Raw genomic sequence first — 57,671 nt, forward strand, 5'->3', positions numbered from 1 at the left:
GACGCAGATCGAGGATCGGGCACCGATCGCGCCCGACGGCTCATCCGGATGGCAGCGCACGTTGATCACCGTGAATTGATCCGGCCCACAGACTGGCGCGGCTCGCCCGGGGGGTATTGACTGAGCGGCAGCCGGCCCCTCCCGTGCAGCCGGCCGAAGGTCGGGCAGGGCATGAAGAAATGGTCCGTCGTCGTCATCCTCGGGTGCGCGCAGTTCGTGATGGTGCTGGATGGCACCGTGATGAACGTCTCGATCGCGACGGTGGTCGAGGACCTCGACAGCAGCGTCGCCTCCATGCAGGCCGCCATCACCTTCTACACGCTCACGATGGCGGCCTTCATGCTGCTCGGCGCCAAGCTGGGTGATGTGTGGGGCCGACGCCGTGCGCTCGTGATCGGCTCCATCATCTACGCGGTCGGCTCCCTCGTCACCGCGCTCAGTCCCACGATGGGCGTGCTGTTCCTCGGATGGTCGATCATCGAGGGGCTCGGGGCGGTTCTGGTCATCCCCGCGGTCGCGGCCCTCATCGCCGACAACTACACCGGTCGGGCGCGCATCACGGCGTTCGCGACGATCGGCGCCGTGTCCGGCGCCGCCGTGGCTGCCGGTCCCCTCATCGGCGGCGCCGTGACCACCTACGCGAACTGGCGGTACGTCTTCGTCGCCGAGGTCGTCATCATGGCCGTCGTCGTGCTGCTGGCCCGCAGCATCCCCCAGGCCGCGGCTCCGCGCGCGGTGCGGATCGATGCGCCGAGCGTGCTCGTGTCGGCGCTCGGTCTTGTCCTCCTCATCTTCGGGATGCTGCAGAGCAAGACCTGGGGCTGGATCATTCCCGCGCATCCACCGGTGATCGCCGGCGTCGCGGTCGCACCCCTCGGAGTCTCGCTCTCGGCCTGGTTCGTGGTCGCGGGGGCGGCGCTGCTGTTCGTGTTCGTCGCTCGACAGCGGCGGCTCAGCGCCACCGGTCGCGACCCTCTCCTGCACGTGGAGCTGCTGCAGCTGCTGCAGCTGCGCAGCGGCCTCGGCGCGCTGGGGGGACAGTATGCGGTCACGGCCGGGTTGTTCTTCATGGTGCCGGTGTACCTGCAGATGACGCTGGGCCTCGACGCCCTCCAGACGGGCGTGCGCATCTTCCCGCTCTCGCTCTCGCTCATCCTCTTCTCGATCCTCGGCACGCGCCTGGCCACGACGTGGTCGCCGCGCAGGATCGTCCGCACGGGTCAGGTCGTCCTCGTGGCCAGCTGCGTCGTGCTGCTCTCCGCCATCGATCCGGAGTTGTCGGGGTGGCCCTTCGGGATCGGCATGTTCTGCGCGGGGGCGGCGCTCGGGCTCCTCGCCTCGCAGCTGGGCAATGTCAACATGTCGGCCGTGACCGAGAAGGACACGAGCGAAGTCGGGGGCATGCAGGGCGTCTTCCAGAACCTCGGTTCCTCGCTCGGCACGGCTCTCATCGGGTCGGTGCTCATCGGCTCCCTCGCCACGTCGTTCGCGGCGGGTATCGCCCAGTCGGCTCTCCCCGACGAGGTCCGGCAGACCGTGAGCGAACGGACGGCCGGCGGCGTCGAGATCCTCCCGGCCGCGAGCATCCCCGACATCGCGAGGGAGGCGGGCTTGAGCGATGCCGACGCGGTGCTCCTCGCCCGGGTCTACACCGACTCGCAGCTCGCTTCGCTGCGCACGGCGTTCTTCGGTCTCATCGCGCTGGCGCTCTTTGCGCTGCTGTTCTCCCGCGGCATCCCGAACGACGTCTTGACCACCGCCGGTGCGCGCCGGCGCGCGTCTTGAGCGCGCCCCGGTCAGCCGCCTCATCGCCGCCGCCTGAGCACCGTGGGTCGGCGGGTCTGCTCGCTCGGATAGCGTGGATACGTGAGCATCGATGACGCCCTGACCCCGGCATCCCCCCGCCCCGCAGACCACGCTGGTGAGGCCGGCGCTCCCGTCGCCGCGCGCCGGCCGCAGCCGCGCGAGCACCACGGCGACAGCATCGACGACCCGTACGAGTGGATGCGGGCGAAAGACGATGCCGACGTCATCGCGCACCTCGAGGCAGAGAACGCGTATACCGAGGTCCGCACCGCGCACCTCGAGCGCCTGCGCGAGCGCATCTTCGACGAGATCAAGGGCCGCACACTCGAGACCGACCTTTCGGTGCCCTCACGCCGCGGGGAGTGGTGGTACTACGGTCGCACGGTCGAGGGCAAGCAGTACGGCATCCAGTGCCGTGCACCCCTGGCCTCCCCCGATGACTGGACACCGCCCCAGCTGGAGCCCGGCGTCGACGTGCCCGGCGAGCAGGTCCTGCTCGATGCCAACGTTGAAGCCGAGGGACACGAGTTCTTCTCGCTCGGATCGTTCGATGTCAGCGACGACGGCCGCAGGATGCTGTACGGAGTCGACGTCACGGGAGACGAGCGGTACACCGTGCGCGTGCGCGATCTCGAGACCGGCGAACAGCTGAGCGACGAGATCTCCGGCACCGCGTCGGGCGCGGAGTTCTCGCCCGACGGCGCGACCATCGTCTACACCACCGTCGACGACGCGTGGCGTCCCGATACCCTCTGGGCCCACACCGTCGGCGCGCCCCTCGAGGACGACGTACGCATCTTCCACGAAGCCGACGAGCGGTACTGGCTGGGCGGTGGGTTCACCCGCAGCGAGAAGTACCTCGTCATCGGACTCGGGTCCTCCATCACCTCCGAGTACTGGCTCGTGCCCGCCGACGACCTCGGTGCGGCGCCGCGCGTCGTGTGGCCGCGGGTCGAGGGCGTGGAGTACTCCGTCGACCACGCCGTGATCGACGGAGAGGACACCCTCTACATCCTCCACAACGATCAGGCTCTGGATTTCGAACTCGTGCGGGTTCCGGCATCCGACCCCTCGGCGCCGCGCACGGTCGTCGTCGCCCACTCCCCCGGTGTCCGTCTGCTCGATGTGGACTGCTTCCGCGACTTCGCGACGATCGAGTACCGCCGGGGAGGTCTCGCGCGCACCGGACTGCTCGACTACGGCACGGGCGGCATCGAGGAGCTGGAGTTCGACGAACCGCTCTACACTGCGGGATTCGGCGGCAACCGGGAGTGGGCACCGCCGATGCTGCGGCTGGGATACGACTCCTTCGTCACGCCGAACACCGTCTACGACTACCGCCTCGCCGACCGCAGGCTGCTGCTGCGCAAGCGGCAGCCCGTGCTCGGCGGCTACAGCGCGCAGGACTACGCGCAGGCCCGCGTCTGGGCGACGGCCGCCGACGGTACGCAGGTGCCGATCTCCCTCGTGTGGAAGCGCTCGTTCGGTGAGGCGGGTGCGTCTGTCCGCGCACTTCACCTCTACGGCTACGGCTCGTACGAGCACTCGATCGAGCCCCGCTTCTCCGTGGCCCGCCTGTCGGAACTCGATCGCGGAGTGATCTTCGCGGTCGCCCACGTGCGCGGCGGCGGAGAGATGGGTCGGCAGTGGTACGAAGACGGCAAGCTGACCCGCAAACGCAACACCTTCACCGACTTCGTCGACGCGGCACGGCACCTGGTGGAGGCGGGCTACACGAGCCCCGATCGTATGGTCGCCGAGGGCGGGAGCGCCGGCGGCCTGCTGATGGGCGCCATTGCGAATCTTGCACCCGAGCTGTTCGCGGGCGTCCTGGCCGAGGTGCCCTTCGTCGACGCGCTGACGACGATCCTCGATCCGTCACTTCCGCTGACGGTCATCGAGTGGGACGAGTGGGGCAACCCGCTGCATGACGCTGATGTGTACGCGTACATGAAGTCCTACACCCCCTACGAGAACGTGCGGGAGGGTGTCGCCTATCCGCGCATCCTCGCGGTCACCTCGCTCAACGACACCCGCGTGATGTACGTCGAACCCGCGAAGTGGGTTGCGCGTCTGCGCGAGGTGGGCGCCGACGCTCTGCTCAAGTGCGAGATGGTCGCCGGGCACGGCGGCGTATCCGGGCGATACAACGCCTGGCGCGAGCGCGCATTCGAGCTCGCCTGGCTGCTCGATGTGGTCGGTGCCGCCGACGCCTGAGCGCAGCATCCCTCGGTCGGCTTCGCGTGTCCCGATTTCCGTCGCCTCGGGGTGCGGGCGGCGACAAGAAGTGGGACACGCACGAGCGAGCGCGAGCTCGCTACTGCGGCGGACGCCAGCCGGCACGAAGAAGCGCATCGCGCACACGGCGAACCGCTTCAGCACCCCCGCCGCGCATGTGATGCCGCATGATGCGCACGTGTTCCCAGCCCTCCCGACGGATGCGGTCCCACCGGTCGACGTCGCGGGCGAACTGCCCACCGTCGAGCTCATGAACCCGGCCGTCGTACTCGGGACACACACGCCATCGGGGAAATGCCAGATCCAGCTCGGCCACCGGCATCCCGTGCTCGTCGCGGAGGATCCAGTTGATCTCGGGCTCCGGAAGTCCGCCCCGCGCGAGGACGAGGCGAAGCGTGCTCTCACGAGGAGATCTGACCCCGACACGGGTCAAGACAAGAGCGGCGCGCAGGATCCCGCGCGGGTCACCCATCGTCTCGACCTCCGACCGCAGGTCTTCGATCGCCAGCGGCGATGCGGAGAGCAGATGATCCGCAGCCGCGACGAGATCGTCGAGCCGCCAGGTCATGCCGGCCTGACGCCACGCGCGCACGGGCGACTCGATCGGTATGCCCAGGAGGTCATCGCTCCACGCAGGCTCTCGGTGCTGCAGACGATGACCGACGACCCCGGGGGTACGCGGCTCGCGGGCGGGACGATAGGCCGAGACATGGATCGCCGTGCGATGGGGCCATGGAGGCGTCGGAACACCGTAAAGAGCCAACGCCGTCTCATGAGAGAAGAACTGCCCCGGTCGCAGCCTCGGCGAATACTCCCTGACTTGATCCCGCAACGTGTCCGCGGGCGGGAGTGATGCGCGCACGCGCACCCCGGGATACGGGCGGCGCAGATCCTGCCGCCGCAGGCGTTCGGGTCCGATTCCGAGGGCGGCAGCGTCACGAACGGAGAAGGGTCCGGCGAGATCGTCGGGCAAAGCATAGGGCTCGTGCATCCCGCCAGCATCCGCGTCTGGCGCATCGCTCGCCGTGGCCGAGCGACGAACGGTGGATGCTGTCGCCCGCACCCCTGCTGAGGAGTAGGCGTCGAGCGAGCACAGCGCACTCTCCGGCAATGTCCCAGAACTCGTCGCCTCCGGCGCACCTCAGCGACGGAAATCGGGACACCCGGAGGAGAGAGGATCGTCGGCTCACCGGGGATGTCCCGATTTCTGTCGCTCGCGCGCAGGCGAGACGACAGAAATCGGGACACGCATGAGCGGGGCCGGCGCTAGCCGAAGAGGGCGGCGGCCTCGTCGTAGCGGTAGCGGGGCACGGTGTTGAGCTCACCCAGCGCGTCGGCGAAGGGCACCCGCACGATGTCGGTACCGCGAAGCGCGACCATCTGGCCCCAGGCTCCCTCGACGACGGCGTCCGCGGCGTGCAGACCGAGGCGCGTCGCGAGCACGCGATCGAAGCCGGACGGAGCGCCACCGCGCTGGATGTGACCGAGCACCGTCGCGCGGGTCTCGATGCCGGTGATCCGCTCGATCTCGGGCGCGAGGACCTCGCTGATCCCGCCGAGGCGGGGACGGTTGAACGCGTCCAACCCCTTGTCGGAGTATGCCTCGTCCATGCCGGTGAGGGTGAAGCCCTCGGACACGACGACCAGCGGCGCCCGCCCGCGATCGTGGGCACGCGACACCAGAGCGGTGATGTCGTCGATCGACATCGGCACCTCGGGGATGAGGATCGCGTGCGCCCCCGCCGCGATGCCTGCGTGCAGGGCGATCCAGCCGACGTGGCGCCCCATGACCTCGGCGACCATGCAGCGCTGGTGCGAGTCGCCCGTGGTGCGAAGTCGATCCATCGCGTCGGTCGCGATGTTGACGGCCGTGTCGAAGCCGAAGGAGTAGTCGGTGGCTCGCAGATCGTTGTCGATCGTCTTGGGCACGCCGATGACGTTGATGCCGTCGCCCGCCAGCCGGTTGGCGGCGGCCAGGGTGCCCTCTCCCCCGATGGCGATGATGCCGTCGAGGCGGTGCCCGTACATCGTCTTGGCGATGTTCTCCGCCCCACCGCGCGGGCCCTCATAAGGGTTGGTGCGGCTCGTGCCGAGGATGGTGCCGCCCACCTTGGACAGGCCCTTGACCTCATGGCGAGTCAACGGGAAGAAGTCTCCGTCGACGACCCCGCGCCATCCGTCGCGGATCCCCACGAACTCGAGATCGTAGGCCGTCGTCCCCTTGAGCACGACGCCGCGGATGACCGCGTTCAGACCGGGGCAGTCGCCGCCGCTCGTGAGGATGCCGATCTTCATGGTGTGGTCCTTGCTGTCGGGGGGGGTGCGAATCGGCGACGCTGCCGCATCCGACACTATCGCCGGACGCGGGCGCCTGCCACACGGCGCGGCGCCGCCGCTAGTAGCCCGAGAGCGCCGACCGCGTGAGGTGCATGAGCGCGCTCAGCTGCACCGAATCGCTCGAGCCGGGCTCGACCGCGACGCCATCGAGCGCCCGCAGTGCGAGCGACTGCTTCGAGTCGATCAGCTCGGCGATCTTGGTGTCGATGGTGTGCGCCGCGATGATCCGCCACGCCGTAACGGGCTCGTCCTGGCCGATGCGGTGCACGCGGTCGATCGCCTGCGTCTGCTCGGCCGCCGTCCACGAGAGCTCCGCGAGCACGACGTTCGACGCGGCCTGCAGGTTGAGGCCGACGCCCGCCGCCGTGAGCGAGCAGACCGCGATGCCCACCTCGGGGTCGCCGTTGAAGGCGTCGATCGCGTCCTGACGCGCCGGTGTCGTCTGATCGCCGCGGATCGACACCGTGCGCACGCCCACCGACGCGAAGTGCGCCTCGGCCTGGTCCATGACGTCGATGTGCTTGGCGAAGAAGACCACCTTGCCCACCGAACGCTGCAGCTGCGCCGCATAATCCGCGGCCAGGTGCGCCTTGGCCTGACCGATGCGGCGCACCATCGTGAAGACGTTCTCGCTGCCGCTGGAGGCCGCCTTGGACTCGTCGAGCTCGTTCTGCGCGACGAGGCGCACGATGTCCTCGTCGATCTCATCCCCGAGGCCTTCGCCGCGTCCGCGCGAGCCCCGCGCGTCGATGATGCGCTGGTATCGTGCCGCGAGGCGCTCCGCGAGCTCGCGCTCGGCCGCCCGGATCGAGCGACCGAAGTCGTCGTCGAGCTCGACGGGCAGGTCGGCGATCAGCTTGTCGGGCAGGTCAGCCGCGACGTCCTTCTTCTTGCGCCGCACGATGCCCATCGAGATGACCGCGTCACGCGCCTCGGGATAGAAGGCCTTGTCGGCGGGGGTGAGTCCCGTGGCATCGAGCTTCTCCATCAGCTCGGGACCGGGCTTCTCGCCGTTGGTCCAGCCGAGGAAGCGCCAGATCGCGTCGAAGTCCTCGACATCGTTGATCAGCGGCGTACCGGTGAGAGCGAGCAGCAGCGGGTCGGCGCCGGGGGATGCCTGGCGCATGCGACCGGCCAGCGCGAGGACGTTCTGCGACCGCTGCGAGGTGAGGTTCTTGATGAAGTGGGCCTCGTCGACCACCATGCCCTTGAGGCCGAGGGAGCTGAGCCAGGACAGGTGCCGGTCGAGGATCTCGTAGTTGACGATGAAAACGTCGGCGAAGGCGTCGATCGTGTCACCGTCGCCCTGGATGACGGTTGCCCGGCGCTGCGGCGTCCACCGCTCGACCTCGCGCGCCCAGTTCATCTTCACGACGTTGGGCACCACGGCAAGCAGCGGGTACGCGTCCGCGACCGAGGCGGCCAGCAGCGACTGGGCGGTCTTTCCGAGACCCGGCTCGTCGGCCAGGAGGAACGTGCGGTGGCCCTCGCGCACCGCCTCGAGGAATCGCGACTGGTGCGCCATCACCTCGCGTCCCTTGGGCGAGAGTCGATCGAACTCGGGCACGGGGGGAAGCTCCATCGATGCTGCAGCACCGCCCGCACCGATCTCGAACGCCTTGTAGAGCGGACCCATCAGCTCCCAGCCGTCGAGACGGCGGCGCGGGGTGGTGGCGGGCGCCAGCTTGGTCAGATCGGGGGCCAGGAACGGGTTGGCCATCTGCCGCGCCTCGATCGCGGGCGGGGTGACCTGCCGCTCTGCGAGGGCCGCGGGAACCACGGGCGTCGCGGGCGGTGCGACATCGGTGATGATCAGCTCGTCGGCCGGAAGCTCGGCGCCGGATTCGAGCAGCCAGTCACGTCGCATGCGTCGTGCGACCGGCGACGCCGCCTGGTCGGCTTCGAGCAGCTGGATGAGCGACGTGTCGCGCGCGGCGGTCTTCGCCAGGATGGTGGCCACTCCGTCCAGGCGCTTGAGCAGCTCGGCGCGCACGGCGTCGGCGACCGACTGATCGGCCTTGACGCGCGCCCGCTCCTCACGCACGAGAAAGGCGATCACCTGGAACTTGACTCTGTTCGTGGGCCCCAGCTTTCCGCGCTGCGCCTTGGCCTCGACCTCGCGCACCTTGCGGGCGAGGATCGGGATCAGCGGGGCGTCGTCGTCGCGACGAGCGGACGACGTCTTGCGACGTCGCTGCAACTGTGGTTGCGCCGTGGTCGGCATGCTCCTCCTGAGCGTGTGCGCCGGCGATATCCGGCGTGGTCTCCGGCGCGGGGGCCGGCGAGCGGTTCGATGTCCGTGGGCGACCTGGGGCCGTGACAGAAACGGACGGGGTCGACGCGTACGACACTCGAGGTGCGTTGCCCAATACGGCGGCGGCGTCTGTCCCCTCCGACATTCTAGGGCATCATGCCCGCGCAGGCACGAAGCAGCGCCCGCGCGTCAGTGCCGGCGCAGTGATCAGCCCCACAGCATCCCGACGATGTCGTCGGTGTACCCCTCGGGGTCGTAGTTGATCCAGTGCGTCGAGATCCAGCCGTTGCCGCGCAGGTAGTGCGTCTCGCCGAAGTCGGCGACGTCATTCGTGCCCGACATGGTGCACAGCGTGCCCTGCCCAGCCTCTTCGCAGACGAGGCCCTTGGCCGGCAGAGTTTCGCGCAGCAGAGTCGCCTGGGCCGTGTCGACGATGGTGACGTTCGTGGCCAGCCCCACCTCGGATGGGACCCCCCACGAGCAGCGGATGCTGGGCGCCCCGGATTCGATGACCTCCAGCGCCTCGACGATCTGGCTCGAATACATCGTCACGCCCGGATCGTTCAGCGGCGGGTTCTGCTCGGTGAGCGTCGCGAGCATGTCGGCGGAGTAGATGTCTTCGCACCGGGCGGGAAGCGCGATGTCATCGCCTGCGCCGGCATCCGCCGACGCACTGGCCGACGGCGTCGCGCCGGGAGTGGACTGCGCGGGCGACGGGTCGCCGGTCGAGCTCGGAGTCGGTCCGGGCTCGGGCACGCAGCCGGCCAGGGCCAGGGCGGCGGACGCGAGGACCGCCGTGAGGGCACGGCGGCTGCGGGGCGTATCGGTGCGCATGTCTCCTCCAGAGGACGGGGCACCACGACCCTATCCGCGACGGCACCCGCGCATCCGCCGACCCGCCCGCGTAGGCTGGAGGGATGCCGATCGACATCACCGAATCCGCGCTGGCTGCCACGATCGACCACGCGATCCTCAAGCCCCAGCTCACCCGCGCGGAGGTGGACGCCGAACTCGCCATCGCCGCCGAGTGGGGTGTGTTCAGCGTCTGCGTGCGCCCCTCCGACATCGCGCACGCCGTCCGGCGGCTCGAGGGCACGGGTGTGGCCGTGGGCACCGTCATCGGCTTTCCGCACGGCACTACCTCGAGCGCCGCGAAGGTGGCCGAACTGCGCCGGGCTCACGAAGACGGCGCGTCCGAGTTCGACATGGTGGTCAACATCGGGGCGCTGCGCTCCGGGTTCGACGACGTCGTGCGCGATGACATCGCGGCCGTCGTCGCGTCGGCAGCGGGCCGGATCACGAAGGTGATCCTCGAGACGTCGTATCTCGACGACGCGCAAATCGCCCTCGGCAGCAGGCTCACGGAGGCGGCGGGCGCGTCCTTCGTCAAGACGTCGACGGGCTTCGCCGGCGGCGGCGCGACGGTGCCGCACGTGCGGCTGATGCGCGCGAGCGTCGGACCCGTCGTCCAGGTGAAGGCGTCGGGCGGCGTGCGCGGCCTCGACACGGCGCTCGAGATGATCGAGGCCGGGGCGACGCGCCTCGGCACGAGCGCGAGCGCGACGATCCTGGGCGAACTGCGCGCCCGCCTTGCGGGTGCACAGGCGTCGGCGGCGACCGACGACTCGTCCTACTGACCACGGTGGCCCGCTCCGGCGCTGAGCCGGGTGGGTGCGTCAGGGTCGCAGCGCCTCGCGGGTGCGGGTCACATCGTCGGTCATCTGGTCTTTGAGCGCCTCGATGCCGCGGAAGGCCACCATGCCGCGGATGCGGTGCACGAACTGCACCTCCACCTCGTGCCCGTACAGGTCGAGATCCGTCTGATCGAGCACGTACGCCTCGACCTGCCGCGCGGCGACGTCGTCGAAGGTCGGGTTGTCGCCCACCGAGATCGCGGCCGGGTACCGCACATGGGATCCGGCCTCGTGGGCCGAAGATCCATCGAGCAGCCAGCCCGCGTAGACACCGTCGGCGGGGATGAAGCCCTCGAGATCGCGTGCGAGATTGGCGGTCGGGAACCCGAGCTCGCGGCCGCGCTTCGCCCCGTGCACGACCTCGCCCCAGACGGCCGCGGGGCGACCGAGGAGCTTGGATGCATCGGCGACCTCGCCGGCCGCGAGCAGTTCGCGGATCCAGGTCGACGAGACGCGGCGTCCGTCGACGCTGCGCACGTCGGCGATCTCGTCGACGCGGAAGCCCAGCTCGGCACCCATCGTCTGCAGCAGGCGAACATCGCCCGCTCCCCCGCGTCCGAACCGGAAGTCCTGCCCGACGAGCACCGTGCGCGCGTGCAGGGCGTCAACGAGCACGCGGCGCACGAAGGCCTCGGCCTCCTCGTGTGCCAGCGCCTCGTCGAAGTGCAGCATGAGCGTCGCATCGATTCCGGTCGACGCCAGCAGGGCCGCCTTCTGCGTGACGCCGACCAGCGCGGGCGGGCACTTCTCGGGCGCGAGGACGGCGAGCGGGTGCCGATCGAAGGTCACGGCGGCGGTTCGTGCGCCCGTGCCAGCCGCGTCGACCAGCATCCGCTCGATGATGGCCCTGTGGCCCGCGTGCAGCCCGTCGAACTTTCCGATGGCGACGACGCTCGGGCCGAAATCATCGGGTACCTCGGTCGGGTCGTTCCAGAGGATCATCGTGCGCTCTCCATCACCGGATCGACAGCTGCGACGTCCGCGCGGCGCGGCGGGTGCGTCACGAGCCACCAGATGCCGAAGAAGGGCAGCACCAGCGGAACGAAGAGGTACCCGTATCCGAACACCGACCAGACGCTGGGATGCTGGAACAGCTCGGCCAGCGTGAGACTCAGTGTTCCGACGACGAGCACCCCCACCAGCTCGAACGCGATCGCCACCCACGCGACGAGGTACCAGGCGCGACTGCCCGCGAACACGAGGGCGAGAGTGGCGACGATGTAGACGAGCGCCGACACGGCCGAGAGCGTGTAGGCGACCGGGGCTTCGTCGAAGCGCTCGGCGATCTGGACGAAGGAGCGACCGGTTGCCGCGAGCGCCATCACCGCGTACACGATGACGAGGACGCGACCTATTCCGGACATGCGGCGGGTGCGTGCGGGTGTGGACATGGCGGCTCCAATCCTAAGCCGACGGGTCACCGTCGCCGGCCGCAGCTCACGCGATCTGCACGGTCCAGATCACCTGCATGCGCCACACCATGACCGCCACCGACAGCGCGACGACGCCCATGATGACGGTGCTCCACCGGCTGCGCTCGATGAGAGCCCACGCCACCCCGCCGAAGGGCAGGAGGACGGCCGAGACCAGGTAGACCCAGTACTCCAGTGCGCTGCCGGTGGGCGGGTTGCCGGCGAAGGGCGCGATGATCGCGATCACGACCTGCGCCAGCAGGAGCAGTTCGATCAGGGCGAGCGATCCCACCGTGAAATCGCTCGGTCGGCGTCCCGCGAGTCCCGCGACGAGGCACAGCAGTCCCGCGGCGACCGCGGTCGCGACCTGGACGATCGTGAACCACAGGATCATTCGTCGTCCCCTCCGATGGGAATCTCCCCCGCCGCGGCCCGCGGCTGCTGCGGCGGCGCGGGAAGGTTCATCACGCTCTTGACATCCTCGCCGCGGCGCTCGACCACGCCCACGAGCATCCCCGACGCGGTGATCGCCGCCGCACGCTCGGCCCGGAGCCTCGGCGCCGCATTCGGGAGCCGTTTGCCCTGCCACAGCGCCCGCGCTTCGTCATCGCTGACGGAAAAGCGCCCGAGAACGGTCGCTGCGACCTCGGCCGGGTCCCGCAGAGCCTGCGCGCCGATCCCGTCCGGCGTCACGGCGTCGGCGACGTCGAAGGGGCCCACACGCGTGCGACGCAGCGCTGTGAGGTGTCCGCCTGTACCTAGGTCGCGCCCGAGGTCGCGCGCGAGGGCTCGGATGTAGGTGCCGCTGGAGCAGTCGACCACCACATCGAGGTCGACGAACTCCTCTGTGCGGCGCTGTGCACGCACCTCGAAACGTGAGACCGTCACGGCCCGGGACCTCAGCTGCACGTCGACACCCTCGCGCGCAAGGTCATACGCGCGACGGCCGTCGACCTTGATCGCCGAGACGGTGCTCGGCACCTGGGAGATGGGTCCGGTGAGGGCGGCGACCCCGGCGGCGATGCCCGTCCCCGTGACCGCTTCGATCGCGGACCGTTGTGCCCGGGCGATCACCTCACCCTCCGCATCGTCCGTATCGGTCGCCGCGCCCAGGCGGATGGTGGCCTCATAGGTCTTGTCGAGTCCGACGACGAACGTCAGCAGTCGGGTCGCGGACTCCACCCCCAGCACCAGCAGGCCCGTCGCCATCGGATCGAGGGTGCCCGCGTGCCCGATCTTGCGCGTGCCCATCGCCCGCCGCGCGCGGGCCACGACGTCGTGACTGGTCAGCCCCCCGGGCTTGTCGACGAGCAGCATCCCGGGCTCGGCGGCCATCAGCGCACCTCCCGTGGGACGCGGCGCGGATGCTCGGGATCGGCGTTGTCGACGATCGCCGATGCCCACTCGCGGGGACCCGCCTCGCGCAGATACAGATCGTGCCCCTCGCGGTACCGCCGGTTGCCCGCGGCATCGGGGTCGGCATCCGTGCCATCGCGCAGCGCCATCCGCTCGAAGGCGACGTCGGCGGGCACATCGAGCCACACCGACCAGTCCCACAGCTGACGCAGTTCGGGACGCAGGGTGAATATGCCGTCGAGGACGAGCACCGCGTCCTCCGGGCCCGTCACCCAGCGGGCCTCGACCGGCGCATCGCGCACGACGTCCCACGCCGCCAGCTGGAAGCCGATGGATGCCGCGGCCCGGCTCCCGTCGCGGAAGGGGTCGATCAGCACACGGCGCAGCGTCGCGTGGTCGTACGAGTCCCGGTAGTACCCCTCGGCACTGTCGCGGCCGCGGGCGTAGCGCTCCGCGCGGGAGCGGTGGAATCCATCGACGGAGGCGCGGAAGACGTGTGTGCCGCCCTCGGCGATCACCTCGGCCAGTCCGTCGGCGAAGATCGTCTTACCCGCGCCGTCTCTGCCATCGACCGCGATGATGACCCGGCCCTTGCCGTGGTGCCCGCGAGCCTCGTCGCGCAGATCGCGCAGCAGAGTCGTGCGGGCGGTGACGGGCAGGCGCATCCCTCCAGCCTACGGCCGTGCCGCCGCGGCTTAGGCTGGCACGCGTGCCCGTGCCCGCAGCCGATCTCCAGCGGTGGTATGCCGCGTCCGCCCGCGATCTGCCCTGGCGCCGCCAGGGTTTCGGTGCGTGGGGGGTGCTCGTCAGCGAGTTCATGCTGCAGCAGACCCCCGTCGCGCGGGTGATCCCCCACCTCGAGGTCTGGCTGGCACGGTGGCCGACACCGGCCGATCTCGCCGCCTCCGCGCCGGCCGACGCCGTGCACCAGTGGGCGAACCTCGGCTACCCGCGTCGCGCGCTGTGGATGCACCGCGCGGCGGTCGAGATCCACGAGAGACACGACGGCCGGGTACCCCGCGACGTCGATGCGCTCAAAGCGCTGACCGGGGTGGGTGACTACACCGCCCGAGCGGTCGCCACCTTCGCGTACGGCGACCGACACCCGGTCGTCGACACCAACACCCGCCGCGTGATCGCACGTGCCGTGGATGCGAGGTCTCAGCCCGGACCGCCCTCGGCCCGCGACCTCGCCGCGATGGACGCGCTCCTGCCCCGGGAGCGCGAACCCGCGGCGGTCTTCAACGCCGCGGTGATGGAGCTGGGCGCGCTCGTGTGCACCGCCCGCACCGCGCGATGCGACGAATGCCCGATCCGCGATGCCTGCGCGTGGCGTGCCGCGGGCTACCCCGACACGGGCGACGCGCGCCGCCGTCAAGCCCGTTATGAGGGCAGTGACCGACAGGCGCGCGGGGCCGTCCTCCGGGCGCTCCGGCACTCGCCCTCGGGCTCCGTGGCCCTCGACGGCCTCCTCGACGGGTGGCCCGACCCCGTGCAGCGCGACCGGGCGATCGACTCGCTCATCACCGACGGTCTCGCCGAAGCCTGGGCGGGCGAGCTGCGCCTGCCCGGCGCCGGTCACTCCTCGTCGTCGGCCTCACGCGGCTTGACGTACGGGTCGGACTCGCCGGCGTACGACGCGGAAGCCGCCAGGCCCGCGACAGCCTGATCCCGCTCCCGGGCCTCGCGAAGGAGCGAGGAGATGTGATCGGCGTTCTCGGGGAGAGCGTCGGCGATGAACTCGAGAGTCGGGATGAGGCGCACGTTGAGCTGCTTGCCGAGCTCGGAGCGCAGCATCCCCGTGGCCGAGCGGAGCGCCTCGCCGCTGGCGACGCGCTCCTCGTCGCTGCCGAGCACCGTGTAGAAGACGCTGGCATGCTGCAGGTCGCCCGTGACCCGGACATCGGTGAGTGTCACGAACCCGAGCCTCGGGTCGCGCAGACCGCGCTCGAGGCGTTCGGCCAGGATGACCCGGATTCGGTCGGCGAGACGCGCCGCCCTCGCTTTGTCGACCATCGTGTACTCCTCGCTTCACGGGCGGGCCGCCGGCATGCCGGCCATCACGCCGCGACAAGCCTAGACCGGGACGCGGCACGCCCGGCACCGAGGCGAATGCCGACGGCGTGACGAGCGTGTGACGCGGGTGTTTCGGCTCGTCACCTCCGGGAACACTCTGCACGGTCTTGCGTGTAAACAGAGCGTGAACTCTCATCACTCTGCGCGCAATCATCGCTCTTCTGGGCAATATGCGCATGAATAGCTTCGTCGAAGCGCCGCACGGTGCGGCTCACGCACGATTAGGCATCGGACCTGGGAGAACGCTCCACGCGGATGGTGATCCGGGCGGCGGTCCGGCGCCTGTGGAATCGCTTGCAGCGGTTCCCCGCCGAGGCCTCGCCGGTGCAGACGCAGGCCGAATCCGACATTGCCGCCGGTCTCCGGCTGTGGATACATTGGCGCTCGCACCACCGTCGAGCAACGTCGCTCCCAGGGTTGCAGCGCTACGTGGGGACGTAGCGGCGCTGCCGCCCGCCGAGGTCTGGGGACTTGGGACCGCCAGATCGCTGCCTGCGTTCACGCGCATTCGCACTTCTGCACCGTTCTGGGGAATCTCGTGCACTCGCGACCTTCTCGGTCGGCGGCCGCTCTGCTCGGCCTCGCGATCGTCACTGCCTTCTTCGTCGCTCCGGCGCCCGTCGCCGCCGCGCCGGCCAACCTCGTCGCCAACCCGTCACTCGAAGAGGGGGCGGCGTGGCCGTCGTGCTTCACCGCGAGCGGATGGGGCACGGAGGGCGACTGGGCGTTCGCCACCGGACGCACCGGCGCGCGAGCCGTCGCCGTGACGGTCACCGGCTACGAGGCGGGCGATCGCAAGCTCATGCCGAGCGAGAGCACGGCGTGCGCTCCCTCGGTCGAGGAGGGACAGACGTACGAGCTGGGCGTGTGGTACACCTCGACCGCGCCCGTCCACCTGACGGCCTTCCGCCATTCCGCAGTCGGTTGGAGCTACTGGGGCGATTTCGGCACCCAGCCCGCGCAGCCCGCCTGGACACAGGCCACCGCGACGACGCCGCCCGTGCCCGCGGGTACCGATCGGATCGTGTTCGGACTATCGCTCGCCGCCGATGGAACCCTCGTCACCGACGACTACTCGCTCTGGATGACGGGCGCACCCGACGAGGTGGCGCCCACGCCCACCGCGACTCCCACGCCGACTCCGAGCCCGAGCGCCACGCCGACGCCGACACCGACTCCGAGCGCCTCACCGACAGCGACTCCGACGCCTGAACCGACGGCGACTCCCGCTCCGACCGCAACGCCCGCACCCTCCCCGACTCCGACCGCAACGCCCGCACCCTCCCCGACACCGACACCCACACCGCCGGCCGACCCCGACAACCTCGTGGTCAACCCCGATCTCGCCATCGGCGAGACGCTGCCCGACTGCTTCCTCTCGGCGGGCTGGGGCGACCACACGACGACGCAGGCGATCACGGCCGGCGTTCCCGCCGGTTCGCCGGACGGCGCACGGTCGTACACGTACACGATGGCCGAACGGTCCTCGGGAGACATGAAGCTCATCCAGGCCGAGACTCCCGGCTGCGCGCCGTCGGTCGAACCGGGTGCGACGTACTCGGTCGAGGTGGACTATCGCTCGACGTCGCCCGTGAACGGGTTCACCGTCTTCGCCCACCGGCCCACGGGCTGGTCCTACTGGACCGAACTCGGCGATCTGCCCGCCACCGACGGATGGGAGCGCGCCGACGCCGAGCTGCCCGAGATCCCCGCCGATGTCGACCGCGTCTCGTTCGGTGTCTCGATCGCCGCGGACGGCGAGCTCTCGACGACCGGATACATCCTCACTGCGCTGCCCGATGTCGCCCCGACGCCGACGCCCACGCCCACCCCCTCCCCGCCGGGCGAAGAAGCCCTGATCGGCGAATGGGAGGTCATCGATGCGGAGATGCCCGTGCGCGCGATCCACACGACACTCCTGCACGACGGCCGGATCCTGATGGTCGCGGGCTCGGGCAATGACGGCAATGCCTTCGCCGCCGGCGAGTTCACCGCCACCGTGTGGGATCCCGTGGACGACAGCTTCACCGACATCCCGGTGCCGTACGACATGTTCTGCACGGGGCACGTGACCCTGCCCGATGGCAAAGTCCTGCTCTCGGGCGGCACCGAGGCGTTCCCCGAGGAGGACCAGGGCCCGAACACCTTCAAGGGCTCGGAGAAGAGCTACTACTTCGACCCCGAAGACGACGCGTTCCACCCGACCTCGGACATGGCGGGCGCCCACTGGTACCCCACGCTCACCAAACTCGGCAACGGCGACCTCTGGGCCGCCGGCGGCCTCGACGAGAAGGCCGAGGGCACCGTGCTGACCGAGATCTTCGACACCTCCGAGATGAGCTGGCTGCCCTCGTGGCAGGTGCCGCAGACGTGGAGCTTCTGGGGCACCTACCCGCACATGTACCTGCTCGAGGACGGGATGCTGTTCTACGCCGGTGGGCACACGTTCGGCAACGGCCTGCCCGGCACCGGCGCCTCGCTCTACGACTGGACCACCGCGCAGATCTGGGACGTGCCCGGCCTGCGAGAGAAGGACATGCGCGACCAGGCCGGGTCGGTCATCCTCCCCCCGGCCCAGGACCAGAAGGTCATGATCGTCGGCGGCGGGAACACCGACACCAACCTGCCCGGCATCAACCTCGTCGACATCATCGATCTCTCGGAGCCCGCACCCGCATACGAACCCGGGCCGTCGCTGCCCGGGCCGGGCAAGGCCTATGTCAACGTGCTCAACCTCTTCGACCGCACGGTGCTGGCCGCCAACGGGGCACGCTACAACCGCGCGGGCGACGTGTACAGCGCCGCGCTGTACACGCCCGAGGCCGAGGCGTGGACGAGCATCGATCCGGATCCGATCGGGCGCAACTACCACTCCAGCGCCATCCTCCTGCCCGATGGCCGAGTCGCGATCATGGGTTCCAACCCCGCCGACAACTCCTTCGAGCCCCGCATCTCGGTCTACAGCCCGCCCTACCTCTTCCGCGGCGAACGCCCCGTCATCGAGGACGCTCCTTCCGCCGTCGGGTACGGCGACTCCTTCACCCTCGAGGTGACGGGGGACGTGGTGTCCGCCTCGCTCACCTCGCCGATGTCGGCGACCCACCAGACCGACACCAATGCCCGGCTGGTCGATGTGCCTCTGGTCGGTTCGGGAGCCGAGCGCACCGCTCAGATCCCCGCGAATCCGAATCTGCTGCCGCCGGGCCCGTACATGCTGACCGTGCTCGACTCGGACGGTGTGCCGAGCATCGCGGAATGGGTGTGGGTCTCGTGAGCGCCGCGACGCGCGCCGGCCGCGGCTCTCGCGCCCGCACCGCCATGGCGATCGCGGTGACCGTGATCGTCGCCGCGGCCGGTGCCTTCGCGCTCTGGCCGCGCGGGGTGGAACAGGGGTCCGCTCCGAGCGCACCCGCCCCGCACGGCCTGCACGCCACCACGTCGCCGACAGGGGAGGCGCGGGGCCCTGCCGCCGTCACGACGATCGAGATCGGCGAGAGCGTCGAGCCTCCCGCCGAGGAGTCGATCGGCAGCATCCCTCAGGTCTCACTGGTGGATGCCGCCGAAGCGGCCGCCGCCGGACGAGACGGTGCCGCAGGGCTCGGCACCCCCCGCGAGGCCGTCGAGGTCGACGAGGTGCTGGCGCCGGAGGAGAGCCTCGGCGGCTGCCACGCCGCGTACGGCGAGGACGGGCAGTGCCTGCCCTCGGTGCCGCCGAGTGCCGCGGCGCACGTCGCGGCGATGGTCGACGCGGGTCTCGATCCCGCCGACATGCCCCACCCCTGGTCGTGCGACGAAGTGCGCCTCTTCTTCGCCGACGGCATCAGCGTCCGCGTGCCCGGCGTCGATCCCGACGCCATCGATCCCGACGGCGACGGCCTCGCCTGCTCACCCGAAGACTGACCCGACCCGAAGACTGACCCGACCCGAACGGAGATCTCGTGCTCCTCGCCTCGATCCTGCTGATCGCCTTCTCGCTGCTGCTGCTCGCCGTCTCGGCCTCCACCCTCTACGTCGCCACCTACGCGTGGTGGGATCCCGAAGCGCGGGCCCGCACGACCTATCCCGCGATCAGCGGCGAGGAGTCGCTGTCGTTCTCGCTGATCATGCCGTGTCGCAACGAGCGCGAGGACGTGATGCGCGCGACCCTCGACCGGCTGCTCGGACAGACGCACCGCGATCTCGAGGTCATCGTCTCGGTCGGGCACGACGACCCCGCCACGGTCGCCATCGCGCACAAGCTCGCCTCCGAGCACCCGGACCAGGTGCGCGTCGCGATCGACTACAGCCCCGTCAAGAACAAGCCGCTGCAGCTGAACTCCGCGCTTCGCGTCGCGCACGGCGACATCGTGGGCGTCTTCGACGCCGAATCGATCGCCGCACCCGACCTGCTGCGCAACATCGACAACAGCTTCCGCACGACGGGCGCCGATGCCGTGCAGGGCGCCGTGCAGCTGGTGAACTACCGCGACACGTGGTTCTCCCTGCGCAACTGCCTCGAGTACTTCATCTGGTTCTCCTCTCGACTGCATCTGCACTCCAAGCTCGGCTTCATCCCCCTCGGCGGCAACACCGTCTTCGTCCGCCGCGCGCTGCTCGAGGAGATCGGCGGGTGGGACGAGGAGTGCCTCGCGGAGGACTGCGAGCTGGGTGTGAGGATGTCGACCCTGAACCATCGCATCGTCGTGGCCTACTCCCCCGAGCTGGTCACCCGCGAGGAGACACCCGACACCGTGCGCGGCCTGGTCAAGCAGCGCACACGCTGGTCGCTCGGGTTCATGCAGGTCTATGCGAAAGGCCTGTGGCGCAACCTGCCGACGGCCCGCGAACGCTTCACCGCCTGGTGGACGCTCACCCAGCAGCACCTCATGGCCCTCACCGGCATCGCGGTGCCGATGATGATCGCCCTGGCGATCTGGGGCAAGTTCCCCCTCGCCGTGACGATGATCACCTTCCTGCCCCTCATCACGACGCTCGCGACGATCGCCTTCGAAGCGTGCATGCTGCACGAGTTCGGCAAGGACCACCGCTTCGCCATCCGCTTCCGGGACTACGCGCTGCTCGTGCTCAGCACTCCGGCCTACCAGCTGCTGCTCGCCTATGCGGCCATCCGTGCCTACACCCGGTTCAAGAGCCGCGACTTCTCGTGGGAGAAGACCTCGCACACGGGGCGACACCTCGGCTACATCGACGCCGCGGAGGTGGCCCCGTGAGCGCGCTCGACGAACGCCCCGTCGCGGAAGTCGGCGCGGATGCTGCGCCGACAGCGGTGCGCGAGGGGGCCCTCGTGCGCGGCCGGCGCCGCCTCCTCGCGTGGCTCGCGGTCCCCGACCACCTCACCGCCCTGATCGTCTTCGCCGTCGCGCTGATCATCGGCGCCTGGAACGTGGAAGGCGCACCCCCCTTCCAGGACGACGAAGGCACCTACGTCGCCCAGGCGGTCGCCGTGCAGAACGGCGCACTCGCCCCGTACACCTACTGGTACGACCACCCGCCCTTCGGATGGATCCAGCTCGCGGGTCTGCTCTGGATTCCCCAGTTCCTGGGCCTGGGCGGAGGATCCGATATCGGCGCGATGCGCTACGTGTCGGCCGGCCTGTTCGCCCTGACCTCGATGCTCGTCTACCTCGTCGCCCGCCGGGTCGGGGCCTATCGTCCGTTCGCGATCCTCGCCACGGCGATCTTCGTCCTCTCCCCGCTCTCGCTCACCCTCGGTCGCCAGGTCTTCCTCGACACCGTCGGGATGCCCTGGATCCTCCTCGCCTTCTATCTGGCCCTCTCCCCCCGCCGAGCTCTCTGGCACCACGTGGGCGCGGGGGCGGCATTCGCCGTGGCGGTGCTGTCCAAACTCACGCTGGCGGTCTTCGGACCCGCGCTGCTCGTGGCGCTGCTGGGACGATCGCGATGGGGCAGCCGCACCTTCTCTGTCGTCGGCTTCCTCGGCGTCGGGGGGCTGATCCTCGCCCTCTTCCCCGTGATGGCGCTGCTGCGCGGCGAGTTGATCGCCGGCGAGGGACACGTCTCACTGCAGGACGGCCTCGCGTATCAGTTCCTCTCGCGCTCCGGCTCGGGGTGGATCTGGGAGGAGGGCTCGTCCCGCTACGACCTCCTGCAGAGCTGGTTCTTCCTCGACGGCTACATCGTCGTCGCGGGCCTGATCGCCGGCCTCCTCTGCGCCTTCGCCGGTCGAACCCGCTGGATTCCGCTGGCGCTGATCTGCTTCGCCCTGCCCATCGTGGGCAGTCAGGGCTATCTGCCGGCGATGTACATCGTGGCGGTCCTGCCCTTCCTCGCCCTCGCGATCGGAGGCGCGGCCGACCTGGTCTGGCGTGGGCTGATGGCTTTCTTCCGCACCCACGCGCCCGGCGCCCGGGCGACGGGGCCCATCTTCGCGACCCTCGTCATCGCGGCCGCTGCGGTGCTGATCCCGATCGAGCAGTGGATCGGGCGCGGCATCCCCCTCATCTCGGCCGATGAGAACCGCGACTGGCGGGACGCCCGCGACTGGGTGACCGAGAACGTCTCGAGGGACGACGTCGTGGTCGTGCCGTACTCGATGTGGCAGGACGTGCAGGCCGCGGGCTGGGAGGACCCGTGGCAGGTCATCGTGCTCGAGAAGGTGGATCTGGACTCGCAGTTCCAGGACGAGCATCCCGGCGGCTGGTCCGAGATCGGCTGGATCGTCGAGGGCCCCACCGTCGCCCCCAACATCGACTACCTCGGCCTCACGCAGGCGGGCATCGCGCTGGAGAACTCGCGCGTCGTCGCCAGCTTCGGCGCCTGGAACATCCGCGAAGTCCTCCCCTGATCCGCATCCCGCCCCACCCGAAGGGAACTGAGATGAGCACCACCGTCATCGTGCCGACCTACAACGAATCCCCCAACGTCGCGGAACTGGTCCGGCGTCTCGGCGCGGCTCTGCCGCCCGACGGCTCCGAGATCCTCTTCGTCGACGACTCCTCCGACGACACCCCTGCCGCCATCCGCGCAAGCGCCGCCTGGAGCGAGGTGCCCGTGCGCCTGATCCATCGCGACGCACCCGTCGGCGGTCTCAGCGGCGCGGTCGTCGAGGGCATCCGGGCCTCGGCCGGAGACTGGTGCGTCGTCATGGACGGCGACCTGCAGCATCCGCCCGAGCTCGTGCCCGTGCTGCTGGAGACCGGGGCCGGCACCGGCGCCGATGTCGTCGTCGCTTCCCGTCACGTGGGCGACGGCAGCAACGCCGGTCTCTCGGGCGTGGGACGCAAGGTCGTCTCGAACGCGTCGATCGCCCTCACGCGGGCGATGTTCCCCTCGCGGCTGCGCAACTGCACCGACCCCATGACGGGCTTCTTCGCGCTGCGGCGTGCGGCGATCGAGATCGACACGCTGCGTCCGCAGGGTTTCAAGATCCTCCTCGAGATCCTGGCCCGGCAGCGCCTGCGCGTCGTCGAGGAGCCCTTCATCTTCGGTGCCCGCTTCGCCGGCGAATCCAAAGCCGACTTCCGGCAGGGTCTGCGTTTCGTCCAGCAGCTCGCGGCGCTGCGCTTCGGACGGATGTCGCGCTTCGGCCTCATCGGCGCGGTGGGCGCCGTCGCGAACCTCGCCATCATGGCGGGGCTCATCGCGGTGGGCGTCGACTACCTCGTCGCCGCGGTCATCGCCGCGGTGATCACGATCGTCGGCAACTTCTTCCTGCAGGAGGCGTTCGTCTTCCACGACCTGCGCGCCGAGGGCCGGCACCTCGCTCACCGCTTCGCCCAGTCGGTGGGCTTCAACGCTCTCGAGGCGCTGGCACGGCTGCCCCTCCTCTACCTGATCGTGCAGTTCACCCCGATACCGAGCGTGCTCGCCCAGGCGGTCACGCTCGTCGTCGCATTCATCGTGCGCTACGTCTACCACGCGCGGATTGTCTATCGCCCGCGCCGGACCACCCCGATCAGCCCGCTGCTCGCGGGGGCGAAGCCCGTCGCGGCCGCTCTCGAACGCCCGTCGGGCTCCGCCGCTCCGGCGGCCTGAGACCCCGGTGGGAGCGAGTGGCAACCCCACGCCACCCAAGGCTCGCTCCCACCGGCACATCTTCCGACGAGGGCGGGTGGCGCTCCCCCCGCCTCCCATGGCCCGCCCTCGTCGGGGGTCCTCTTCGCAGGGGACGAGAAAGGGCGGGAGCCGCACGGCCCCCGCCCTTCACTCATGCATCGATCAGACGCGCGGCTTCTCCACCATCTCGGTGGTCTCGATCTCGTCGCCGATCCGGATGTCGTTGTACTTGCCGAGGCCGATGCCGGCTTCGTAGTCCGTCCGCACCTCGGTGACGTCGTCCTTGAACCGGCGCAGCGACTCGATGGCCAGCCCGTCGGCGATCACGACGCCCTCGCGGATCACGCGCGCCTTCGCGTTGCGCGTGATGGTGCCGCTGCGGACGATGACACCGGCGATGTTGCCGAACTTCGAGGAGCGGAACACCTCGCGGATCTCGGCCACACCCGACTGCACCTCTTCGAACTCCGGCTTGAGCATGCCCTTGAGGGACTGCTCGACGTCGTCGATCGCGTTGTAGATGACCGAGTAGAACCGGATGTCCACACCCTCACGGGCGGCACGCTCACGCGCCTTGGTGTCGGGTCGGACGTTGAAGCCGATGATGATCGCGTTGTCGATCGTCGCCAGGTTCACGTCGGATTCGGTCACCGCACCCACACCGCGGTGGATGATGCGCAGCTGCACCGAGTCGTCGACCTCGATCTTGAGCAGCGACTCCTCGAGCGCCTCGACGGCACCCGAGACGTCGCCCTTGATGATGAGGTTGAGCGACTCGACCTTGCCCTCCTGCAGAGCGCGGGTGAAGTCCTCGAGCGAGATGCGCTTGCGCGCCTTGGCCAGGGCCGCGTTGCGCTCGGCGGCCTCACGCTTCTCGGCGATCTGGCGGGCGAGGCGATCCTCTTCGGTCACGATGAACGTGTCACCGGCGCGCGGCACGGAGTTCAGACCCTGCACCTGGACGGGGCGCGAGGGCGCCGCCTCGGTGACGGCGTCGCCGTTCTCATCGACCATGGCGCGCACGCGCCCGTAGGCCGTCCCGGCCACGATCGCATCGCCCACCCGGAGCGTTCCGGACTGGATGAGCACCGTGGCCACCGAGCCGCGACCCTTGTCGAGCTTGGCTTCGATCGCGACACCGCGCGCGGCCTTGTTGGGGTTGGCCGTGAGGTCGAGCCCGGCATCGGCCGTCAGCAGCACCGCGTCCAGGAGCTCCTGGATGTTGGTGCCCGCGCGCGCCGACACGTCGACGAACATGACGTCTCCGCCGTACTCCTCGGCAACGAGTCCGTACTCCGTGAGCTGCTGGCGCACCTTGGCCGGGTTGGCGTCGGGCTTGTCGACCTTGTTGACCGCGACGACGATCGGGACGCCGGCGGCCTGGGCGTGGTTGAGCGCCTCGACCGTCTGGGGCATGATGCCGTCGTCCGCCGCGACCACGAGGATCGCGATGTCGGTCACCTGCGCACCACGGGCGCGCATGGCGGTGAACGCCTCGTGACCCGGGGTGTCGATGAAGGTGATCGCGCGCTCGATGCCCTCGTGCTCGGTCCAGACCTGGTACGCACCGATGTGCTGCGTGATGCCGCCGGCCTCGCCCGCGACGACGTTGGCGTTGCGGATCGCGTCGAGAAGTCGCGTCTTACCGTGGTCGACGTGACCCATGACGGTGACCACCGGCGGCCGGATCTCGAGGTCCTCCTCGTTCTCCGCCTCAAGCTCGGCCTCGAGGTCGAGACCGAAGCTCTCGAGGAGCTCCTTGTCTTCGTCCTCGGGCGAGACCATCTGGATCTTGTAGCCGAGCTCGGCACCGAGCACCTCGAAGGTGGCCTCGTCGAGCGATTCTGTGGCCGTCGCCATCTCACCCAGGTTGAACAGGATGGTGACGAGCGTGCCGGGCTGCACCGTGTAACCGGTGATGTTCTCGATCTTGTCGGCGAAGTCCGAGATCGACGCGCCGCGGCGCATCCGGATGATCTGTCCGTTGCCGCGCTGGACGTTGATGCCGCCGACGGTCGGGGCATCCCTCATCTCGAATTCCTGGCGCTTCGCCCTGCGCGACTTGCGCTGCTTGGACTTGCCGCCGCCCTTGCCGAACGCGCCGGCCGTGCCGCCGCCGGGTCCGCGACCACGACCGCCGCCTCCTCCGGGACGACCGGCGAAACCGCCGCCCGCGGGGGCACCGGGGCGACCGGCGAAGCCGCCGCCGCCCGCGCCGCCGGGGCGACCGGGACCACCCGGGCGCTGCTGGAAGGGCGCGCCGCCGGGACGAGCGCCACCGGCACGACCCGGGGCGCCGGGACGCGGAGCACCGGGACGGGGAGCGCCGGGGCGCGGGGCCTGCGGGCGCGGGATGTTGCCGGGCGTCGGGCGCTGGCCCATGCCCTGCGCGCTGGCGAAGGGGTTGTTGCCGGGACGCGGCCCGGCCGGGCGCTGACCCATCCCCTGCGCGCTGGCGAAGGGGTTGTTGCCGGGGCGCGGAGCGCCACCGGGACGCGGGGGCGTCGGTGTGGGCCCACCCGGTTTGGGCGCCGCGGTGTCGGCGGCGGGCGCGGGCGCCGCGGGCGTCTCGGCAACGGGGGCCGCCGGTGCCGGCGCAGAAGGCGCCGCGGGCGCGGGGGCCGGCGCGGCGGGCGCCGGCGCGGGGCTCGCCGCAGGAGCGGCAGGGCGCGACGGAGCGGCCGGGCGCGACGGAGCCGCGGGGCGCGCCGGCCCGGGTCGACCGGCCGGTCGTGCGGGGGCGCTCGACTGAGCGGGCTCAGCCGGCTTGGCCGCGCCTTCGGCCGCGAGGGCCTGACGCAGCTTGCGAGCCACGGGGGGCTCGATGGTCGACGAGGGGCTCTTGACGAACTCGCCGAGTTCTTTCAGCTTGGCCAGAGCGACCTTGCTGTCGACGCCGAGTTCGGAAGCGATCTCGTGCACGCGTGGTTTGGCAGCCACAAATTCTCCTGTCTGGGTCCACCCAGGCAGGGCAGACCGTTATCCGCGGACGGGTCTCATTTCGAGCCGTTCACTTTGTTTCCATAGCCGTTCAGCCGTTTCTCGATGGTCTGCGTGTCAAGCGAGCCTGACGCGCGCAATGCCCGGACGAATGCGCGACGCCGCAGGGCGGCATCCACGCACTTCTGCGTGTCGTGCACCCACGCGCCTCGTCCCGGGAGAACCGCGCGCTCATCGGGGACGAGCGCACCGGAATCCACCACGACACGAAGCAGGGAGGACCGGGGAGCACGCGTGCGGCAACCGACGCACGTTCGTACAGGCACCATGTTACACCTCCGGGCCGGCAGCACCGCCTCCGACGATCAGTCGCCCTCGAGCACGCTGTCGGGCTGGATGTCGATCTTGGCGCCCGTGAGCTTGGCCGCCAGTCGCGCGTTCTGGCCCTCTTTGCCGATGGCGAGCGAGAGCTGGTAGTCGGGCACGAGGGCGCGCACGGCCTTGGTCGAGGCGTCGAGGATGAAGCTCGAGGTCACCTTCGCGGGCGAGAGCGCGTTGGCGACGAACGCCGCAAGCTCGGGGTCGTAGTCGACGATGTCGATCTTCTCGCCGCCGAGTTCTTCGGTCACCGCGCGCACCCGGCGACCGAGCTCGCCGATGCAGGCGCCCTTCGCGTTGATCGCGGGATCGTTCGCCTTGACCGCGATCTTGGACCGGTGGCCCGACTCGCGCGCGAGCGACACGATCTCGACCAGCCCCGCGGCGATCTCGGGGACCTCGAGGGCGAACAGCTTTCGCACGAGGCCGGGATGCGTACGCGACACCGTGATGGAGGGACCCTTGGTGCCCTTGGACACCGAGGTGACGTAGACGCGCAGGCGCGAGCCGTGCGTGTAGGACTCGCCGGGGACCTGCTCCTCGGGCGGGAGGATCGCCTCGATGGTGCCGAGATCCACATGGATCATGCGCGGATTGGGCCCCTGCTGGACCACGCCCGCGACGATGTCGCCCTCTTTGCCGCGGAACTCCCCGAGCACCGCGTCGTCGGCGATGTCGCGCAGTCGTTGGCTGATGACCTGCTTGGCGGCGAAGGCCGCGATGCGACCGAATCCGTCGGTCACCGCTTCTTCTTCGCCGATGACCGCGCCCTCGTCGTCGGTCACGGCGATGAAGACGCCGACGTGTCCGTTCTTGCGGTCGAGTTCGACACGAGCCCCCTCGGGCACCTCGCCCGAGGGCGACGTGTGCTTGCCGTAGGCGGTCAGGATCGCCTGCTCGATGATCCGCACGAGTTCGTCGAAGGGAATCTCCTTCTCACGCTCGATCGTGCGCAGCAGCCCGAGATCGATGTCCACGGGGACCTCCCTATTCAGCTCTCACCCGGCGTCGTGCGCTCGGGCATCCCCCCTACGTTACCGGATGGCGCGACCGACGCTGCTGTGAGGATGCTGGTCATGGCGGGCGCCGACCGACATACTGTGCGCATGGATGAGGATGCGATCAACGCCTGGCTGCTGACCTGGGGCGACAACCTGTGGACCTGGATCATCGTGCCGGTGGTCGTGGTGCTGGGGCTCTACTTCACCGCGCGCTCGGGGGTGGTGCAGTTGCGCCTCGTCCCCGAGATGTTCCGCACCCTCACCGACAAGACTCCGCGCACCACCACCGGCGAGCCTCAGTCGGTGTCCGCGTTCCAGGCGTTCACGATCTCGGCCGCGTCGCGGGTGGGCGTGGGCAACATCGCCGGCGTAGGCACCGCCATCGCCGTCGGAGGCCCGGGCGCGGTGTTCTGGATGTGGCTGATGGCCTTCATCGGCGGCGCCTCGAGCTTCATCGAGTCCTCCCTGGCGCAGCTGTTCAAGGTGCGCGACAAGGACGGCTTCCGCGGCGGTCCCGCCTACTACATGCAGCGCGGTCTGAAAGCTCGCTGGCTGGGCATCTGGTTCGCGATCATCCTCATCGTCTGCTTCCCGTTCGCGTTCTCGTCGCTGCAGGCCAACACGATCGCCGCCACGGTGTCGGGCAGCCTCGGCGAGGGCGTCGCGGCCTGGGTGCCATGGGTCGTGGGCATCGGCGTCGCGCTGCTCACCGCTCTCGTCGTCTTCGGCGGAGTTCGTCGCATCGCCTCCGTCACCCAGGCACTCGTCCCCTCCATGGCGCTGCTCTACCTGCTTCTCGGGCTGCTCGTGGTCGGCTTCCACGTCGATCAGATCCCCGTCGTGTTCGCCCAGATCTTCACACAGGCGTGGGGATTCAACGAGGTCGTCGGCGCCGCCTTCGGCTACATCGTGCTGACGGGCATCAAGCGCGGCATGTTCTCGAACGAGGCGGGCCTGGGCTCGGCGCCCAACGCGGGCGCCAGCGCCGCCGTCACCCATCCCGTCAAGCAGGGCCTCGTGCAGACGCTCGGCGTCTACTTCGACACGTTCCTCGTCTGCTCGATCACGGCGTTCATCATCCTCGTGTCGGTACCCGATCTGGCCGGCGCCACCCGGGGCATCGGATTGACCCAGGGTGCGCTGGTGTCGACCCTCGGTGACTGGTCCAACATCGCCCTCAGCATCATCATCTTCCTGCTGGCGTTCTCGTCGATCCTCGGCAACTACTACTACGGCGAGTCGAACATCGAATTCATCACCTCGAGCCGCGCCGCACTGACGGGCTACCGGATCCTCGCCGTCGTCGCCGTGCTCGCCGGGTCCGTGGTCACCGCCGACCTCGTCTGGAATTTTGCCGACGGGGTCATGGGGCTGATGGCCCTGACGAACCTCATCGCCATCGCCCTGCTGTCGGGCTTGTCCTTCCGCCTCCTCAAGGACTACACCCGCCAGCGCCGCGAGGGCCGGGACCCGGTCTTCACCCGGGCCCTCATGCCGGATGTCGGGGGCATCGAATGCTGGGAGGACGAGCTCTCGGTCACGGGTCCGATCGATGTCGTCACCAAGAAGCGGCAGTCCGAGAAGCACCGCGATCACCTGCACGGCGCCCCGCGGCCATGATGCGTCCCGGCCGTAGGCTGACCGGATGCACATCGCCGCCCCGAAGCGCGTCGCGCGCGAGGCGACCGACACGACGTGGTTTCGCCGCCTCGCCCGCTGCGGGTACGCCGCCGCCGGCCTCGTGCACGCTCTGATCGGGATGCTGGCGATCATCGTCGCGACCGGCGGCGATGTGGCGAGCGACCAGACCGGGGCGATGCGGGCGATCGCCGAGGTGCCCTTCGGCTTTGCACTCCTGTGGGCGATCGCGGGCGCGCTCGGTGCGCTCGCGCTGTGGAAGGTCGCCGAGGGCGTACTGGTCCGCGGTGATCACACCGTGCAGAGATGGGGGCGCCGCATCGGGCAGTGGGGTCAGGGCGTGGTCTTCGCCGCCCTCGGCGGGATCGCGGCGGCGATCGCCCTGGGCGCCCGCCTCAGCAGCGAGCGTGCGGCCGAGCAGCTCAGCCGGGGCGCGCTCCAGGTGCCGGGCGGTGTCTTCGTGCTCGTGGCGGTCGGGATCGGCGTCGGCATCACGGGCGTGTCCTTCGTCTGGATGGGGGTCCGGCGCAGCTACCGCTCGCAGGTCTCGGTTCCGGATGGCGCTGTCGGCCATCTCGTCGATGTCCTGGGCATCACGGGGTTCATCGCGAAAGGAGTGGCTCTCGTCGCGGTCGCGGTGCTGCTCCTCGTGGCGGGAGTGCGCAACGAGGCCGGCTCGGCGGGCGCGCTGGATGGCGCCCTGCACGCGCTGCTGCAGCTGACTCTGGGTCCGATGCTGGTCGCACTGATCGGTGCGGGCTTCATCGCCTACGCCGTCTTCTGCGTGTTCCGCGCCCGATACGCCCGACTCTGGCCGCGGTCGCCTAGCCTCGGATCATGAGCCAGGACGCGTCCGACACCGCGGAGAAAGCCGCCCGGAAGGCAGCATCCCACCCCGCCTTTCGCATGCTGGCGCGCGCCGGGTACGCCGCGAACGGCGTGGTGCACATCCTCATCGGTGCGATCGTGCTGGCGATCGCGGCGGGCGGCAGCGGCGAGTCCGACCAGTCGGGCGCCTTCACCGCCATCGCCGAGGCCCCGCTGGGGTTCGTCGTGCTCTGGGTGCTCGTGGCCGGCCTGGTCGCCCTCGGGCTCTGGTACGTGGTCGAGGGCGTGCTCGCCGACGGAGACGATGTCCGTAAGCGGTGGGCGCGCCGCGTCGGCGAATGGGTCAAGGCCATCGTGTACATCGCACTGGGCGTGAGCGCGGCCACCGTCGCCCTCGGCGCCCGACCCGACGGCGACCAGAGCGCACAGAGCGCGAGCGGCGCGGTGCTGACGATGCCCGGCGGGCCCTTCATCCTCGGAATCGTCGGAGCCGCCATCGTCATCGTCGGCGGGGCGTTCGTCGTCAAGGGCGCGACGCGGAGCTTCCGCGAGAAGCTGACGATGCCGGGCGGAACCGCGGCCCGGGCCATCACCGCGCTCGGGGTGGTCGGCTACGTCGCCAAGGGCATCGCGCTGGTGATCGTCGGGATCCTCGTCATCACCGCGGCGGTGACGGTCGACCCCGGCGCGGCGGGCGGATTCGATGAGGCCATCTCCTCCCTCATCACCCTCCCGTTCGGTCCGTGGCTCGTCGCGGCGGTCGGTGCGGGGTTCATCGCCTACGGCATCTACTGCTTCTTCCGCGCCCGGTACGCGCGCCTCTGAATCACTCCGGGCAGTCGTTCGCCGCGATCGGCACCGGAATGCCATCGAACCGCGCCTGCGTCCAACGGATGATCGTCGGAAGAAGCGCCGACCCGGGCAGCATGACACCCGTGTGATCTGAGGGCTCCAGCACCCGCACCTGGAGCGCGGCGCCCTCCGCGCACCGCTGCGCGACATACGTCTCGTAGAGACGCGGCGGGATGACCTCGTCCTTCCCGCCCCAGGCCAGCAGCACGGGAGAGGGCCACGGCCCCACGGCGGCGTTCTGCGCGAGCCGCTCCCCCAGCGCGCCCGCGCCCAGGTCGGCGTCGTACAGCGGCCGATCGGCCGAGACGCCCAGCGCGGCGAGCACCGAGACGATCACACCCGGCTCGGTCGGGCAGCGCTGCGTCATCTCTCGCACGATCGAGCGTCCACCGGATGCGACGTAGTCGTCGACCACCACATCAGGGTAGGTGTCGGCGTACGGCACGAGCACCCACGAGATCAGCACCGACAGCATCGCGGAGTCCTGATCGCGAGCGAGCTCGTCCGCCAGCGCAAGGGGGTCGGCGGCCGGAGACAGGGCCACCGTGCCGAGCACGCGGAGCTCGGGAGCGTATTCCGGGGCGACCTGCGCCGTCCACAGGGCCGCGTGTCCGCCCTGCGAATGCCCCCAGGCGACGATGCCGGGCGAGAGCCACATGCCCGGCACATCCTCGGCCGCACGGACGGCGTCCAGAGCGGATCGCGCCTCGCCCTCGCCGATCAGGTACGGAAAGACTCCCGCCGCACCCTGTCCGGTGTAGTCCGTCGCCACCACCACCCACCCCCGCGCCAGCGCCTCGTCGACATCGGGTATCGCCCAGCGCGTCGCCGAGGCATCCGCCAGGCTCGGCGCGCATCCGCGCGCGACGCCCGTCGTGCCGTGATTCCAGACGATCACCGGCCGGGGTCCGGGCGGCATGTCGGCGGGCGAGATGACGAGTCCGCTCGCGACGGCCCGCCGGCCGAGAGAGTCGGTCGTGCTGTACAGGATGCGCCGCACCTCGGCATCCGCGGGGATGCGGCCGGTGTACGGCCCCTCGCGAAGAAGCGTGCCCGGAGGGCTCGGGGGCTCGTCGGGAGGATCGTAGAAGGCGTCGACGACGGGTGCGCCCTCGGCGAGCCAGGTGCTCACGCCCCAAGACCCCGCGGCGAGTCCCAGCAGCACGAGCGCGAGGACGTAGCGACCCGCCGCCGCCGCGACCCGGCCGCGCCGGTCACCCGGCGCGGTGCCGAGCCTTTCGGGCATCCCGCGGAACCGCCGTGCGGCCCGCCACGTCAGCCCCGCCCCCAGCACGATCGTGCGCAGCCCGAAGGCTACCGCGACCACGAGCAGGGTGACATCGGGCCAGAGCAGGGCGAGAAGCCCGAACACCACCTGCGCGATGCCCGACGCCCCGGCCAGCACGCGCTCGCTGATCCGCCCGCGGAAGAGACCCGCAAGCGCACTGACGCCGCCCACGACGAGGAGCACGGCGATCAGCTCCGGCAGCAGATCGAGATTGCGGCCGAGCCACACCAGGATCAGGCCACCGCCGGCGATCCAGAGCACCGCCATCGCGATCGACCAGCGCCGGGGCACGTCGCGCGGGACGACGACCTCCATCACACCCGAGGCGATCGCGCTCACACCGACGTAGATCGCGAGCACCCACAGCGAGGTCAGCGGCCGCGTGACGATGAACACGCCCAGCACCACGAGCGCGATGCCGACGACGATGCCCACCCATGCCGGCGCGGTGCCGACGAGCCCGCGCACACCGCCGCGGCGGCGCGCGGTCGCGCGGGGCGGGCGGTGATCGGTCACCCGCTCCATGCTAGATCGGGCATGCGCACGAGGCGCCCTTCGACAGGCTCAGGGCGCGGCGCGCGGTCAGCGGCGCGTTGCCGGCCAAGGCGTCGCGCGCGGTCAGGGCGGCGTGTGGTCAGGGCGTCAGTCGAGCGAGCGCATCATCGGCGGCAAGCGTCTCGCGCTCGCCGGTGCGACGGTCCCACAGCTCCACCTGTCCATCCGCCGCACCGCGCCCGACGATGAGGATCCGCGGCACGCCGATCAGCTCGGCGTCGCCGAACTTCACCCCGGGCGAGACCTTCGGCCGGTCATCGAACAGCACATCCAGTCCCGCGGTCTCGAGACGGGCGCTCACCGTCTCGGCAAGGTCGAAAGCGACAGCATCCCGACCCGTGGCGACGACGTGCACGTCGAAAGGCGCGACAGAGGCCGGCCAGACCAGCCCTCGCTCGTCGTTGTTCAGCTCCGCGATGTTCGCGAGGATGCGGGTGACGCCGATGCCGTACGAGCCCATCGTCACGGTGACGAGCTTGCCGTTCTCGTCGAGCACCTTCAGTCCCAGCGCCTCGGCGTACTTGCGCCCGAGCTGGAACACGTGCCCGATCTCCATTCCGCGGGCGAGCGTCACGGGGCCGGAACCGTCGGGGGCGGGATCGCCCTCGCGCACGGTCGCGACCTCGACGTATCCGTCGGCGCTGAAGTCACGGCCTGCGACGAGGGAGTGCACGTGCTTCTCGTGGGCGTTCGCCCCGGTGATCCAGGCCGTGCCGTCGACGACGCGCGGGTCCAGGACGTAGCGGATGCCGGTGGCCGATTCGCTGCCGAGCACCGCTCCCTGCGGCGACCACGGCCCGATGTAGCCCTTGACCAGCAGCGGGTGCCGCTCGAAGTCCTCGGGTGTCGCGGCCTCGACCGTCGCGGGCGCGAAGGCGACCTCGACGCGCTTGTCGTCCACGTCCCGGTCGCCGGGTAGCCCGACGACGACGAGCTCGCGGGTTCCGTCGAGGTGGGCGAGGGCGAGCACGACGTTCTTCAGCGTGTGCGCGGCGGTCCATCTTCCCTCGGCGGGCGCTTCGAGATGCGCGTTGGCGTGGTCGACGAGCGTGGCGATCGTCGGAGTGTCAGGCGAGTCGAAGACGACGGGCTCGGGCAGTCCGTCGAACGGGATCGCCTCGGGCGCGAGGGTCGTGAACGCCTCGACGTTGGCCGCGTAGCCGCCCTCGGAACGCACGAACGTGTCCTCTCCCACGGGTGTGGGGTGCAGGAACTCTTCGCTGCGCGAACCGCCCATGGCCCCGGCATCCGCCTGCACGATGACGTACTCGAGGCCCAACCGGGCGAAGATGCGCTCGTAAGCGTCGCGCTGCGCCTGATAGCTCGCGTCGAGCCCGGCGTCGGTGTAGTCGAAGGAGTAGGCGTCCTTCATCGTGAACTCGCGACCGCGCAAGAGACCGGCGCGGGGACGCGCTTCGTCGCGGTACTTGTCCTGGATCTGGTAGATCGACAGCGGCAGGTCCTTGTACGACGAGTACAGGTCCTTCACGAGCAGCGTGAAGACCTCTTCGTGCGTGGGGGCGAGCAGGTAATCGGCTCCCTTGCGGTCCTGCAGACGGAACAGCGCGTCGCCGTACTCCTCCCAGCGACCGGTCTGCTCGTAGGGCTCGCGCGGCAACAGCGCAGGAAAGTGCACCTCGTACGCCCCGGCGTTCGCCATCTCCTCGCGGATGATCGTCTCGATCTTGCCCTTGACCCGAAGACCCAGCGGCAGCCACGCGAAGATCCCCGGCGCCTGCCGCCGGATGTAGCCGGCGCGCACGAGCAGCCGGTGGCTCGTGGCCTCGGCGTCGGCGGGGTCGTCACGGAGCGTGCGGAGGAAATAGTGCGAGAGACGGGTGACCACGATCGACAAGCTTAGTTCGCGGGATGCGCTCGCCCGCTCGTGCGGCGACGGTCTATGCCGTGATGACCTGCGCCGTGCCGATGCCCGCGTCGGGGCCCATCTCGTCGGCTATCCGATTCGCCTCCTCGATGAGGGTCGCGACGATGTCGGCTTCGGGCACCGTCTTGATGACCTGGCCCTTGACGAAGATCTGCCCCTTGCCGTTGCCGGATGCGACACCGAGGTCGGCCTCGCGCGCCTCACCGGGGCCGTTGACGACACAGCCCATGACGGCGACGCGCAGCGGCACGGTCATGTCCTTCAGGCCCTCGGTCACATTGTCGGCGAGGGTGTACACGTCGACCTGGGCGCGCCCGCACGAGGGGCACGACACGATCTCGAGCTTGCGCTCGCGCAGGTTCAGGGACTGCAGGATCTGGTGTCCGACCTTGACCTCTTCGGCGGGCGGGGCCGAGAGCGAGACGCGGATGGTGTCGCCAATACCCTCGCCGAGAAGGATGCCGAAGGCCGTCGCCGACTTGATGGTGCCCTGGAATGCGGGCCCGGCCTCGGTCACGCCCAGGTGCAGCGGCCAGTCCCCCATCTGCGCGAGCAGTCGGTAGGCCTGCACCATGATGACGGGATCGTTGTGCTTGACCGAGATCTTGAAGTCGTGGAAGTCGTGCTCCTCGAAGAGCGAGGCCTCCCACCGCGCGCTCTCGGCGAGCGCCTCGGGCGTGGCCTTGCCGTACTTCTCCAGCAGCCGCGGATCGAGCGATCCGGCGTTCACGCCGATGCGCAGCGACACGCCCGCGGCCTTCGCGGCGGCCGCAATCGCACCCACCTGGTCGTCGAACTTGCGGATGTTGCCCGGGTTGACCCGCACGGCGGCGCATCCCGCGTCGATCGCCTGGAAGACGTACTTCGGCTGGAAGTGGATGTCGGCGATCACCGGGATCTGGCTCTTCGCCGCGATGATGTGCAGCACGTCGGCGTCGTCCTGCGAGGGCACGGCGACGCGCACGATCTCGCAGCCGGACGCCGTGAGCTCGGCGATCTGCTGCAGCGTCGCGTTGATGTTGGTCGTCGGCGTCGTCGTCATGGACTGCACGCTGACGGGCGCGTCACCACCGACGAGCACCTTGCCGACCTTGATCTGACGGCTCTTGCGACGCGGGGCGAGGGTGTGAGGGACCTTCGGCATCCCGATGTTCACGGCTGGCACGTCCTCCAGCCTACGCGCTGGCACCCCGACGGGGCCCGCGCGCCGCCGCTTCGGAGGATCGAGGGTGCTCGGGATGCCGGGGGTCGCCGTGATATCGTGACGCCATGTTCGCGACGCTCACCTGGTGGCCCGCCTCCTAGGCGGCGAGTTCGAACAGCACGAATCCAGACCGCCCGCCGGGGCGGTCTTTTCGTTTGCGAGACCACCGCGCGGGCCACGACCACGTGAGGACCCTGATGACCACCCCGCGACCGCGCACGAGCGCCGACGGCCATGCCCTCATCGAGCGGCTGCGCGCAGATCCCGAGGCCCCGCTCGTGCTGATCGCGCGCGAGGGCGGCGATGTCGAGGTGATGACCGGCGACGTGGTCGATGTGTCCGAGCTCGCCGACATCCCCCTGCACTCCGGGTCGGGTGCTCCGCAGGAGGTTTTTGCTCTCGTGCCGTTCCGGCAGGTTCGCGAGCGCGGATTCGCCTGCCACGACGATGGAGCCCCGCTGCGCTGCGTGATCGTCGGCGAGCGCGCCGTGCTCGCGCGGGATGCCGCCATCAACCGGCTTCCCTCCGAGCCGGTCGCGCTCGCGGACGCCGGCTTCGACATCGACGACGACGAGTATGCCGCGATCGTGCGACGGGTCATCTCCGACGAGATCGGTCGTGGTGAAGGAGCCAACTTCGTCATCCGACGCGATTTCACCGCGGCCGTCGACGCCGATCCGCGCGAAGCCGCCCTGACCTGGTTCCGCGCCCTGCTCCAGCAGGAGCGCGGCGCCTACTGGACCTTCGCCGTCCTGACCCCCGGCCACGTCGCCGTCGGCGCGAGCCCCGAAGCGCACGTCAGCGCGCGCGCGGGCGTCGTGACGATGAACCCCATCTCCGGCACTTTCCGCCACCCCCGCGGCGGCGCCACCGCCGAGACCCTCAGCGCCTTCCTCGAGAACACCAAGGAGACGGAGGAGTTGTTCATGGTGGTCGACGAGGAGCTGAAGATGATGAGCGCGGTGTGCTCCGACGGCGGGCGCATCACCGGGCCTCACCTCAAGGAGATGTCGCGCCTCACGCACACCGAGTACATGCTGCGCGGACGCAGCACGCTCGATCCGCGCGACATCCTGCGCGAGACGATGTTCGCCCCCACCGTCACGGGATCGCCCATGCAGAACGCGTGCGCCGTCATCCGCCGCCACGAGCGCGCCCCGCGCGGCTACTATTCGGGTGTCGCCGCCCTCTTCTCGCCGGCGACCGACATCGCCGGGGCACAGACCCACGACCTCGACGCCCCCATCCTCATCCGCACCGCCTACATCGAGGACGGTCGCCTCCGCGTGCCCGTCGGCGCCACGCTCGTGCGCCATTCCGATCCGGACGGGGAGGTCGGTGAGACCCACGGCAAGGCTGCGGGCGTGCTGGGTGCGATCGGTGCCGTCGAGCGCGACGAGCCGGTCATCGATCCGGACGCACCCACCGCCGAACGCCCCGCGCTCGCCGATGACCCCGACATCGCCGCTCTGCTGGCCTCCCGCAACTCGCGGCTGGCTCCCTTCTGGATGAATCCCCAGCATTCGGGCGTGCACGGCCCGTTCGCGGGACACCGCGCGCTTGTCATCGATGCCGAGGACCGTTTCACGACGATGCTCGCCCACCAGCTGCGCCATCTGGGCCTGGACACCCGCATCGTCGCGTGGGACGCGGTGACGGATGACGACATCCATGCCGCCGAACTGCTGGTCTCGGGCCCGGGGCCCGGCGATCCCCTCGATGCGACAAGCGCCCGCATGCGTCGCCTTCGCGAGGTCGTCGGTGCGCGACGCGCGTCGGGCCGCGCGTTGCTGGCCGTGTGTCTCAGCCACCAGATCCTGGCGGCCGAGCTCGGCATCCCCCTCGCCCCGCTCTCGCGCCCGCATCAGGGGCTGCAGCTGCGTGTCGGCATCTTCGGGCAGGACGCCTCGATCGGCTTCTACAACACCTTCACCGCGCGAGTGGCCCCAGGGACGCGCCGCGTCGGGGATGCGGAGGTCGCCGCCGACGAGGTCTCGGGAGATGTGTACGCGCTGCGGGGTCCGGGATTCGCTTCGGTGCAGGGACACCTCGAGTCGATCCTGTCGCGCGATGGCATCGAGACTCTCGAATGCCTCGTCGCGCACGCCCTCACCCCCGTCGACGCCTGAGCCCGGCCTCACCCCCGACGCCCGCTCCCGCTCGGGCGCTCGTTGCCGCTCAACACCATCCCTCGGGCGTTCGGGCGTCCCCCTCGGGCGTTCGGGCGTCCCCCTCGGGCGTCGGGCGTCCCCTTCGGGCGTCGGGCGTCTCCCTCGGGCGTTGGGGCGTCTCCCTCGGGCGTTGGGGCGTCGAAATCACGTTGGGGCGCGCTGCTGCACGCCCCAACGTCGTTCTGACGCCCCAACGCCAGAATCTATGCGCCCGCACGCCACAGACAGCGGAGGCGGCCCCGGCCTCAGAGCAGCTGGACCGGGTTGAAGAGGTCGGCGATGATCAGCAGCGCCCCCATGCCGATCAGCAGGACGACGACGACGAACGTCACAGGCACGAGCCGCGTCGCGTCGACGGGCTTGGGGGCGGGGCGACGGAAGACCTTCGCCCACGCGCGTTTGGCGCCCTCCCAGAGCGCGACGATGATGTGCCCGCCATCGAGCGGCAGCAGAGGGATCAGATTGAAGACGAACAGCGCCACATTCAGCGAGGCCAGCAGCCCGACGATCGCCGCCACGCGGTTGAGCACCGGCGCGTCCGCGACGGCGACATCCCCCGCCAGGCGCCCCACACCGACGACGCTGAGCGGCCCGTCCGGGTCCCGCTCGGCGCCGGTGAACAGACCGGCGGCGGTGTCGTAGAGCTTGACGGGCAGCTGCACGATGATCTCGGCCACGGCGCCCACGTTCGCGAACGCCGCCTCAGGCCCCGCCCAGATGGGCTGCGGCTCGAACTCGGACGTCGGCGCGAAGCCCACGAAGCCGACCTCGACGGTCTCGGGCGCACCGTCGGGGCCCACCACCGGCATCCCCGCGTCGTCGTACACGGGCCGCTCGGCCAGCAGCGGAGTGACCGTCAGCGTCTGCTCGGCGCCGTCTCGTTCGATGAGGAAGGAGAGGGGGATGCCGGGGCTGTCGCGGATGATCGCCGAGATCTCGTCGAAGCTCGACACCGCCACGCCATCGATCGCGAGGATCTCATCTGACGGGAGCAGGCCCGCGGCCGCGGCGGGACTGGCGGGATCCCCCGGCGCGCACTCGGTCTGGGCGGATCCGGCGGGCACCACGCACTCGTTGACCGTGGCGACGGTGGTCGACGCCGTCTGCACGCCGATCCCCGTGAAGAGGATCGCGAACAGGACGATCGCCAGCAGCAGGTTCATGAGCGGACCGCCCAGCATGACGATGACGCGCTTCCACACCGGAAGCCGGTAGAAGACGCGGTCGTCGGCGGCGCCCTGCATCGTGTCGTCGTTGGCGGTGCGGGCGTCCTGCACCATGGTCGCGAAGAACCCGCCACCCGCTCGTCCGTTGCGCGGCGGCGCGCCCTGGGCCGCGAGGCGCTCGGCGGGGGTGGGCGGATACATGCCGGCCATCGAGATGTACCCGCCGAGCGGCAGAGCCTTGAACCCGTACTCGGTCTCGCCGAACCGGCGCGACCAGAGGGTCGGCCCGAATCCGATCATGTACTGACCGACGCGCACCCCGAACTTCTTGGCCGGCACGAGGTGTCCGATCTCGTGGAGCGCGATCGACACGGCCAGGCCCACCACGATGATGAGGATGCCGAGGATGTAGGCGAGCACGGTCGTCACACGCACACGCTACCCCCGCTTTGCTTTGCGGTTGCCGGGAGCGCGGGTGCCGGTTCGCGCGCACCGACCCTCCATTTCTGCAGCGAACCCACATCCGACGGATGGTGGCTCGCTGCAGAAATGTCGTCTCGCCCCGAGCCGAGCGCGAGACCCCGGGTAAATTGATGTCCGTACGCCCGCGCCCCGTCCGCGGGCGAACCCGATCGTCCCGAGGAGCCGCTGTGACCGCACGCCAGCTGCGCGCACTGCGCGGTGCCGGCGCTGCCGCGACGGCAGTCCTGCTGGCAGCGGTCTCGCACACGGTCGGCGGCGGCAGCGCTCCCGACGCCCTCGTGATCGCGGCCGTCGCCGTGCTGGTCTGGCCGCTGTGCACGCTGATCGTGGGCCGTCGCCTCGGTCCGCTCGGCCTGGCGATCGCCGTGCTCGTCGCGCAGGGCGCGCTGCACGCGGCGTTCGCCGCGACCTCGGGCTGGACGCCGCTGCACGCCGGCGGCGGGCACGAGCACGGGCTGACAGCATCCACCATCGCCACCGTGTCGGAGCCCGTCAGCGCTGCCGGGACGCCCATGCTGGCGGCGCACCTCGTCGCCGCGGCCGCCGCCTTCGTGCTGCTGCGCCACGGGGAGTACGCCGTCCGCGCGATCGCACGCTGGGTCGTGCGGCTGGCGCTGCGCGCGGGCCCGGCAGCACCGTTCCCGCCCGTCTTCCGCCGTCTGGAGCCGCGCCCCCTCACCCCCCGCCGACGCCGGTGCCCCCAGCTCGCCCGCCTCTCTCGGCGCGGCCCCCCGACTCTCCCCGGCGACCTCAGCGTCGCGTGACCCGCCCCCGACCATCCGGTCGGGGGTCGACCACGAATGCACCGGACACGGCGCCGCCGACCGGTGAAACCAGAGAGAGAACAGCAATGACGACCATCACCAACCCCACGCCCCGCGCAGCCGCCCGCCGTCGGGCGCTCACAAGGATCGGCATCGGTACCGCCGTGGCCGCAGGCCTCGTGTTCGCAGCTCCCCTGGCCGCGCAGGCCCACGTCACCGTTACCCCGAACGTTGCTGCGACGGCCGGCGGCTCGGGAGTGTTGACCTTCGCTTTCCAGCACGCCTGCGAAGGGTCAGCGACGACGGCTCTCGAAATCGACGTTCCGGACGGGATCGCATCGGCTTATCCGACCGCGCTCGCCGGCTGGAGAGTCGACGTGCAGCGCGACGGTGAGGACGGGCCGGTGTCGCAGATCGTCTATACGGCCGACGAGCCCCACCCGGACGGCATCCGCGCCGCGGTGGAAGTGGCGGTCCAGTACTCTACGGACACCGGCGGAGAGACGCTGGCCTTCCCTGTGAATCAGGTCTGCGAGGACGGGAACATCGACTGGAGCCAGATCGCGGAGGACGGCGAGGACCCGCACGACCTGGACTCCCCCGCTCCCACGGTGACGGTCGCCGAGGCCGCCGAGGACGGTGGGGATCACCACTCGGGCGGCACCGAGGAGGCGACCGGGCAGACGACCGCGGACGACACCTCACCCCTGCCGATCGTGCTCGGCGCGGGCGGCCTCGTGCTGGGCGCGGGTGCGCTCGTCGTCGCGCTCCTCGCCCTGCGCCGTCGCGCCTGAGGGCACGGGGATGCTGCGCGCACGACGCGCGCGGCATCCCCGTCGCACCCGGCTCGGCCGGGGCGGTCTGGTTGAATGGGAGCGCCATGCCGACCCCCACGCCTGACTCCCCCACGACGCCCGCGCCGCGCCTGCCACCCGTGCTGCGCCCCGAGCGTCCCCCCGTTCGCCGTCTCACCGATCTGGCTGCCCGATTCGGCGACGAGACCACCGGCGATGCGGACGGCATCGAGCTGCGTGGGATCACGCTCGCGACGTCCGACCTGCGCGCGGGCGAGGCCTTCGTCGCCATCCGCGGCGTGAACCGGCACGGCGCCGAACTCGCGTCGCAGGCCGCGGAGAAGGGCGCCGTCGCCCTCATCACCGATGCAGAGGGTGCAGCGCTGGCGCACGACGCGACGATACCGATCGTGATCGTCGGCGATCCGCGGGCCCTGCTCGGTGAGCTGTCGGCGTGGGTATACGGCACGGGTCCGGGCGACGATCTCCCTCTCCTTCTGGGCACGACCGGCACCAACGGCAAGACGAGCACGTCGCACATCCTCGGCGGGCTGCTCGAGCAGCTGGGCGTGACGACGGGGCTGAGCTCGACGGCCGAGCGCCACATCGCCGGGCAGGTGATCGTGTCGCGCCTGACGACGCCCGAGGCCTCGGAGTTCCACGCGCTGCTGGCGCTCATGCGTGAGCGCGACGTCGAGGCGGTCGCCGTCGAGGTCAGCGCGCAGGCCCTCAGCCGTCACCGCGTGGACGGGCTGATGTTCGACGTCGCCGCTTTCACCAACCTCAGCCACGACCACCTCGACGACTACGCCGATATGCGCGAGTACCTCGAGGCGAAACTGCCGCTCTTCCAGCCGGACCGCGCGCGTCGCGGCGTCGTGTCCCTCGATTCGGTGGCGGGCGCCGAGGTGGTGCGCAGCGCCGGCATCCCCGTCGTCACGATCGGCACACCCGCCATCGCCGATGACGCGGCGGCCGCGGCCGCCGCCGACTGGGTCGTCGAGATCCACGAGGAGAGCCAGTCCGGAACCTCGTTCACCCTGCGCGGGCCGGCGGGGGCGCTCACGACGACCGTGCCCGTCATCGGTCCGCACATGGCGGCGAACGCGGGTCTGGCGATCGTCATGCTGCTCGAAGCCGGCTACACGTGGCCGCGGATCGCCGACGCGCTCGCCCGCGACGGCGCCATCCGGGCGTACCTGCCCGGACGCACGGAACGCGTGTCCGGCGAGCGCGGACCCGCGGTGTACGTCGACTTCGGCCACTCACCCGATGCGTTCGAGAAGACGCTCGCGGCCGTGCGCCGTGTCACGCCGGGTCGCGTCCTCATGCTCTTCGGCGCCGACGGCGACCGCGACGCGACGAAACGCCACGACATGGGGCGCACCGCGGTCCAGGGCAGCGACATCCTCGTGGTCACCGATCACCACCCCCGCTTCGAGAACCCGGACTCCATCCGCGCGACTCTGATCGAGGGTGCGCGTCGGGCACGCCCGGATGCCGTCATCCACGAGTTCTCCCCTCCCGAGCGAGCGATCGTCGAGGCGGTCGGAATGGTCGGCGAGGGCGACGCGATCCTGTGGGCGGGCCCCGGTCACCAGGACTACCGCGACATCCGCGGTGTGCGCACCCCGTACTCGGCCCGTGAGCTGGCCCGCCGGGCGCTGCGAGACGCGGGCTGGCCGGTACCCGATCCGCACTGGCCGGTACCGTATCCCGACGAGGCCTGAGGTCTGCGGAAGGGCGACGTGCCGTCAGGCCGCAGCGATTGCCCGATCCGCCGCAGCGCGCGCCCACTCCTCGGCCGCGGACAGTGATTCGCGGGTGAGCGCGGCGGGGGCCTCGTGGTCGTCGACGACGCGCGCGACCGTCTCGACGATGCCCGGAAACGACAGCCGCCCCTCGTGGAACGCGTCGACGGCCTGCTCGTTCGCGGCGTTGAACACGGCGGGATAGGTGCCGCCCGCGCGTCCGACCCGCTTGGCCAGAGCCACCGCCGGGAAGGCTTCCTCGTCGAGCGGCTCGAACGTCCACGACGAGGCGGTCCGCCAGTCGAGGGGACGCCCCACTCCCCCCACGCGGCGGGGCCAGTCCAGGCCGAGCGAGATCGGCAGCCGCATGTCGGGCGGCGACGCCTGGGCGATCGTGGAACCGTCGACGAACTCCACCATCGAATGCACGATCGACTGCGGGTGCACCACGACGTGGATGTCGGCGTACTCGACGCCGAAGAGCAGGTGAGCCTCGATCACCTCGAGGCCCTTGTTGACAAGGGTCGCCGAGTTCGTCGTCACGACCCGACCCATGTCCCACGTGGGGTGCGCCAGGGCCTGCGCGGGTGTCACGCCCGCCAGATCGTCCCGTGAGCGCCCGCGGAAAGGACCACCGGATGCCGTCAGCACGAGCCGGGCGACCTCGTGACGTTCGCCCGAGCGCAGACACTGAGCGATCGCCGAATGCTCGGAGTCGACGGGCACGATCTGCCCGGGCGCCGCGAGCGCCGTGACGAGGTCGCCTCCCACGATGAGGGACTCCTTGTTCGCGAGTGCGAGCGTCGCGCCGACCTCGAGCGCGGCGAGCGTCGGCCCGAGGCCCACGGAGCCCGTGATCCCGTTCAGCACCACGTCGCATGCAACGTCCCGCACGAGCTGCTCGGCCTCGAGCGCCCCGAGAGCGATGTGATCGACGTGGAGCAGATCCGCCTGCGCGGACACACCCGCACGGTCACTGCCGGCTGCGAGCCCGACGACCTCGAATCGGTCGGGGTTGGCTCGGATCACCTCGATCGCCTGGGTGCCGATCGAACCGGTGGAGCCGAGGATGATGACGCGTCGCACCCCGCCAGCCTAGGCTCGCACGGGCCCCGTCGGTGTCAGGCGGCGAGATGCTGGGTCGCGAGGATGTCGACGACGAAGACGAGGGTCTCGTCCTGCAACTCGTGGCCCTCGGACGCGCCGTACCCGAACTCGGGCGGGATCACGACGACGACCTGCGAACCGACGGCCTGGCCCTCGAGCGCCTGACGGAAGCCGTCGACGACACCGGACGTGGAGAAGCTCGCGGGCGCCCCGCGCTCCCAGCTCGAGTCGAAGACCGAACCGTCCGACCAGGCGACGCCCGTGTACTGCACGAGCACGTTGTCGCCGGCCTCGACGATCGCGCCGTCGCCCTGCTTGAGCACCTCGAGCTGCACGTCGGTGGGCGCATCGCCCTCGGGCACGGTGATGCTGGGCTCGCCGTCCTCCCCGATCTCGACCGTCGGCATCCCGTCGACGGGCTCCTGCTCTTCACCCCAGGCTGCGGTCGGGGTCACCCCGATCACGTCGAGGATGTAGACCTCGGCCGCGACGGCGGCGGTCGTCTCGGTCGCCTCGGTCGGCGGGAAGGTCACGACCAGCCGCGAACCGACCGGAGCGCAGCCGAGGATCTGACCGAGGTTGGAGTCGGCGGTGACCGAGGAGGGCAGAACCTCGCCCTCCGCATAGCCGATGTCGCCGAGCCGATCGCCCGTGTCGGCCGAGAAGGCGCTCAGCGCGTACTGGACGAGATCGCCGTCTGCAAGCTCCTCGCCGTCGCCTTCGCTCACGACCGTGCGCTCGAGCTCGGTGACCTCCAGCCCCGCGTCGAAGCTCGCCGTCGACACCTCGCCGGGCTCGCCGTCGACGGTCACGGCCTCGGATGCCGCACCCGATGGGGCGGCGACCTCGCACAGATCGCCGGAGGCGGAACCGGACTCCTCGGGGTCGGCGGATCCCGAGCATCCGGCCAGCACGAGGGCGGAGAGGGCGAGTGCCGAGACGGCGGCGAGCGGGCGGATGCGCACGGATGTACCTCGATGTGTTCGCGGGGTGGAACCTCCATCCTGTCGGAATTTCCTTTGACGCGCCTGAACGCGGCGCCCACCCCGTCGACGCCGCTCCCCGGCACGGACGAGGAGCGCATGCCTCCGCGGCCATGCGCGCCGCGATACCCTCGAAGGATGACTGCCGCGGAGTCGCCGAAGCCCCCTGTCGATGCCGCGGAACCCGCGGCCGAACCCGCCCACGCCATGACCTGGACGTATGCCGTCGGGCGTTTTTTCATCGCCCCGCTCGCCCGAATGATCTACCGCCCGCACGTCGAGGGCCGTGACCTCGTGCCCCGCAAGGGCGCCGTGATCTTCGCGAGCAACCACCTCTCCTTCATCGATTCGATCGCGATCCCCGTGGCCGCGCCCCGCCCCGTGCACTTCCTCGCCAAGTCCTCGTACTTCGAAGGCACGGGCCTTGCGGGCTGGGCCAAGCGCGAGTTCTTCACCTCCATCGGAGCCATCCCGGTGCGCCGCGGCGCCGGCCAGGCGGCCTTGGATGCGCTCGATCAGCAACGACTGCTGCTCGAGGAGGGCAAGGCCGTGGCGCTGTACCCCGAGGGCACGCGGTCTCTGGATGGAAGGCTGTACAAGGGCCGCACCGGCGCCGCCTTCCTCGCGTTGCAGACGGGCGCCCCGGTCGTCCCCGTCGGACTCGTCGGCACGGACGAAGTGATGCCCGTCGGTGCGCGGATGCCGGTGCGCGGCAAGCGGATCACGGTTCGCTTCGGCGAGCCGATCGACGTCCGCGGGCACGGTGCGGCCACCTCTGGGCGCGCCCGTCGGGCCGCCACCGACGAGATCATGGCGGCGATCCACGCCCTCTCGGGGCAGGAGCTCGCGCACGAGTACAACGAGGCCCCCGCTCATGGCGCGGTCGAGCGCCTCAAGCAGGTCCTGCCTCACGAGCGGGTCTAGCGCGTCGCTATATGTGACATCACCGCGTTCCCGGCCTGCATGCCGGTCGCGGATATCACGATCCCGCCCACCCACCCAATCGGTGGACCGCGGCTCAGGCGGCTTTGGCAGCTTTCCTCTGGTCGGCGTCGAACGCGGTGGACATCGCACGGATTTCCTCCGTCGGAACGCCAAGCTCTAGAGCAAGGTCGCTCCAACCGTCGACAGCGGACGCAACCGACGCTGCGATCTCTGCGGCCTCCTCCCGTCGAAGCTGGAACGCGTCTGCGGCGTCCAGGAGATCCCGGATAACCCGCTCGCCATCTTTCGAATGAGGGAGCTTCGCTAGCCCAAGCTGGCCGGTATCAAGCCGCAGATTGGCTTTGGGGCGAGCGCCTGACGGCGCCGGGGCTGGTGGCGACACCGTTGAGGTATGCGATGTCCTCGTCCGTGGCCTCGTGAGCTTCGTAGCGGCGGGCCGCCGCGAGGATCCGCGGGAGCTCGTACATATCGGCAACACCGTCACCGGAGGATAGCCAGACGTCCGATCCGGGTTCCTTCATTCGGAGGGCGCCCATGCGGGTCATATCCGAGACGCCGAGCAGATAGTCGAACTCGCTGATACGGCCCGGCCGAACACCATCGTTCTTGGCTGCACGGGCGCGAGCGGCATGGATGATTGGCTGATCCCATTCGTCCGGTGACGCGTCGGCGAACGCCCCGAACAACGTGTTCGACTCTGGCGCCCATATGCGTCCCGGCTGCAAGGGAAGATCCGGCGATAACCCGTAGCCTGTCGACAGGTAGTCCGAGTCGTATTCGAACGATGACGACGCCAGCACTCCGCCACTGAATGATGGCCGAAGTACTCCGACAAGCCGGGACGGCTCTGTCTCTCCGAGGTAGACCTCGACCTCTCTCACAGCTGGCCGCCCGAACCGATGATGTCGTCCATTCGCGCGCGTGCAGAGCTGCTGTTGTGCGGGCTGGTTGCGCGCACGACCGTGTCAGCGATACCTAGAGCGCCGAGTACAGCGAACAGGCTGTCGATACGGACGGCACCAGTCCCTTCCTCGAGGTGTTTCAGAGTTTCCCTTGTGACGGCGGCGCGTTCGGAAAGTGCGACGGCGCTGAGGCCATTGAGTTTGCGCCATCGACGGACGTTTGCTCCAAGTTCCCGGAGCTCGCGCTCGCGCTTCACTGAACGTCGCTGAACCACCTGACGGCCTTTCTGCCAGTTATTCCTTTCAATATGGCTTCCTTCTGCAAGGTTTATCTAGCAGATCCTGGCAAGAATCGCTCGGTCGCACTCATCGCGTCCTACGACTCATGGGTCAAGTTCCTCGACGTTTCCCACGACCGCGATCTCGGGCTCGTGCCGCACGGGGAAGTTCACCGAGTTCGCGATGAAGCACCACTCGTGTGCCTGCGCGTGCGCCCGGGTGGCGGCATCCACCATGCTCGTCTCGGCGACGACCACGCGGGGCCGCAGCACGACCTCCGTGAAGGCGCCGCCTCCGCGGCCGTCGAGCACCATCGTTCCGCTCGCGTCGTCCGTGTAGCCCACGACGACGACGCCCTCGGTGACGCACGCGTGCAGGTAGCTGAGCAGGTGGCACTCCGAGAGGGCGGCGAGCAGGAGATCCTCGGGATTCCAGCGCGAGGCGTCGCCCCGAAACGGCCGATCCGCCGAGGCCGGGAGGGCCGGCTTGCCCTCGACCTCGAGGGTGACATCACGGGCGTAGTCGCGGTAGCCGCTGGTGCCCGTGCCGCGGTCTCCCGTCCACGTGGCCCGGACCCGGTAATGATGCGCGTCGTGCATGTGCCCAGTGTGCCAGGCGGCCGGGTCCGCGACGCGTCTAGGCTGGGTCGGTGCTGAACACCTTCACCGTCGACGCCGCTGCCGAGCTCGCCGTGGTCGAGCGCGGCGGATTCATCGAGTCCCGCCACGCGGGCAGCGCGATCGTGCTGGCCCCCGACGGCACCGTGCGTGCGCGCCTCGGCGACCCGGACGCCCTGATCCTCCCGCGCTCGAGCCTCAAGCCGCTGCAGGCCGTGGGGATGCTGACCGCCGGCGCCGCATTGGAGGGTGAGCACCTGGGCCTCGCCACCGCCAGCCACTCCGGCACCGATGCGCATGTGCGGGTCGTGCGCGAGATCCTCGCGAACGCCGGTCTTGACGAGGGGGCGCTCGCATGTCCGGCGTCCGCGCCCGGCGACGGTTCCACGCGCGACGAGGCGATCCGAGCGGGAGCCGCGCCCGTCGCCGTGAGGCACAACTGCTCGGGCAAGCACGCCGCGATGCTGCTCACCTGCACGGCGAACGGGTGGTCGCCCGCCGGGTACACGGACCCCGCACACCCGCTGCAGGCGCATCTGCGCGAGGTCATCGAGCGGCTCACGGGCGAGAAGGTGCGCGCGAGCGTGATCGATGGATGCGGCGCGCCCGTACATGCGCTGACCCTCGCGGGCCTGGCCCGGGGCATCCAGCGCGTGGGGACGTCCTCCGAGCGTTCGCCGTTCGCACTGCACCGGCACGCCGGGGCTGTGCGCCGCGCGGTCCTCGCCCACCCGTGGACGATCGCCGGCCCGGGCTGGAGCGACACCGTCCTCGCCGAGCGCGCCGGAGTCTTCGCCAAGCTGGGCGCGGAGGGGGTGCAGGTGGCCGCGGCTCCCGATGGCACCACCGTGGCGCTGAAGATGCTCGATGGATCGCCGCGCGCCGCGGCGATCGTCGCGGTGCGCCTGCTGATCGAGGCGGGTGCCCTGGATGCGTCGGTCGAGTCGGCGGTCGCTCCGGCGCTGCACCTCGATGTGCCCGGCGGTGCCGGGATCGTCGGCGCGATACGACCCACCGCCACCATCCGCTGAGCGGCCCGGTGCTGCGGGGCTCAGCCGAGGGTCACGCGAGCCCGCCGTCGATCGAACGGCTGTAGTCGGCGGGATCGTCGGGGACGAGAACCGGGGTGTCGCGGTTGAGGCTCTCGCCGCGGAAGAACGGCTTCGACCGGGGGAAGGCCCACCACAGCAGCATGAGGACGACGCCGAGGGCGAGGGCGCCGATGCCGACGACGAAGGTGCCGCCCACGCCCAGCAGGACGGTGTAGCCGTAGTCGACGTCGTACATGTCGATCGCCGACTTCACGAAGGCGAACGCGAGCATGAGCGCCCCGAGCAGAGGCAGCAGCCCCTTGAACACGAAGTCGCGCGCCGAGGTGAGCAGGTCGCGGCGGAAGTACCAGACGCATGCGAATCCCGTGATCGCGTAGTAGAAGGCGATCGCGAGGCCGAGCGAGAGGATCGAGTCCTGCAGGATGTTGTCGCTGATCAGCGTCATGCCGATGTAGTAGACCGACGCGACGACTCCCATCACGATCGTCGAGAACGACGGTGTGCGGTAACGCGGGTGCACGGTCATGAAACGCTTGGGCAGCGCCTTGTACGCGGCCATCGACAGGGTGCCGCGCGCGGTGGGCAGAATCGTCGTCTGCGTCGACGAGACCGCCGAGATCAGCACGGCGACGACGAGCACCCAGCCGAAGGGACCGAGGAGCCCGTCCTTGATCGCGAGGAACACGTCGTCGGCGTTCGCCTCGTTGCCGAGGCCGGTGCCGCTCTCGCCCAGGCCCGCGTACATCATCGCGGCGACCGTGACTCCGACGTAGGTGACGAGCAGGATGACGGTGGTCAGCAGGGCGGCGAGCCCCGGGATGCGTTTCGGATCACGGGTCTCCTCGTTCAGCGCCAGGCACGTGTCCCAGCCCCAGTAGATGAACAGCGCGAGCAGCACGGCCTCGGTGAAGCCGTCGAAGTCGGTGAACACGAAGGGGTTGAACCACTCCGCCGAGATCGGCGTCGCACCCGGGGCGGTGCCCGCGAAGTAGTGCGAGAGCGCGGCGATCACGAACACGGCCAGCGCGAGGTACTGGATGGCCAGCAGCACGTTCTGGATGCGCTCGCCGATCTCCACTCCGCGCCAGCTCACCCAGGTCATGGCCGCGATGAACACGACACCGGTCGCCGTGACCAGCAGCACGTTCTCGGACAGCGACCCGTCGCCGATGAGGGCCCACAGATAGATGCCCGCGATCTGCGCGAGATTGGCGAGCACGACCATGCCCGCCACCGCGACGCCCCATCCGCCGAGCCAGCCCACCACGGGGCCGAACGCCTTCGTGCCCCACGTGAAGGTCGTACCGCAGTCGGGCACGGCGCGGTTGAGCTCGCGGTAGGCGAACGCGATGAACAGCATCGGCACGAAGGCGACGATGAAGGCGATGGGGGCCTGCGCCCCGACCGCCAGGACGACGAACCCGAGTGTCGCGACGAGCGAGTAGACGGGCGCGGTCGAGGCCAGACCGATCACGGTCGACCCCCAGAGCCCGAGTGTGCCGGCGGCGAGCCCCTTGCCCTGTGCACGGGACAGATCGACGGGTGTGGGTGCGGTCATCTGCTCACAATGTCCGACCGGGGCCGCCCACCGCAAGCATCGGATTCACCACGTCGCGCGCCGGCCTCATTCCCGTCCCGGCTCCGGCACGAGCAGGACCCGGACCGGCGACGCGCCGTCCGCGCACAGCCACGCCCTGCCCGCGCCCGGCCGCGCGTAGGGCGGGATCTCCCGCTCCCCCGCGAGCACCCTCAACTCGGTCGCGCACGCGGCGTCCACCACGAGCGGATGCTGCGCGCGCAGCGTCTGCAGCAGACTCCAGTGCACCTGCCAGGTCTCGCCGTCACCCACCAGGATCGTGGGCACCGCCTGTTCCGCCGCGGCGGTCGCGGCGGCAGGCGGGGTGAGGTCGGCGAGCGACAGGACCCGGACATCACTCCCCCAGGTCGCCCGCAGCCCGTCGACCACCTGGCCCGGGCGGCGCGCGATGACCATCGTCACCACGGCGGGTCGCCACGGCTCGGCGGTCTCGATCTCACGCTGTTCGACGACGGCCGGCGGCAGCGCGAACTGCACCTCGAGGCCGTCGAGCATGCCGCGCCCAGGAGACGGCCGGCTGACCGGAGCAGCCCCGGCAGATCCGAACCGATCCGGACGCGGCACCTGTCCGAGCACCGCACGTCGCGGCAGGATCTCGGCCAACCGGCCGAGCGCGCCCGTCAGACGCAGGGCGGTCAGCACCACGGGGCATCCCCCCTTCTCCGCATCGCGGATCAGATCCTCGAGGCGTCGCAGCACATCGTCGCCATGCTCTTGGGGCAGGCGTGCCAGCAGCAGGTCGATGTCATCGATCACCAGCATCCCCGGCGGGTGCACCGCGGCGCCGACGATCGTGTCCCACGCCGCCTCGGGATCGCGCGGGACGACGAGGGATCCGGGATGCTGCGCCGCGATGAGGGCGGCCACCCCCGTCCTGCCGCTGCCCGGACCCCCGACGATGACGATCCCGCCCTCGTGGGCGCCCAGTTCGGCGACAGTTCGCCGCTGACCCTCGGGATCATCCGCGAGCGCGAGCAGCGCCCCGCCCCGCCGCCGGTCGGCCACCGCGTCCCGGAGTTCGTCGAGCGAGACGCGCTCCGGCAGCGGAGGGAGCCAGGCGGCGCGCGGCGGAATCGCTCCCGTCCAACGCCGTGCGACGTCCGCGATGTCGGCGGGTGAGGTCAGGGCGATCCGCACACCCACGGGCGCGTCGTCGCCGGCACGCCGGACCAGGGCACGCCCGCGTCCGGCCGGACCGCCATCGATGCGGGCCGCGCCGTCGTCGCCGATCAGCGCGCGGCTCTCGCCCGCCTCGGCCACTCGCAGGACGATGCGCAGCGGGCAGTTGGCCAGGAGCGCATCGCGCACGACGCCCGAGGCTCTCTGCGTGCCGAGCACGAGGTGCATGCCCAGTGCGCGTCCGCGGGCGGCGACGTCCGAGAAGACCCGATGCAGGTCGGGGTGATCCCCGAGCAGCGCGGCGAACTCGTCGACGACGATGACCAGCCGCGGCAGCCCCTGATCCTGCCGGGCAAGCGACTCGCCGGCCTCCGCGATGTCCCGCAGTCCGTTCTGCGCGAGGGTCTGCTCGCGCCGGCGCATCTCCGCCCGCAGGCTCGCGATGGCCCGCAGAGCTCCCTCGCCGTCGAGGTCGGTGAGGACGCCGGTCACGTGCGGAAGACGCTCCAGCGCCTGGAAGGTCATCCCGCCCTTGAAATCGGCGAGCAGGAATGCGAGGCGCTCCGGCGGGTAGGCGGCGCTGAGCGCGGTGACCCAGGTCGTGAGCAGCTCGGATTTGCCGCTGCCGGTCGTGCCTGCCACCACCGCATGGGGGCCCTCACGCACGAGGTCGAGCCGCACTGGTCCGGACTCACCGAGTCCGATCGCGACGGAGAGTCCGCCCGGATCGCCGGCGCCGGCATCGGCGATCCGGGCCCACTGCACGGGCGCGCCCTGATCGTCTGTGCCGTAGAGGGCCGCCGCGCGCGCGGCGAGGGTCTCGGCGGCGACGCGAGCCTGCGCCGCGCTGACGGCCTCGACGCGCAGGTCGTCGACGACGACTGCTCCCCGCACCTGCGCGTCGTCGAAGCCGGACGCCTGCACGACCACCGCGCAGCGAGGATCGATGACAGCGTCCGGGGGCACCCACGCGAGCACGGCAGTGGCCTGCGCGGGAGCACGTGTTCCGGGCAGCTGCACCGCGATCGCGGGGATCGAATCGCCGGCCGGCCCGCGGTGGGGCAGCACATCGAGCCATTCCCATCCCGGTGCCGCCGTCCCCACGACCCGCAGCGCCCGGGGTCCGTGGATGAAGCACAGCTGCAGGAGGAGTGCGCGCAGCATCCCCTCGCCCAGAACCCTCGGGGCCTGCACGGCGACGCCCGAGCGCCAGGCCACGTCGACCGGCGCGCGCTCCAGCACGGCGGCACGCGCGCGCACCGCTTCGGCCCCTGGCCGGCCGAGCGCGGATCCGGAGATACGGAGATCGCTCGGCCGCGATCCTCTGCCGATGACCAGCCGATCCTGCCTGTCCGGGGATGGGCGCCACACCTCGTCGGGCCGGCCGGCCAGCCCCGCCACATCGGGATGCCGTCGATCCAGGTGCTCCCGTTCCTCATCATGGCGCCGGGTGACATCGCGCTCCAGGACATCGAGAGAATGCGCGTACTCGCGCTGCCCCTCGCGCCGATCGCGGCGCCGGGTGCGCACCTGATCGAGCAGTGTGGCGACCGCGATCACGGGGCCAAGCGCGGCGAACCAGAGCGCCAGCACCGAGCCGGTCACCGTCCACAACACGATGCCGCCCAGTACGGGCGCCAGCGAAGCAAGCACGGGCAACGAAAGCCGGGCACCCACCCCGGGCGGGACGGGCAGAGTCAGGGGGTCATCGGGCGGGCTCATCCGCCCAGTCAACGGGTGGTGCACGGCGGGGACCGCGCGCGTCACCCGGACCGGGGATCAGTCCTCGGGTGCGGCCGCTGGGGAGGAATCGTCTGCTGGCGAGCGCCTGGCAGGTCCGCGGCGAGCGGTGTCGGTGTCATCGTCGGGCTCTGCGCCGTGGCGCCCAGAGCGATGGACATCGACGACGATGATCGAGATGTTGTCGCGACCCCCGTTCTCGAGCGACGCCTGCAGCATCGCCTCGACGGCCCCGGCGGGATCGGCGTGCTCGAAGAGGAAGTGGCGGATGCCGTAGTCCGTGAGCTCCTTGGTCAGCCCATCGGAGCAGATGACGAACCGATCGCCGTCGAGCACGTCCAGGCGCACGTAGTCGGGCTGTACGCTCTCGCTCGGGCCGACCGCGCGGGTGATGACGTTGCCGTAGGGATGGTTCTCCGCCTCTTCCGGGCTCAGACGCCCGGCGGCCACGAGCTCTTGAACGACCGAGTGGTCGGTCGTGATCTGCACGAGCGACCCCTCGCGCAATAGGTACACGCGGGAGTCGCCGATGTTCAGAGTGACCCAGGTCGGCTCGGCAGCGCTGTTGTCGAGGAAGACGCCGGTGACCGTCGTCCCCGTGCCGTCGTCGGTGGCCTGCGGGTGGGCCACGATGTCTTTGACCGCGCGCGACAGGGCACGTTCGATGAGCTTGGGGGTCACCTTGCCCTCGTGGACCATGGCTCCCAGCCGGTCGACGGTGCTCGCGCTGGCGATCTCGCCGCCCAGGTGCCCGCCCATCCCGTCGGCGACGATGAAGAGGGGGAACGCGGTCAGGATCGCATCCTGGTTGAGATCGCGGCGCATGCCCTGGTGGGTGATCGCGGCCCACGCCAGCTGCAGGTGGTCCCCACCGGTCAGGGTGATCGTGCGAGCGTCTGCGGATGCTGCAGTGTCGGGCACGCGGTCACCCCTCTCATAGGTCTGCGACTCGGGTGCGGCGATCGGGCGCCGACCGCGCTCGGCACGGCGCGGCTTTCACATCTTAGTCGGAAGCCTCTGTTCGCTCTGGGCGAACGGTGGATGCTGCGAGTCGACGCGCCGGATCACCTCAGCCGGCGGCGGGGTCGGCCGGCAGCGGCAGCAGACGATCGATCTCGGCCAGGTCCTCCGCCGTGGGCGTCCAGGAGGTCGCCGCCGCGTTGGCACGCACCTGATCGGCGCTGGTGGCACCCGCGATGACACTGGAGAGCCCCCGCTGGGCGAGTAGCCAACCGAAGGTGGCCTCGAGCATGGTGATATCCCTGGCCTCGGCGAACGCACGATAGGCGTCGAGCGCATCCCACGGTGCCTGCTGCCACAGGTGCGGCCGCTGCCGCATGATGCGGCTCTCGACCGGACCGCCCTCGCGCGCGAATTTGCCCGTGAGCAGTCCGTTGTGCAGGGGGAAGAAGGGAAGGAATCCGACGCCGAACCGCTGCGCCGCGGGCAGCACCTCACGCTCGGCTGCCCGGGCGAGCAGGCTGTACTGATTCTGCGCCGACACGAACCGCTCGGTGCCGCGCGCGCGGGCGACGGCGTCCGCCTCGGCCAGCTGCCAGCCCGAGAGGTTGGAGTGCCCGATGTAGCGCACCTTTCCCTCGCGCACGAGTTCGGTGAGCGCTTCGAGGGTCTCCTCGATCGGGGTCCCGGGATCGGGTGTGTGCAGCTGATAGAGGTCGATCCATTCCGTCTGCAACCGACGCAGCGACGCCTCCACCGCACGCCGGACGTACGCGCGAGAGCCCTTCGATGCGCTCGAGTCGACGCCGCCGGGAATCTGCGCGTGGCCGAACTTCGTGGCGATCACGAACCTCTCGCGGCGCCCGCGGAGCGCGTGGCCCATCAGCTCTTCGGACAGACCCGGCCGCGCGCCGTAGACGTCCGCGGTATCGAGGAAGGTGACTCCCGCATCGAGCGCGGCATCCAGAACCTCGCGCGTGCCCTCGAGCTGCTCGGTGCGCGTGCCCGCCCTGCCGAAGTTGTTGCACCCCAGTCCGATCGCACTCACCATCAGTCCCGAGGCGCCCATACGGCGCTGTGGCATCTCCGTCATGCCTCCACGGTACCCGCGCGAAGAAGCCCCGATCCGCGGATCGGGGCTTCTTCGGTGTGTCAGGGGCGCGGCGGGGCGGGCGGGCCGTCGGGCGATGCCGGCGGCTCCGGCGCTGCCGGGGGCTCGGGTGAGGCCGGCGGCGGAGTGGACCCGGCGGGCGGCGGGGCGTAGCCGGGTGCGGGCGGCGGCGTGTAGCCGGGCGCAGGCGGCGGGGTGTAGCCCGCGGGCGGACCCGCGTAGCCGGCCGACCCGCTGGAGACCTGGGCGGGCACGCCGTCCCATGTCGTGCGGTCCGCGAGGAAGCCGTTGCCGGCCCACGGTGCGGGTGCGATCGCGGGATTCCAGCGCGCCTGCCCGAACGCGAGGATGCCGAGCCAGATCAGGCCGCCGACCCCGGGGATCAGCCAGAGCAGCAGGTAGTACCACTCCTTGTCGAGCTTGAGGCCCACGCGCCAGCCGGCCAGGACGAGCGCCGCGAGCGAGGCGAGCGAGAGAAGCCACCCCAGGACGGGTACCTGGCCGAGGATCGCCGACGCGACGAACGCCCCCAGCATCACCCACGGCGACAGATCGCCGAGCTTGGCGAAGACCATCCAGTTGTAGACGGGAACCCATGCGCGCCACTTGCCCTGAACACCGGCCTTCTCGAAGATCTTCATCAGGAAGAACGAGCCGATGATGTATCCGGCAAGGACGAAGATGAGCACCAGCGGCAGAAGGATCAGCAAGAACGCCAGTGCCGCACCTGCGCCGCCGTCGTAGTCATAGTCCATGGTGAAGAGCTCCTTCACGAATCGTGCGCGACGTCGCCGCGCGTTCGGGGGCCGACCCCGGCCCGCGCCTCACATGCTAGCGAGGGTGCGCCGCCGATGTCAGGAATCTCCCAGGTTCGGCGCGTCGTCGCGTGTCACGGTGCGGGAATCGTCAGCGTCCAGGTCGTCGAGCCCTCGACGGGCCGCAGCGCGACACCAGCGGCACGAGCCCACGCCTGCAGGGATCGCGCGGATCGCACGCGCGGCCGTTCCTGGGCCAGACGCCGCACGAGCTCACCCTTCGCGTGCTTGTTGAAGTGATTGAGCGCGCGGACCGCGCCGTCCTCCCCCTCGGAGACCACACGCACGTAAGCCGAGGGCACCTCCGCGGGCACGGGCCCGAGCGACACGTAGGCCTCCGACCGCAGATCGAGCACGAAGGTCGGTGCTGCCCGCGCGAGAGAGCGGGTGACGGCATCCGCCCACAGCCGTCGCATCGGCGGCAGCCCCGGAAGAGAGGTGCCCGCGCCCAGCCGGTACGCGGGGATCGCATCGAGGGCACCCACCGGGCCGAACGGAGCGGAGTGGATCATCACGTGCGCGCCCAGCCAGCGGCGGGAGGCCGGCTCGAGAGTCGACACCGACAGCGCGTCGTACAGCACCCCCGTGTATCGCTCGATCGCGGGCCGAGTCGGGGAGGTCAGCAACTGGCGGTTGGCTTCGACGTCGGCGAGCTGACGCGCGCCCAGTTTGAGCACCCGTGCCGCGGCGTCGGCGTCGGCGGAGAGCTGGACCAGGGCATCGACGACGGCGCGTCGTTGGGGGTCCAGCTCGGACATGGCCAGCGCCTCGAGGTCGAGTGCGCGCGAGGCACCGCCGGGGCGCTTGGTCTCGGAGGGGGGAAGCAGAATCAGCATGAGGGGCGATCACGCACAACGCCGGCCTGCCCACAGGGCCGGCCGGCGTTGTGATGCGTTCGATCAGGCGATGAGCGCGGCGTTTCCGGCCACGATCGTCAGCTCGTCGGCCTCCATGGAGAGGAAACCGTCCTGGGCGTTGGCGAGGATCTTCGAGCCGTCCGTCCGGGTGATGCGCACCTGGCCCTCGGCGAGAATGGCGAGGATCGGCTCATGCCCGGCCATCAGGCCGATCTCGCCCTCGACGGTCTTGGCGATGACGAGGCTGGCCTCACCGCTCCAGATCTCCGCGTCCGCGGAGACCAGGCTCACGTTGACCGGCATGATCAGCCGTTCTCCTTCTGGATCTGCGCCCAGCGCGCCTCGACGTCGCCGATGCCGCCGACGTTGAAGAACGCCTGCTCTGCGACGTGGTCGAAGTCGCCCTTGACGATCGCGTCGAACGACTCGATCGTCTCCTTGATCGGGACCGTCGAACCCTCGACACCGGTGAACTTCTTCGCCATGTAGGTGTTCTGCGAGAGGAACTGCTGGATGCGGCGGGCGCGCGAGACGACCACCTTGTCCTCCTCCGACAGCTCGTCGACACCGAGGATCGCGATGATCTCCTGCAGCTCCTTGTTCTTCTGCAGGATCTGCTTCACGGCAGTCGCCACGCGGTAGTGGTCGGCGCCGATGTAGCGCGGGTCGAGGATACGGCTGGTCGAGGTCAGCGGGTCGA

The 57,671-nt window shown here is 70.4% G+C and carries 49 protein-coding genes (2 of these 49 running past the window's edge); 19 read left to right on the plus strand and 30 right to left on the minus strand.

The window, feature by feature from the left end; all coding sequences use genetic code 11:
* The 3 genes from AB2L57_RS12535 to AB2L57_RS12545 all read left to right on the plus strand — a co-directional run.
* Positions 1-79, plus strand: partial view of a molybdopterin-dependent oxidoreductase gene (locus AB2L57_RS12535; RefSeq protein WP_292812077.1) — the end only. 1,508 nt of this gene lie to the left of the window's left edge; 79 of the gene's 1,587 nt are visible here — the last part of the coding sequence; its start codon lies beyond the left edge, outside the window; the stop codon is at positions 77-79.
* Positions 80-171: 92 nt separating this feature from the next.
* Entirely contained in the window at positions 172-1,785 is a 1,614-nt protein-coding gene (locus AB2L57_RS12540; protein ID WP_409047239.1) for an MFS transporter, read from the plus strand.
* A gap of 99 nt (positions 1,786-1,884) precedes the next feature.
* Entirely contained in the window at positions 1,885-4,023 is a 2,139-nt protein-coding gene (locus AB2L57_RS12545) for a S9 family peptidase (RefSeq protein ID WP_409048625.1), read from the plus strand.
* Positions 4,024-4,123: 100 nt separating this feature from the next.
* Here AB2L57_RS12545 and AB2L57_RS12550 read toward each other — a convergent pair whose 3' ends face one another.
* From AB2L57_RS12550 to AB2L57_RS12565, 4 genes are all read right to left on the minus strand, one after another.
* Positions 4,124-5,035, minus strand: a complete 912-nt coding sequence (locus AB2L57_RS12550) for a hypothetical protein (RefSeq protein ID WP_409047240.1) — start codon at positions 5,033-5,035, stop codon at positions 4,124-4,126.
* A gap of 275 nt (positions 5,036-5,310) precedes the next feature.
* Positions 5,311-6,339 carry an ATP-dependent 6-phosphofructokinase gene (locus tag AB2L57_RS12555; protein ID WP_292813813.1) on the minus strand — a complete coding sequence of 343 codons (1,029 nt, stop codon included), beginning with the start codon at positions 6,337-6,339 and terminating at the stop codon, positions 5,311-5,313.
* A 100-nt stretch (positions 6,340-6,439) separates the two neighbouring features.
* Positions 6,440-8,605, minus strand: a complete 2,166-nt coding sequence (locus AB2L57_RS12560) for a DEAD/DEAH box helicase (protein ID WP_409047241.1) — start codon at positions 8,603-8,605, stop codon at positions 6,440-6,442.
* A 237-nt stretch (positions 8,606-8,842) separates the two neighbouring features.
* Entirely contained in the window at positions 8,843-9,469 is a 627-nt protein-coding gene (locus tag AB2L57_RS12565) for a hypothetical protein (protein WP_292813818.1), read from the minus strand.
* An 83-nt stretch (positions 9,470-9,552) separates the two neighbouring features.
* On the opposite strand from AB2L57_RS12565, the gene deoC reads away from it, so the two are divergent.
* The gene (gene deoC / locus AB2L57_RS12570; RefSeq protein ID WP_409047242.1) at positions 9,553-10,272 is read left to right on the plus strand and encodes a deoxyribose-phosphate aldolase; all 720 of its coding nucleotides are present in this window, start codon (positions 9,553-9,555) and stop codon (positions 10,270-10,272) included.
* 39 nt (positions 10,273-10,311) lie between these two features.
* On the opposite strand, the gene AB2L57_RS12575 is transcribed toward deoC, so the two are convergent.
* From AB2L57_RS12575 to AB2L57_RS12595, 5 genes are read right to left on the minus strand one after another with little or no spacing between them, the layout of a single operon-like run.
* A complete protein-coding gene (locus AB2L57_RS12575; RefSeq protein ID WP_292813823.1) occupies positions 10,312-11,271 on the minus strand; it encodes a bifunctional riboflavin kinase/FAD synthetase in 960 nt (319 codons plus the stop codon).
* Entirely contained in the window at positions 11,268-11,720 is a 453-nt protein-coding gene (locus tag AB2L57_RS12580; RefSeq protein ID WP_292813825.1) for a hypothetical protein, read from the minus strand. Before AB2L57_RS12580 ends, AB2L57_RS12575 begins: the two co-directional genes overlap by 4 nt.
* 46 nt (positions 11,721-11,766) lie before the next feature.
* A complete protein-coding gene (locus tag AB2L57_RS12585) occupies positions 11,767-12,135 on the minus strand; it encodes a hypothetical protein (RefSeq protein WP_292813828.1) in 369 nt (122 codons plus the stop codon).
* A complete protein-coding gene (gene truB, locus AB2L57_RS12590; protein ID WP_409047243.1) occupies positions 12,132-13,076 on the minus strand; it encodes a tRNA pseudouridine(55) synthase TruB in 945 nt (314 codons plus the stop codon). The genes AB2L57_RS12585 and truB overlap by 4 nt, the downstream gene beginning before the upstream one ends.
* Positions 13,076-13,762 carry a uridine kinase gene (locus AB2L57_RS12595; protein ID WP_292813833.1) on the minus strand — a complete coding sequence of 229 codons (687 nt, stop codon included), beginning with the start codon at positions 13,760-13,762 and terminating at the stop codon, positions 13,076-13,078. Before AB2L57_RS12595 ends, truB begins: the two co-directional genes overlap by 1 nt.
* Positions 13,763-13,806: 44 nt before the next feature.
* Here AB2L57_RS12595 and AB2L57_RS12600 point away from each other — a divergent pair, with 44 nt between their 5' ends.
* Positions 13,807-14,766, plus strand: coding sequence for an A/G-specific adenine glycosylase (locus AB2L57_RS12600; RefSeq protein WP_409047244.1), 960 nt, complete (start codon positions 13,807-13,809; stop codon positions 14,764-14,766).
* Here AB2L57_RS12600 and rbfA read toward each other — a convergent pair.
* Complete coding sequence (rbfA, locus tag AB2L57_RS12605) at positions 14,676-15,113, minus strand: 30S ribosome-binding factor RbfA (protein WP_292813837.1); 438 nt, start codon at positions 15,111-15,113, stop codon at positions 14,676-14,678. The two genes, AB2L57_RS12600 and rbfA, sit on opposite strands and share 91 nt — an antisense overlap.
* A gap of 598 nt (positions 15,114-15,711) precedes the next feature.
* Between rbfA and AB2L57_RS12610 the strand changes: the two genes are divergently transcribed.
* The 5 genes from AB2L57_RS12610 to AB2L57_RS12630 are packed head-to-tail and all read left to right on the plus strand — an operon-like array spanning position 15,712 to position 23,168.
* Positions 15,712-18,447 (plus strand): galactose oxidase-like domain-containing protein, encoded by a 2,736-nt coding sequence (locus AB2L57_RS12610; RefSeq protein ID WP_409047245.1) that lies wholly within the window; start codon positions 15,712-15,714, stop codon positions 18,445-18,447.
* Positions 18,429-19,073, plus strand: coding sequence for a hypothetical protein (locus AB2L57_RS12615; RefSeq protein ID WP_292813842.1), 645 nt, complete (start codon positions 18,429-18,431; stop codon positions 19,071-19,073). Before AB2L57_RS12610 ends, AB2L57_RS12615 begins: the two co-directional genes overlap by 19 nt.
* Positions 19,074-19,111: 38 nt before the next feature.
* Positions 19,112-20,383 carry a glycosyltransferase gene (locus AB2L57_RS12620; protein WP_409047246.1) on the plus strand — a complete coding sequence of 424 codons (1,272 nt, stop codon included), beginning with the start codon at positions 19,112-19,114 and terminating at the stop codon, positions 20,381-20,383.
* Entirely contained in the window at positions 20,380-21,978 is a 1,599-nt protein-coding gene (locus tag AB2L57_RS12625; protein ID WP_292814499.1) for a glycosyltransferase family 39 protein, read from the plus strand. The genes AB2L57_RS12620 and AB2L57_RS12625 overlap by 4 nt, the downstream gene beginning before the upstream one ends.
* A gap of 32 nt (positions 21,979-22,010) precedes the next feature.
* On the plus strand, positions 22,011-23,168 hold the full coding sequence (locus AB2L57_RS12630) for a glycosyltransferase (RefSeq protein WP_409047247.1): 1,158 nt from the start codon (positions 22,011-22,013) through the stop codon (positions 23,166-23,168).
* A gap of 183 nt (positions 23,169-23,351) precedes the next feature.
* Here AB2L57_RS12630 and infB read toward each other — a convergent pair whose 3' ends face one another.
* The 3 genes from infB to nusA are packed head-to-tail and all read right to left on the minus strand — an operon-like array spanning position 23,352 to position 27,484.
* Complete coding sequence (gene infB, locus AB2L57_RS12635) at positions 23,352-26,129, minus strand: translation initiation factor IF-2 (protein WP_409047248.1); 2,778 nt, start codon at positions 26,127-26,129, stop codon at positions 23,352-23,354.
* 56 nt (positions 26,130-26,185) lie between these two features.
* Positions 26,186-26,458 (minus strand): YlxR family protein, encoded by a 273-nt coding sequence (locus AB2L57_RS12640; protein ID WP_292814509.1) that lies wholly within the window; start codon positions 26,456-26,458, stop codon positions 26,186-26,188.
* A 36-nt stretch (positions 26,459-26,494) separates the two neighbouring features.
* A complete protein-coding gene (gene nusA / locus AB2L57_RS12645) occupies positions 26,495-27,484 on the minus strand; it encodes a transcription termination factor NusA (protein ID WP_409047249.1) in 990 nt (329 codons plus the stop codon).
* Positions 27,485-27,613: 129 nt separating this feature from the next.
* On the opposite strand from nusA, the gene AB2L57_RS12650 reads away from it, so the two are divergent.
* The 3 genes from AB2L57_RS12650 to AB2L57_RS12660 are packed head-to-tail and all read left to right on the plus strand — an operon-like array spanning position 27,614 to position 30,799.
* Positions 27,614-29,128, plus strand: coding sequence for a sodium:alanine symporter family protein (locus AB2L57_RS12650; RefSeq protein WP_292814514.1), 1,515 nt, complete (start codon positions 27,614-27,616; stop codon positions 29,126-29,128).
* 25 nt (positions 29,129-29,153) lie between these two features.
* A complete protein-coding gene (locus AB2L57_RS12655; protein ID WP_409047250.1) occupies positions 29,154-29,987 on the plus strand; it encodes a DUF1206 domain-containing protein in 834 nt (277 codons plus the stop codon).
* Positions 29,984-30,799 carry a DUF1206 domain-containing protein gene (locus AB2L57_RS12660; RefSeq protein WP_292815400.1) on the plus strand — a complete coding sequence of 272 codons (816 nt, stop codon included), beginning with the start codon at positions 29,984-29,986 and terminating at the stop codon, positions 30,797-30,799. The genes AB2L57_RS12655 and AB2L57_RS12660 overlap by 4 nt, the downstream gene beginning before the upstream one ends.
* Position 30,800: 1 nt before the next feature.
* Here the strand turns inward: AB2L57_RS12660 and AB2L57_RS12665 are convergent, their stop codons facing one another.
* From AB2L57_RS12665 to ispG, 3 genes are all read right to left on the minus strand, one after another.
* A complete protein-coding gene (locus AB2L57_RS12665; RefSeq protein WP_292815397.1) occupies positions 30,801-32,630 on the minus strand; it encodes a lipase family protein in 1,830 nt (609 codons plus the stop codon).
* A gap of 118 nt (positions 32,631-32,748) precedes the next feature.
* Positions 32,749-34,515: a proline--tRNA ligase gene (locus tag AB2L57_RS12670; RefSeq protein WP_409047251.1), complete on the minus strand. Its 1,767-nt coding sequence runs from the start codon at positions 34,513-34,515 to the stop codon at positions 32,749-32,751.
* 52 nt (positions 34,516-34,567) lie between these two features.
* Positions 34,568-35,698, minus strand: coding sequence for a flavodoxin-dependent (E)-4-hydroxy-3-methylbut-2-enyl-diphosphate synthase (ispG, locus tag AB2L57_RS12675; protein ID WP_409048626.1), 1,131 nt, complete (start codon positions 35,696-35,698; stop codon positions 34,568-34,570).
* A 257-nt stretch (positions 35,699-35,955) separates the two neighbouring features.
* On the opposite strand from ispG, the gene AB2L57_RS12680 reads away from it, so the two are divergent.
* A complete protein-coding gene (locus AB2L57_RS12680) occupies positions 35,956-37,887 on the plus strand; it encodes an anthranilate synthase family protein (RefSeq protein ID WP_409047252.1) in 1,932 nt (643 codons plus the stop codon).
* Positions 37,888-38,174: 287 nt separating this feature from the next.
* Here the strand turns inward: AB2L57_RS12680 and AB2L57_RS12685 are convergent, their stop codons facing one another.
* The gene (locus AB2L57_RS12685; RefSeq protein ID WP_409047253.1) at positions 38,175-39,524 is read right to left on the minus strand and encodes a M50 family metallopeptidase; all 1,350 of its coding nucleotides are present in this window, start codon (positions 39,522-39,524) and stop codon (positions 38,175-38,177) included.
* Positions 39,525-39,745: 221 nt separating this feature from the next.
* On the opposite strand from AB2L57_RS12685, the gene AB2L57_RS12690 reads away from it, so the two are divergent.
* From AB2L57_RS12690 to AB2L57_RS12700, 3 genes are all read left to right on the plus strand, one after another.
* On the plus strand, positions 39,746-40,342 hold the full coding sequence (locus AB2L57_RS12690) for a hypothetical protein (protein WP_409047254.1): 597 nt from the start codon (positions 39,746-39,748) through the stop codon (positions 40,340-40,342).
* Between the two features lie 86 nt (positions 40,343-40,428).
* Positions 40,429-41,136, plus strand: coding sequence for a YcnI family protein (locus tag AB2L57_RS12695; RefSeq protein WP_409047255.1), 708 nt, complete (start codon positions 40,429-40,431; stop codon positions 41,134-41,136).
* Between the two features lie 86 nt (positions 41,137-41,222).
* Entirely contained in the window at positions 41,223-42,866 is a 1,644-nt protein-coding gene (locus AB2L57_RS12700) for a Mur ligase family protein (protein WP_292813070.1), read from the plus strand.
* A gap of 24 nt (positions 42,867-42,890) precedes the next feature.
* Here the strand turns inward: AB2L57_RS12700 and AB2L57_RS12705 are convergent, their stop codons facing one another.
* Positions 42,891-43,973: a 1-deoxy-D-xylulose-5-phosphate reductoisomerase gene (locus tag AB2L57_RS12705; RefSeq protein WP_292813072.1), complete on the minus strand. Its 1,083-nt coding sequence runs from the start codon at positions 43,971-43,973 to the stop codon at positions 42,891-42,893.
* A 35-nt stretch (positions 43,974-44,008) separates the two neighbouring features.
* Entirely contained in the window at positions 44,009-44,959 is a 951-nt protein-coding gene (locus AB2L57_RS12710; protein WP_409047256.1) for an FKBP-type peptidyl-prolyl cis-trans isomerase, read from the minus strand.
* A 156-nt stretch (positions 44,960-45,115) separates the two neighbouring features.
* Between AB2L57_RS12710 and AB2L57_RS12715 the strand changes: the two genes are divergently transcribed.
* Complete coding sequence (locus tag AB2L57_RS12715; RefSeq protein ID WP_292813081.1) at positions 45,116-45,901, plus strand: 1-acyl-sn-glycerol-3-phosphate acyltransferase; 786 nt, start codon at positions 45,116-45,118, stop codon at positions 45,899-45,901.
* A 344-nt stretch (positions 45,902-46,245) separates the two neighbouring features.
* Here the strand turns inward: AB2L57_RS12715 and AB2L57_RS12720 are convergent, their stop codons facing one another.
* The 3 genes from AB2L57_RS12720 to AB2L57_RS12730 all read right to left on the minus strand — a co-directional run bounded on the left by AB2L57_RS12720 (position 46,246) and on the right by AB2L57_RS12730 (position 47,702).
* Complete coding sequence (locus AB2L57_RS12720) at positions 46,246-46,803, minus strand: HipA N-terminal domain-containing protein (protein ID WP_292813083.1); 558 nt, start codon at positions 46,801-46,803, stop codon at positions 46,246-46,248.
* On the minus strand, positions 46,800-47,081 hold the full coding sequence (locus AB2L57_RS12725) for a helix-turn-helix domain-containing protein (protein ID WP_409047257.1): 282 nt from the start codon (positions 47,079-47,081) through the stop codon (positions 46,800-46,802). The genes AB2L57_RS12720 and AB2L57_RS12725 overlap by 4 nt, the downstream gene beginning before the upstream one ends.
* Positions 47,082-47,207: 126 nt before the next feature.
* Positions 47,208-47,702, minus strand: coding sequence for an OsmC family protein (locus tag AB2L57_RS12730; protein ID WP_292813089.1), 495 nt, complete (start codon positions 47,700-47,702; stop codon positions 47,208-47,210).
* Between the two features lie 50 nt (positions 47,703-47,752).
* Between AB2L57_RS12730 and AB2L57_RS12735 the strand changes: the two genes are divergently transcribed.
* Entirely contained in the window at positions 47,753-48,751 is a 999-nt protein-coding gene (locus AB2L57_RS12735; RefSeq protein WP_292813091.1) for an asparaginase, read from the plus strand.
* A gap of 31 nt (positions 48,752-48,782) precedes the next feature.
* Here the strand turns inward: AB2L57_RS12735 and AB2L57_RS12740 are convergent, their stop codons facing one another.
* From AB2L57_RS12740 to atpD, 8 genes are all read right to left on the minus strand, one after another.
* Positions 48,783-50,330: an APC family permease gene (locus tag AB2L57_RS12740; RefSeq protein WP_292813093.1), complete on the minus strand. Its 1,548-nt coding sequence runs from the start codon at positions 50,328-50,330 to the stop codon at positions 48,783-48,785.
* Positions 50,331-50,396: 66 nt separating this feature from the next.
* Positions 50,397-53,210 (minus strand): FtsK/SpoIIIE domain-containing protein, encoded by a 2,814-nt coding sequence (locus tag AB2L57_RS12745; protein WP_292813095.1) that lies wholly within the window; start codon positions 53,208-53,210, stop codon positions 50,397-50,399.
* Between the two features lie 57 nt (positions 53,211-53,267).
* Positions 53,268-54,149, minus strand: coding sequence for a PP2C family serine/threonine-protein phosphatase (locus tag AB2L57_RS12750; RefSeq protein WP_292813096.1), 882 nt, complete (start codon positions 54,147-54,149; stop codon positions 53,268-53,270).
* Positions 54,150-54,297: 148 nt separating this feature from the next.
* Complete coding sequence (locus AB2L57_RS12755) at positions 54,298-55,272, minus strand: aldo/keto reductase (RefSeq protein WP_409048627.1); 975 nt, start codon at positions 55,270-55,272, stop codon at positions 54,298-54,300.
* A 68-nt stretch (positions 55,273-55,340) separates the two neighbouring features.
* Positions 55,341-56,054: a large exoprotein gene (locus tag AB2L57_RS12760; RefSeq protein WP_409047258.1), complete on the minus strand. Its 714-nt coding sequence runs from the start codon at positions 56,052-56,054 to the stop codon at positions 55,341-55,343.
* A 134-nt stretch (positions 56,055-56,188) separates the two neighbouring features.
* Positions 56,189-56,950 (minus strand): YaaA family protein, encoded by a 762-nt coding sequence (locus AB2L57_RS12765; RefSeq protein WP_409047259.1) that lies wholly within the window; start codon positions 56,948-56,950, stop codon positions 56,189-56,191.
* A gap of 63 nt (positions 56,951-57,013) precedes the next feature.
* The gene (locus AB2L57_RS12770; protein ID WP_292813105.1) at positions 57,014-57,274 is read right to left on the minus strand and encodes a F0F1 ATP synthase subunit epsilon; all 261 of its coding nucleotides are present in this window, start codon (positions 57,272-57,274) and stop codon (positions 57,014-57,016) included.
* Positions 57,275-57,276: 2 nt separating this feature from the next.
* Positions 57,277-57,671, minus strand: partial view of a F0F1 ATP synthase subunit beta gene (atpD, locus tag AB2L57_RS12775; RefSeq protein WP_409047260.1) — the 3' end only. Its footprint extends 1,060 nt past the window's final position; only the last 395 of its 1,455 coding nucleotides appear in the window; the start codon falls outside the window, past its right edge; it ends in the stop codon at positions 57,277-57,279.

The sequence above is a fragment of the Microbacterium sp. HA-8 genome, assembly GCF_046111165.1.
Lineage (GTDB): Bacteria > Actinomycetota > Actinomycetes > Actinomycetales > Microbacteriaceae > Microbacterium.

Coding starts and splice junctions, on each gene's coding strand:
- AB2L57_RS12540 (WP_409047239.1), top strand. CDS start 172: ATGAAGAAATGGTCCGTCGTCGTCATCCTCGGGTGCGCGCAGTTCGTG.
- AB2L57_RS12550 (WP_409047240.1), bottom strand. CDS start 5,035: ATGCACGAGCCCTATGCTTTGCCCGACGATCTCGCCGGACCCTTCTCC.
- AB2L57_RS12555 (WP_292813813.1), bottom strand. CDS start 6,339: ATGAAGATCGGCATCCTCACGAGCGGCGGCGACTGCCCCGGTCTGAAC.
- AB2L57_RS12560 (WP_409047241.1), bottom strand. CDS start 8,605: ATGCCGACCACGGCGCAACCACAGTTGCAGCGACGTCGCAAGACGTCG.
- AB2L57_RS12565 (WP_292813818.1), bottom strand. CDS start 9,469: ATGCGCACCGATACGCCCCGCAGCCGCCGTGCCCTCACGGCGGTCCTC.
- deoC (WP_409047242.1), top strand. CDS start 9,553: ATGCCGATCGACATCACCGAATCCGCGCTGGCTGCCACGATCGACCAC.
- AB2L57_RS12575 (WP_292813823.1), bottom strand. CDS start 11,271: ATGATCCTCTGGAACGACCCGACCGAGGTACCCGATGATTTCGGCCCG.
- AB2L57_RS12580 (WP_292813825.1), bottom strand. CDS start 11,720: ATGTCCACACCCGCACGCACCCGCCGCATGTCCGGAATAGGTCGCGTC.
- AB2L57_RS12585 (WP_292813828.1), bottom strand. CDS start 12,135: ATGATCCTGTGGTTCACGATCGTCCAGGTCGCGACCGCGGTCGCCGCG.
- truB (WP_409047243.1), bottom strand. CDS start 13,076: ATGGCCGCCGAGCCCGGGATGCTGCTCGTCGACAAGCCCGGGGGGCTG.
- AB2L57_RS12595 (WP_292813833.1), bottom strand. CDS start 13,762: ATGCGCCTGCCCGTCACCGCCCGCACGACTCTGCTGCGCGATCTGCGC.
- rbfA (WP_292813837.1), bottom strand. CDS start 15,113: ATGGTCGACAAAGCGAGGGCGGCGCGTCTCGCCGACCGAATCCGGGTC.
- AB2L57_RS12615 (WP_292813842.1), top strand. CDS start 18,429: ATGGGTGTGGGTCTCGTGAGCGCCGCGACGCGCGCCGGCCGCGGCTCT.
- AB2L57_RS12630 (WP_409047247.1), top strand. CDS start 22,011: ATGAGCACCACCGTCATCGTGCCGACCTACAACGAATCCCCCAACGTC.
- AB2L57_RS12640 (WP_292814509.1), bottom strand. CDS start 26,458: ATGGTGCCTGTACGAACGTGCGTCGGTTGCCGCACGCGTGCTCCCCGG.
- AB2L57_RS12650 (WP_292814514.1), top strand. CDS start 27,614: ATGGATGAGGATGCGATCAACGCCTGGCTGCTGACCTGGGGCGACAAC.
- AB2L57_RS12655 (WP_409047250.1), top strand. CDS start 29,154: ATGCACATCGCCGCCCCGAAGCGCGTCGCGCGCGAGGCGACCGACACG.
- AB2L57_RS12660 (WP_292815400.1), top strand. CDS start 29,984: ATGAGCCAGGACGCGTCCGACACCGCGGAGAAAGCCGCCCGGAAGGCA.
- ispG (WP_409048626.1), bottom strand. CDS start 35,698: ATGCCGAAGGTCCCTCACACCCTCGCCCCGCGTCGCAAGAGCCGTCAG.
- AB2L57_RS12680 (WP_409047252.1), top strand. CDS start 35,956: ATGACCACCCCGCGACCGCGCACGAGCGCCGACGGCCATGCCCTCATC.
- AB2L57_RS12695 (WP_409047255.1), top strand. CDS start 40,429: ATGACGACCATCACCAACCCCACGCCCCGCGCAGCCGCCCGCCGTCGG.
- AB2L57_RS12700 (WP_292813070.1), top strand. CDS start 41,223: ATGCCGACCCCCACGCCTGACTCCCCCACGACGCCCGCGCCGCGCCTG.
- AB2L57_RS12715 (WP_292813081.1), top strand. CDS start 45,116: ATGACTGCCGCGGAGTCGCCGAAGCCCCCTGTCGATGCCGCGGAACCC.
- AB2L57_RS12730 (WP_292813089.1), bottom strand. CDS start 47,702: ATGCACGACGCGCATCATTACCGGGTCCGGGCCACGTGGACGGGAGAC.
- AB2L57_RS12740 (WP_292813093.1), bottom strand. CDS start 50,330: ATGACCGCACCCACACCCGTCGATCTGTCCCGTGCACAGGGCAAGGGG.
- AB2L57_RS12745 (WP_292813095.1), bottom strand. CDS start 53,210: ATGAGCCCGCCCGATGACCCCCTGACTCTGCCCGTCCCGCCCGGGGTG.
- AB2L57_RS12755 (WP_409048627.1), bottom strand. CDS start 55,272: ATGCCACAGCGCCGTATGGGCGCCTCGGGACTGATGGTGAGTGCGATC.
- AB2L57_RS12760 (WP_409047258.1), bottom strand. CDS start 56,054: ATGGACTATGACTACGACGGCGGCGCAGGTGCGGCACTGGCGTTCTTG.
- AB2L57_RS12765 (WP_409047259.1), bottom strand. CDS start 56,950: ATGCTGATTCTGCTTCCCCCCTCCGAGACCAAGCGCCCCGGCGGTGCC.
- AB2L57_RS12770 (WP_292813105.1), bottom strand. CDS start 57,274: ATGCCGGTCAACGTGAGCCTGGTCTCCGCGGACGCGGAGATCTGGAGC.